39 protein-coding genes and 1 other RNA gene are annotated in these 48,469 nt (G+C 37.5%); 36 read left to right on the top strand and 4 right to left on the bottom strand.

All coding sequences use genetic code 11. The features are described from left to right. The first annotated feature begins 198 nt into the window (after positions 1 to 198). From BM086_RS18690 to smpB, 8 genes are all read left to right on the top strand, one after another. The gene (locus BM086_RS18690; RefSeq protein ID WP_092331181.1) at positions 199 to 492 is read left to right on the top strand and encodes a diguanylate cyclase domain-containing protein; all 294 of its coding nucleotides are present in this window, start codon (positions 199 to 201) and stop codon (positions 490 to 492) included. Positions 493 to 607: 115 nt separating this feature from the next. Beyond that, entirely contained in the window at positions 608 to 1,249 is a 642-nt protein-coding gene (locus tag BM086_RS18695) for an RpiB/LacA/LacB family sugar-phosphate isomerase (protein WP_092331186.1), read from the top strand. A 403-nt stretch (positions 1,250 to 1,652) separates the two neighbouring features. Then, positions 1,653 to 2,948: a tetratricopeptide repeat protein gene (locus BM086_RS18700; RefSeq protein WP_175560376.1), complete on the top strand. Its 1,296-nt coding sequence runs from the start codon at positions 1,653 to 1,655 to the stop codon at positions 2,946 to 2,948. Between the two features lie 8 nt (positions 2,949 to 2,956). Beyond that, positions 2,957 to 3,631, top strand: coding sequence for a thiamine diphosphokinase (locus BM086_RS18705; RefSeq protein WP_092331194.1), 675 nt, complete (start codon positions 2,957 to 2,959; stop codon positions 3,629 to 3,631). 161 nt (positions 3,632 to 3,792) lie between these two features. Further along, a complete protein-coding gene (gene gpmI, locus BM086_RS18710) occupies positions 3,793 to 5,340 on the top strand; it encodes a 2,3-bisphosphoglycerate-independent phosphoglycerate mutase (RefSeq protein ID WP_092331199.1) in 1,548 nt (515 codons plus the stop codon). A 106-nt stretch (positions 5,341 to 5,446) separates the two neighbouring features. After that, positions 5,447 to 5,689: a preprotein translocase subunit SecG gene (gene secG, locus BM086_RS18715; protein ID WP_092331204.1), complete on the top strand. Its 243-nt coding sequence runs from the start codon at positions 5,447 to 5,449 to the stop codon at positions 5,687 to 5,689. Between the two features lie 71 nt (positions 5,690 to 5,760). Then, entirely contained in the window at positions 5,761 to 8,055 is a 2,295-nt protein-coding gene (gene rnr / locus BM086_RS18720; RefSeq protein WP_092331208.1) for a ribonuclease R, read from the top strand. A 15-nt stretch (positions 8,056 to 8,070) separates the two neighbouring features. Beyond that, entirely contained in the window at positions 8,071 to 8,538 is a 468-nt protein-coding gene (gene smpB, locus BM086_RS18725; protein WP_092331212.1) for an SsrA-binding protein SmpB, read from the top strand. A gap of 71 nt (positions 8,539 to 8,609) precedes the next feature. Here smpB and ssrA read toward each other — a convergent pair. Further along, positions 8,610 to 8,964, bottom strand: a transfer-messenger RNA (tmRNA) gene (gene ssrA / locus BM086_RS18730). Between the two features lie 173 nt (positions 8,965 to 9,137). On the opposite strand from ssrA, the gene BM086_RS18735 reads away from it, so the two are divergent. Beyond that, on the top strand, positions 9,138 to 10,325 hold the full coding sequence (locus BM086_RS18735; protein WP_175560377.1) for an MFS transporter: 1,188 nt from the start codon (positions 9,138 to 9,140) through the stop codon (positions 10,323 to 10,325). A gap of 83 nt (positions 10,326 to 10,408) precedes the next feature. After that, positions 10,409 to 11,212 carry a glutamate 5-kinase gene (proB, locus tag BM086_RS18740; protein ID WP_092331221.1) on the top strand — a complete coding sequence of 268 codons (804 nt, stop codon included), beginning with the start codon at positions 10,409 to 10,411 and terminating at the stop codon, positions 11,210 to 11,212. Between the two features lie 151 nt (positions 11,213 to 11,363). Here the strand turns inward: proB and BM086_RS18745 are convergent, their stop codons facing one another. Next, positions 11,364 to 11,933 carry a hypothetical protein gene (locus BM086_RS18745; protein ID WP_092331226.1) on the bottom strand — a complete coding sequence of 190 codons (570 nt, stop codon included), beginning with the start codon at positions 11,931 to 11,933 and terminating at the stop codon, positions 11,364 to 11,366. 138 nt (positions 11,934 to 12,071) lie between these two features. Between BM086_RS18745 and BM086_RS18750 the strand changes: the two genes are divergently transcribed. The 25 genes from BM086_RS18750 to BM086_RS21115 all read left to right on the top strand — a co-directional run bounded on the left by BM086_RS18750 (position 12,072) and on the right by BM086_RS21115 (position 42,571). Then, positions 12,072 to 15,125 (top strand): FtsK/SpoIIIE family DNA translocase, encoded by a 3,054-nt coding sequence (locus BM086_RS18750; RefSeq protein ID WP_092331229.1) that lies wholly within the window; start codon positions 12,072 to 12,074, stop codon positions 15,123 to 15,125. A gap of 115 nt (positions 15,126 to 15,240) precedes the next feature. Then, entirely contained in the window at positions 15,241 to 16,917 is a 1,677-nt protein-coding gene (locus BM086_RS18755; RefSeq protein ID WP_092331235.1) for a formate--tetrahydrofolate ligase, read from the top strand. 42 nt (positions 16,918 to 16,959) lie between these two features. Continuing rightward, positions 16,960 to 17,832 (top strand): bifunctional methylenetetrahydrofolate dehydrogenase/methenyltetrahydrofolate cyclohydrolase FolD, encoded by an 873-nt coding sequence (gene folD / locus BM086_RS18760; protein ID WP_092331240.1) that lies wholly within the window; start codon positions 16,960 to 16,962, stop codon positions 17,830 to 17,832. A gap of 18 nt (positions 17,833 to 17,850) precedes the next feature. Further along, positions 17,851 to 19,302 (top strand): FN3 associated domain-containing protein, encoded by a 1,452-nt coding sequence (locus BM086_RS18765; RefSeq protein WP_092331245.1) that lies wholly within the window; start codon positions 17,851 to 17,853, stop codon positions 19,300 to 19,302. 18 nt (positions 19,303 to 19,320) lie between these two features. Further along, a complete protein-coding gene (locus tag BM086_RS18770) occupies positions 19,321 to 20,196 on the top strand; it encodes a sulfide/dihydroorotate dehydrogenase-like FAD/NAD-binding protein (RefSeq protein ID WP_092331250.1) in 876 nt (291 codons plus the stop codon). Positions 20,197 to 20,260: 64 nt separating this feature from the next. Continuing rightward, positions 20,261 to 21,643 (top strand): NADPH-dependent glutamate synthase, encoded by a 1,383-nt coding sequence (gene gltA / locus BM086_RS18775; protein ID WP_092331255.1) that lies wholly within the window; start codon positions 20,261 to 20,263, stop codon positions 21,641 to 21,643. A 188-nt stretch (positions 21,644 to 21,831) separates the two neighbouring features. Then, on the top strand, positions 21,832 to 22,869 hold the full coding sequence (locus tag BM086_RS18780; protein WP_092331259.1) for a hypothetical protein: 1,038 nt from the start codon (positions 21,832 to 21,834) through the stop codon (positions 22,867 to 22,869). Beyond that, positions 22,862 to 23,344: a 23S rRNA (pseudouridine(1915)-N(3))-methyltransferase RlmH gene (rlmH, locus tag BM086_RS18785; protein ID WP_092331263.1), complete on the top strand. Its 483-nt coding sequence runs from the start codon at positions 22,862 to 22,864 to the stop codon at positions 23,342 to 23,344. The genes BM086_RS18780 and rlmH overlap by 8 nt, the downstream gene beginning before the upstream one ends. 41 nt (positions 23,345 to 23,385) lie before the next feature. Next, on the top strand, positions 23,386 to 24,429 hold the full coding sequence (locus BM086_RS18790; RefSeq protein WP_092331268.1) for a PhoH family protein: 1,044 nt from the start codon (positions 23,386 to 23,388) through the stop codon (positions 24,427 to 24,429). After that, positions 24,419 to 25,630, top strand: coding sequence for a hypothetical protein (locus BM086_RS18795; RefSeq protein ID WP_092331273.1), 1,212 nt, complete (start codon positions 24,419 to 24,421; stop codon positions 25,628 to 25,630). Before BM086_RS18790 ends, BM086_RS18795 begins: the two co-directional genes overlap by 11 nt. Then, entirely contained in the window at positions 25,614 to 26,117 is a 504-nt protein-coding gene (ybeY, locus tag BM086_RS18800) for an rRNA maturation RNase YbeY (protein ID WP_092331278.1), read from the top strand. Before BM086_RS18795 ends, ybeY begins: the two co-directional genes overlap by 17 nt. Positions 26,118 to 26,137: 20 nt before the next feature. After that, entirely contained in the window at positions 26,138 to 27,775 is a 1,638-nt protein-coding gene (locus BM086_RS18805; protein ID WP_092331283.1) for a polysaccharide biosynthesis C-terminal domain-containing protein, read from the top strand. Positions 27,776 to 27,781: 6 nt separating this feature from the next. Continuing rightward, positions 27,782 to 29,017, top strand: coding sequence for an aminoacetone oxidase family FAD-binding enzyme (locus BM086_RS18810; protein WP_092331288.1), 1,236 nt, complete (start codon positions 27,782 to 27,784; stop codon positions 29,015 to 29,017). A gap of 14 nt (positions 29,018 to 29,031) precedes the next feature. Beyond that, positions 29,032 to 30,825: an NAD(P)/FAD-dependent oxidoreductase gene (locus BM086_RS18815; protein WP_092331293.1), complete on the top strand. Its 1,794-nt coding sequence runs from the start codon at positions 29,032 to 29,034 to the stop codon at positions 30,823 to 30,825. Further along, the gene (locus BM086_RS18820) at positions 30,825 to 31,391 is read left to right on the top strand and encodes a 5-formyltetrahydrofolate cyclo-ligase (RefSeq protein ID WP_092331298.1); all 567 of its coding nucleotides are present in this window, start codon (positions 30,825 to 30,827) and stop codon (positions 31,389 to 31,391) included. Before BM086_RS18815 ends, BM086_RS18820 begins: the two co-directional genes overlap by 1 nt. 209 nt (positions 31,392 to 31,600) lie before the next feature. Continuing rightward, complete coding sequence (locus BM086_RS18825; RefSeq protein WP_092331303.1) at positions 31,601 to 32,971, top strand: ABC transporter substrate-binding protein; 1,371 nt, start codon at positions 31,601 to 31,603, stop codon at positions 32,969 to 32,971. Between the two features lie 143 nt (positions 32,972 to 33,114). Continuing rightward, complete coding sequence (locus BM086_RS18830) at positions 33,115 to 34,026, top strand: carbohydrate ABC transporter permease (RefSeq protein ID WP_092331308.1); 912 nt, start codon at positions 33,115 to 33,117, stop codon at positions 34,024 to 34,026. Further along, positions 34,019 to 34,864 (top strand): carbohydrate ABC transporter permease, encoded by an 846-nt coding sequence (locus tag BM086_RS18835; RefSeq protein WP_092331313.1) that lies wholly within the window; start codon positions 34,019 to 34,021, stop codon positions 34,862 to 34,864. The genes BM086_RS18830 and BM086_RS18835 overlap by 8 nt, the downstream gene beginning before the upstream one ends. A gap of 109 nt (positions 34,865 to 34,973) precedes the next feature. Then, entirely contained in the window at positions 34,974 to 36,881 is a 1,908-nt protein-coding gene (locus BM086_RS18840; RefSeq protein WP_175560378.1) for a cache domain-containing sensor histidine kinase, read from the top strand. 20 nt (positions 36,882 to 36,901) lie between these two features. Continuing rightward, on the top strand, positions 36,902 to 38,470 hold the full coding sequence (locus tag BM086_RS18845; protein ID WP_141107793.1) for a response regulator transcription factor: 1,569 nt from the start codon (positions 36,902 to 36,904) through the stop codon (positions 38,468 to 38,470). Between the two features lie 523 nt (positions 38,471 to 38,993). Next, a complete protein-coding gene (locus BM086_RS18850; RefSeq protein ID WP_092331326.1) occupies positions 38,994 to 40,280 on the top strand; it encodes an RtcB family protein in 1,287 nt (428 codons plus the stop codon). A gap of 73 nt (positions 40,281 to 40,353) precedes the next feature. Further along, complete coding sequence (locus BM086_RS21515; protein ID WP_141107794.1) at positions 40,354 to 40,680, top strand: hypothetical protein; 327 nt, start codon at positions 40,354 to 40,356, stop codon at positions 40,678 to 40,680. Next, the gene (locus BM086_RS18855) at positions 40,620 to 41,213 is read left to right on the top strand and encodes an ADP-ribosylglycohydrolase family protein (protein ID WP_092331331.1); all 594 of its coding nucleotides are present in this window, start codon (positions 40,620 to 40,622) and stop codon (positions 41,211 to 41,213) included. Before BM086_RS21515 ends, BM086_RS18855 begins: the two co-directional genes overlap by 61 nt. Positions 41,214 to 41,352: 139 nt before the next feature. Then, positions 41,353 to 42,381 (top strand): NERD domain-containing protein, encoded by a 1,029-nt coding sequence (locus tag BM086_RS18860; protein WP_092331336.1) that lies wholly within the window; start codon positions 41,353 to 41,355, stop codon positions 42,379 to 42,381. A gap of 31 nt (positions 42,382 to 42,412) precedes the next feature. Then, entirely contained in the window at positions 42,413 to 42,571 is a 159-nt protein-coding gene (locus BM086_RS21115) for a hypothetical protein (protein ID WP_175560379.1), read from the top strand. A 63-nt stretch (positions 42,572 to 42,634) separates the two neighbouring features. Here BM086_RS21115 and BM086_RS18865 read toward each other — a convergent pair whose 3' ends face one another. Both BM086_RS18865 and BM086_RS18870 read right to left on the bottom strand, forming a co-directional pair. Continuing rightward, the gene (locus BM086_RS18865) at positions 42,635 to 43,822 is read right to left on the bottom strand and encodes a WYL domain-containing protein (protein WP_092331341.1); all 1,188 of its coding nucleotides are present in this window, start codon (positions 43,820 to 43,822) and stop codon (positions 42,635 to 42,637) included. After that, positions 43,819 to 45,162, bottom strand: coding sequence for a WYL domain-containing transcriptional regulator (locus BM086_RS18870; RefSeq protein ID WP_092331344.1), 1,344 nt, complete (start codon positions 45,160 to 45,162; stop codon positions 43,819 to 43,821). The genes BM086_RS18865 and BM086_RS18870 overlap by 4 nt, the downstream gene beginning before the upstream one ends. Before the next feature lie 1,350 nt (positions 45,163 to 46,512). On the opposite strand from BM086_RS18870, the gene BM086_RS18875 reads away from it, so the two are divergent. Next, positions 46,513 to 47,952 carry an IS110 family transposase gene (locus BM086_RS18875; RefSeq protein WP_092321568.1) on the top strand — a complete coding sequence of 480 codons (1,440 nt, stop codon included), beginning with the start codon at positions 46,513 to 46,515 and terminating at the stop codon, positions 47,950 to 47,952. Positions 47,953 to 48,469: the final 517 nt, after the last annotated feature.

Raw genomic sequence — 48,469 nt, forward strand, 5'->3', positions numbered from 1 at the left:
TGTTTCAGATCCACAGGGCTCCTTGCAATCGTAACCTACTTCTTGATAAACCGTCATGCGGTAACTAACTGATTAACAAATGAACAAAGAGACTGTGGTTGGAGCCTTTTAAAAACCGTCAATGCGGTAGGGTGAAATGACCAATCCACAGTATCTTAAACAGCATAGTCGAACCTATAGAAAAGGTAAAGAAAGACTATGTATATACTAATAGTAGGGTGTTCTATCATTTGTAATACATTTGCTCACAGCCCGGTTTACAGAATCGGTGGTGACGAATTTGTAGTTATTGCTCACGGCAAGGACTTAGACAATATCGAAGACATTATGAAAAGACTGAGCGATATAAATAATGAAAATAAAGAAAAAGGTGAAGTTACCATAGCAGCCGGGTTTGCTATCGGAACAGAAGGAAGATATGTAAAAGATGTCTTCTTTGAAGCAGATGAAAAGATGTATCAGAATAAGAAGCGAATGAAAGGTGAAATTTAAAAAGATATTTGAATAAAATCTTGAAAAAACAGCACAAAGTCATATTTTTAGTAGAACATCTCGGATAAAAAATCTAAAATTATAGAATAATATATTTTGGATGGAGGGTTTCCTAATGAAAATTGCGCTTATTAATGAAAATAGCCAGGCAGCAAAGAATGAGATGATCTACAACGCTCTTAAGAAGGTTGCTGACAAACATGGCTTTGAGGTATTTAACTACGGAATGTATTCTGCTGAGGATAAAGCTCAGCTAACATATGTGCAGAATGGAATTCTTGCTTGTGTACTGCTTAATTCAGGAGCTTGTGATTATGTTGTAACAGGTTGCGGAACAGGTGAAGGCGCTATGCTTGCATGCAACAGTTTCCCAGGTGTTATCTGTGGTCATGTTACAGATCCGCTTGATGCATATACTTTTGCTCAGATAAATGATGGTAATGCTATTTCTATGAATTTTGCTCTTAAATCAGGATGGGGTGCTGAACTTAATCTTGAGTATACATTTGAAAAACTGTTCTCTGAGGAAAGTGGTCAGGGATATCCAAGAGAGAGAGCTGTTCCTGAGCAGAGAAATAAAAAGATTCTCGATGAAGTCAAGAAGGTTACATACAATACAGATGTCGTTGATATTTTAAACAGACTTGACAGAGAATTGGTAAAGGGGGCTTTATCAGGTGAACATTTCCTTGAGTATTTTGATGCAAATGCCAAGGATGAAAGAATTAAAGAAGCAGTTCATGCAATTCTTGCTTGATTGATTTGTGCTAATTAAATAAATTGATGATGAGTTTAAGCTCTGTTTTACTATCAATGGTAAAGCAGAGCTTTTTTGTCATAGGAAAATGCTCAGTATTCCTTTTAAATATAAAAAGCTCCGTTATTGATGAGAGAATATTTTGCTTGATTTATCTAAAAAAATGGCACGTACTCTTTGTGTAATTGCTATAAAAATCTTCTGCTGTAATGTTGCGGTTTTGTGCATGTTTTGATATACTAATGAACTGTTATAGGGTGTTAAAAAAATTATCATTAATTTATACTCTTTTTATATAATTTTAATTTATTGAATTAGTATTTTATTTAGGAAGTAGGTTTATTTAACAATGAGGTACAGACGAAAAGGACAAAAAAGGCGCGTAGGAAATGGAAAAAGAAAGTTGAATTATAGGAAAATCGGTATTATTTCTGCGGCTACAGTGGTTGCTTTTGTATCAAGTTATGCTGTCTACAGTCATTTACCATTTGTAAAAGTTAATAAAGCTATTGCTGCAGGAAACAGATATTCAGAGAATGAAGAATATGAAGCAGCAATTAATTCATATACTGAGGCGATTGAGATTGATTCAGGCGCAGTTTCTGCCTATTCCAATATGGCGGGAGCTTATCTGAGTATTGATGATTCAGAATCAGCCAAGAAGGTGCTGTATGATGGCTGGCAGAATACTGATAATGAGAATCTTTTAAATAATTACCTCACAGTTATCTTAAATGATGCTGTAAATACCATGAATAAGGGTGAGGGTAATATTGATACAGCAATTAGCGTTTTATCAGTTCTTGAGCAGGATAACTCTAATGCTGATGCTGTTGAGCTTATGAATGCTTGTTATGACAGATGCTTTTCTCGTTATGCTGATAACACAGATTCACTTTTCAGAAGTTCAGACGAGAATGGCTGTTCTTTCGAAAAGTATAAAGATATAGTAGAGAGATTATTTAATATTTATAAGTTTAATTCTTCTGATGATATCAAAAATCTTGTATTAAAATATATAATTCCGGCATCTGATTCTTTTGCTATGAATTATGAAGATGCGCTTGCTTATCAGGATTTTTTAAATGGTGTTATTGAAAATGTTGGCACAAATGATGATATAAACAGTTTTATTGCATGCCTTCAGAATGCCCGTGAAGTACAGGGGATTTTTGCAGATATCTTTAACCAGCTTGATGTCGGAAATGTAGATGAGTTAAGAAATTTTGTTGTTTCTGATGAATATCTTTCTCTCAGGGATAAGTTCCTTAATAATGAAGATACTCCACAGGAAAATACTACTTATGTGGCAATAAGCAGAGAAGCTATTATTTTAAATAAGACCGGTAACGGATGGAAATATAGATTTTTAAGCTTTGAAGAGAATCCTGAAAGTCAGGGAGTTATTACTCTTTGGGCTAATTATTTTGAAGATGACGGTGTTCAGAGAAATTCTATTTCATACGAACCTAGCGCAATAGATGGCAACGTTTATCCACATACCAAGTACACTGTAACATATCTTAGAAGTTATACAAACTCCGGCAATAATACCAAGGTTGCCAAGATGAATTACAGATTATCAACAATGATAACTGATGCCGATGGAAATACGACAGAGACTATTGTTGGAGATTGGGGCGGAAGCAATGAATATGTGATGGATATCGAGACGATAGAATCACGGATCAGAGCTTGATGATATAGATGGACAGAGAAAAATATGAACAAAAATGCATAATAATATCTGCGGGCAGCTTTGTTCCAATGGAAATCCCAATTTCTGACGGTGATTATGTTATTGCGTGTGATGCAGGATTTTCCTATGCTCAGCAGATGGGTATTTTACCGGATCTTATTGTGGGAGATTTCGATTCAGCAATGGAATCAGGCCCACTACTTATGCAAAGTCTGGAAGAAATAGAACGGGAAGATCCGGATAGAATAATAAGGCTCGATGTCAGAAAAGATGATACAGATACTATCAAGGCTGTTAAGATTGGTCTTGCAAAGGGCTTTCGAAAGTTCTTTCTTTATGGAGCTTTAGGCGGAAGGCGCATAGAGCATTCTTTTGCGAATGTGCAGACACTATTATATATTAAACACCATGGTGGCAAGGCTTACATAATGGATCATGACAGAATTCTCATGGTTGCAGAAAATGAGACGATAAAGTTCCACCGAGGAAATTCAGGATATCTTTCTATTTTTTCACTGACTGCTAAATCCAAGGGAGTTACACTTAAGGGACTCATGTACTCTATGGATGATGGGGAAATAACTAATGATTTTCCACTTGGTGTCAGCAATGAGTTTATTATAGATGAAGAAGCTGAGATAACTGTAAGAGATGGCTCTTTGCTTATAGTGGCAGAGATTTAAACTTACGTAAGAATGAAATAATAATAAAGCTTTTGTTAAATACTTGTCATTTCTACAGGAATTGAGATATACTATGCAAGGAAAGTTAAAATTAGAGACTTTTTGTAATTATTTTCACTGTCTGTCGATGCAGGTGGTGCGTGAAATGGAGGATATATATAATGAAAGGTTCTAAACCAACAGTTCTTTTAATTCTTGATGGATATGGACTTAATGATAATAAGGAAGGCAATGCCATTGCTATGGCTAATACTCCTGTAATGGATGGTCTTATGAAGGATTATCCTTTTGTAAAGGGTAATGCCAGTGGCCTTGCTGTAGGACTTCCTGATGGCCAGATGGGTAATTCGGAAGTTGGTCATATGAATATGGGTGCAGGACGTATTGTATATCAGGAACTTACAAGAATCACAAAATCTATCGAAGATGGTGATTTCTTTACAAATGAAGGTCTTATGACAGCTATCAATAATTGTAAGGAAAAGAATTCTGCTCTTCATCTTTACGGACTTGTATCAGACGGTGGTGTTCATAGTCATATTACTCACATCTACGGTCTTCTTGAACTTGCTAAAAAGAATGGCCTTGATAAAGTATTTGTTCATTGCTTCCTTGATGGAAGAGATACTCCACCGGAAAGTGGAATTGATTTCGTTCAGCAGCTTGAAGATAAGATGAAAGAGCTTGGAGTTGGCGCAGTAGCTACTATTTCAGGTCGTTATTATGCAATGGACAGAGATAATAACTATGACAGAGTAGAGATTGCTTACAATGCTATGACTAAGGGCGAAGGCAATAAGGCAAACAGCGCTCATGAGTGCATGGTTGAATCCTACAAGAACGGAAAGACTGATGAGTTTGTTGTTCCTACTGTAATTATGAAGAATGGCTCACCTGTTGCAACTATTAAAGATGGCGATTCAATTATTTTCTACAATTTCCGTCCTGACAGAGCAAGAGAAATCACACATTGCTTCTGTGATGATGAATTTGATAAATTTAACAGAGGAGCAAGACTTGATGTAACATATGTCTGCTTCACAGATTATGATCCACTTATTCCTAATAAGACAGTGGCCTTCAAGAAGGTTCTTTTGACCAATACATTTGGTGAGTGGCTTGCAAAGAAGGGTATGAAGCAGGCTCGTATTGCAGAAACAGAGAAGTATGCACATGTAACATTCTTCTTTAATGGTGGCGTTGAGCAGCCTAATGAGGGTGAAGACAGAGTCCTTGTAAACAGCCCTAAGGATGTACCAACATATGACCTTAAGCCACAGATGAGCGCTCCTGAAGTATGTGAGAAGATTGTTGACGCTATCACATCTCAGAAATACGATGTAGTAATAGCAAACTTTGCTAATCCTGATATGGTTGGTCATACCGGAGTTATCCCTGCTGCTGTAAAGGCTATTGAAACTGTTGATGAATGCCTTGGCAAAGTAGTAGCAGCTATTAAGGAAGTAAATGGAACACTCTTTATCTGCGCTGACCACGGTAACGCTGATATGATGATCGATTACGAGACAGGCGAGCCTTTTACTGCTCATACAACAAATCCTGTTCCATTTATCCTTGTAAATTATGAGCAGGGCTATACATTAAGAGAGGGCGGATGTCTTGCAGATATCATCCCTACACTTATTGAGTGCATGGGCGAGGAACAGCCTGCAGAAATGACAGGAAAGTCTCTTCTTGTTCGCCAGTAATCTTTTAGATTAAAGCCTGATTGACGTTATAGAGTAAATGTGATACATTAATATTTGCTTGCTATGACAGATTTTAGATTTTTTAGATGATTTGGGAGGTTTTTCAGTGAGTATCTTGAGTTATGTTGTTGGAGTAATATTTATGATAATCTGTGCCGTTCTCGTAGTACTGGTACTTGCTCAGGAGGGTAAGAGCCAGGGACTTGGAGCAATTCAGGGAACAGTTGAGAATACATATTGGGGTAAGAATAAAGGACGTTCAAGAGAAGGTATCCTTAAGAAGGTAACAATTGTTCTTTCAGTACTTTTTATTGTTCTTGCTTTACTCCTTAATATGAAAGTTCTTTAATCTGTTGAAACTTATCGTAGATTTTTCTAAGGCACTCCATTGAGAGTGCCTTAATTGTTTTAAGAGGTTATATGAGTAAAGGAAAACGCTTTAAAAGAATGGATGACAGCCTTTATGGCATCAGGAATAAAAATGCTGAAATGGTTGTTGGAACTTTTATTGCAAATTCGAGAGGATTTGGATTTGTAGAGGTTGAAGGCAGGGATGAGGATATTTTTATCCCTGAAGAATATGTTCATGGAGCATTTAATTCTGATACAGTTGAGGTAGAGATTGTATCAAAATCAACCGGCAAACGTGAGGAAGGACGAATCAGAAATATTCTGGTAAGAGGAATAGAAGAAGTAATTGGAACTTACCAGGGTGAAAAGAATTTTGGATTTGTTATTCCGGATAATAATAAGATAATAAATGATATCTTTGTGCCGCTTGAGCATCGCGGAAAAGCGGTTACCGGAGATAAGGTCGTAGTTAAACTGACTGATTATGGTAATGGAATAGAACATCGTAAGCCTGAGGGAAAAATCATTGAAGTAATTGGAAATATAAATGATCCCGGAGTTGATATTTTATCGATTGTAAAAGGATTTGATATTCCAAGTGAATTTCCTGAAAAGGTAATAAATCAGGCTAACAGATGTCCTGATACAATAAGCGAAGCGGATATGCTTGGCAGGCAAGATCTTCGAGACGTTCAGATGGTTACTATTGACAGCGAAGATGCCAAGGATCTGGACGATGCAGTGAGTCTTACTGTTGATTCGGAAGGTTTGTATCACCTTGGCGTGCATATTGCTGATGTTACTAATTATGTGCAGGAAAATTCGGCACTTGACAGAGAAGCACGTAACAGAGGGACAAGCGTTTATCTTGTTGATCGTGTAATACCGATGCTTCCACATAGATTGTCTAACGGTATATGTTCACTTAACCATGGTGAAGACAGACTGGCACTTAGTTGTCTTATGACTATTGATAAAAATGGTGGGATTATTGACCATGACATTGTTGAATCAGTGATCAATGTTAATGAACGTATGTCATATACATCAGTAAATAAGATACTTGAACTAAAGGACGCTGAGGAAATTGAGAAATACAAGGACCTGGTTCCTATGTTTGAGGATATGGCTAAGCTTTCTTTGATCCTAAGGGAAAAGAGAGAAAAGAAAGGCGCGATTGACTTTGATTTCCCTGAAACAAAGATTATTCTTAATGAGCAGGGTGATCCTTTGGAAATACTTCCTCGTGATAGAAATGTGGCAACCAGGCTGATTGAAGATTTTATGCTTGCAGCTAATGAGACTGTGGCTGAGCATTTCTTTTATCTTCAGAGTCCGTTTGTATATAGAATTCATGAGCAGCCGGATCCGGATAAGATAAGTTCACTAAATGCCTTTGTTGCTAATTTTGGCTATCATGTGAGAACCAGAAAAGATACAGGCGTTAAGCCCAAGGAGCTTCAGTCGCTTCTTAAAAAGATACAGGGAAGCAAGGAAGAACCGGTAATATGTAAAATGGCGCTTCGTAGCATGATGCAGGCTAAATACAGCACTGAGTGCACAGGACATTTTGGCCTTGCGTTTGATTATTATTGCCATTTTACTTCACCAATCAGAAGATATCCTGATCTTCAGATTCATCGAATAATCAAGGACCATCTTCGTGGCAGAATGAATGCTGAGAAAGCAGCTCATTATGAAGAAATTCTTACTGAAGTTGCTAAACATTCTTCGGAGACAGAAAGAAGAGCAGAAGAAGCTGAACGTGAAACTGATAAGCTTAAGAAGGCTCAATACATGGAAAAGCATGTAGGAGAAAAATTCGAAGGCATCATTTCCGGAGTTACCGCATGGGGAATGTTTGTTGAACTTGATAATTCCTGTGAGGGTGTTATCAGAGCAGCATCAATGCTTGATGATTACTATGAATATGATGAAGAACACATGAAGCTTTTTGGAACATCTACAGGAAAAGAGTATTCCATTGGCGATAAAGTTGAGATAAAGGTTCTGGCAGCTGACAGATTGACACGTACTATTGACTTCAGACTTGTAAATGAGGATGAAGAAGATGGAGAGGATAATGATTTTGTAGCTTTTTCTGATGCAAGAAAAATAGCTGAGAACAAGGCGAACAAGATCAGAAAGATTATATCAGATTCTCTTAATGATGATTATTCTTCGGAAGGTTCAGAGACAAAAGAAACTTCAAAGAAAAAGAAGGGTAAGAAAGCTAAAGCTGATAAGAAGGAAAAATTCGATGTCTCAATGACCGGAAGAAAGGTCTATAAAGTACATAAATATAAGAAATCTGCTACCAGCAAGGCAGCTAGAAGCATACAGAAGAAAAAGAAAAAAAGATAAGACAGGTAAGGTATTATGGCAGAAGATAAGGCAAGAAAACTGGTTGCGAATAATAAAAAGGCTTATCATGATTATTTTATTGAGGAAAAATATGAGGCGGGTATCGAACTTTTTGGCACAGAGGTAAAATCTATCCGCCAGGGGAAATGCAGCATAAAAGAAGCATGGATAAGCATAGATAAAGGGGAGGCATTCATTATGGGAATGAATGTCAGCCCTTATGAAAAAGGTAATATTTTTAATAAGGATCCTTTGAGAGTAAAGAGACTGCTTTTACACAAACAGGAAATAAGAAAACTGGAGCAGCAGAAGATGGTTCAGGGGTATACACTGGTTCCACTTGAAGTTTACTTTAAAAACGGACGTGTAAAGGTTGAAGTCGGTCTTGCCCGTGGTAAGAAACTTTATGACAAGAGAGCTGATATGGCTAAAAAAGATCAGCAAAGAGAAGCACTAAGAGATTATAAGGTAAGTCTTCGCTAAAGGGCATTTATACATAAAAAGGAACATCCTTCAATTATTTCATGATAAATAATTCAAGGATGTTCCTTTTTAGATGGATTAGGCGGGAGTCGAACCCGCGTCCAAAAATTCATCCCCTGTCCTTCTACTATCGTAGTCAATTATTGTGAGGTCTTAACCTCTGTTCCCTCATGGCTCCGGAAATTGACAACCAAAACTAATCAGTAGCTTCATGATACGACCATAACCGCAAAGCTTAAGCTATGTCGTTTCCTACATTTTTTGACGCCAGTTACTGAATGTGTAGGTGCATTCAGGCTGACGGGCTGCACTTAGGCAGCGATTGCTAAATTATCTTCAGCGTTTAATTTTAATTTGAGGTTTGACGCACCGTCCTGCGGATAGCTTCTCCAGCTTCAAAATCCCTGTCGAAACCTTTACTAACCCGTATTCAATTGTAGCTTACTTATTATATCGGTAAAGTTCCTAAAAATCAATATACCACAGGTTTAATCTTAAATTTTTATTAAAATAAAAGAGCGTTCAAAAATGCTCCATATAACGATGATAAAATTATGGTAGGCACTGTAGTAGTGAATGATAGTCATAAGGAGCAGGATATGGAAAATATCAAGAAAAACAAAGATTTTTTATGGCTGATTCTTTTTTTGATAGTGTTTATTAATGGTTTTGAGGCTGGCGGATATCAGGCAAGCCTATGGAACATCGGACAAAATTATAAACTTTCAGTAACTTTCATGGGAATTTTTGCCTCAGTTGAACTGTTTGCGACAATGTTGGCACCGCTTGTACTGGGTAATTGGGCGGACAGATCCGGAAAGGGACATTGCATAAAGATTTTACTTGGAATACAGATTTTTGCTGCTGTAGCAATTCTTTTTACAAATGCAGGAGAGTTCTTTGTTATAGGAGTTTTCTTTTTGGGATTAACAACAAGCGCGCTGCAGTTTATTTCAATAGCAACTCTTGCTGATACATATCCACTGTCCGGAAGCAAAAAAATTGGATATATTACATCAATGTATGCTCTTGGGGCACTTATAGCTCCCCTTGTAGTTGATTTCTATCTGAATCATGGCATGCACTGGCGAACACTTTTTGCACTTCTTGCTGTTGGCAGTGTTATTGGTTTTATTGGAATCTTTAAATCAGGTGATGATGTAAGAGAGATAGTTGCAGATGAAGATACTTCAAGTGGAGATGTAAATAAGTCTAAAGGAAGTGAATTCATTATTATCGGTGTGCTTCTTTTGTGCGTTATTATGTGTATCTATGTTGGATTTGAGAATGGATTTACTTTCTTTGTAGATACTCTTTTTACAGATGTGCTTAAGGCGAGCACCGGAAAATTTGCGCTTTCTTTATTCTGGGCAGTAATGATACCATCAAGAGTTTTAGTCGGACACTTTGCAAAGCATGCTAAGAAAATTCTTGTTGCATCAATAGTTACGATTCCGATAATTACAGTTTTGATATCGTTGTCAAATAATAGCACAGTAGTAATGTTATTGTGTGTACCTTTAGGATTTGCCAGTGGCGCAATCTATCCGAGCGTTCTTAATATAATGTTGTTCTTTGCCGGGAAAAAGACTGCAACTGCTACAGGAATGATAACAACAGCGACAGGAATTGGCGGAGTTGTGTTTACTGCTCTTACCGGATTTCTTGGAGATACACTTGGAATGCGCATGGCAATGGCTTGCCTTTCAGGGTTCTTTATCATATCTTTTATTGCAGCGCTCTTTTCAATTAAAATGATTAAAAACTACTCTTTTAATTCAAAATGATTAAATCTTGAAAACAAATCCGTTTCGGTTTACACTTATATGAGTTTGATTTAATTGATTAAAGTGACAAAGTGGGTGAAGATATGAGTGTAAGCAAGAAAAGAATTGTTGTTAAGGTTGGAACATCTACGATTACAAATGAGAGCGGGAATATTGATATAAGAGCGATTGACCATCTTTGCAGGGCGGTGGCCGGAGTTGAGAATTTAGGCTATGATCTGGTCCTTGTTTCTTCAGGTGCTATTGCCGTGGGAGCTAATAAGATGAGGCTTACGCAAAAGCCACAGGAGATACGTATGAAGCAGGCTGCTGCGGCAGTGGGACAGACGGAACTCATGCATCTATATGATAAACTGTTTGGCGAATATAACAGAATGGTTGGTCAGATACTGCTTGATAATGCGGATTTTTCTAATTCCCTTAGAAGTGAAAACTTAAAAAACACTTTTGATGCTCTTTTGGAAAATCATATTATTCCTATAGTAAATGAGAACGACTCAGTCAGTCATACCGAGATTGAATCGGAAAAGAAGCTTTTTTCTGATAATGATATGTTGTCTGCTCTTGTTGCAGTTTTCTGCAATGCCAGCAAGTTGATCATTTTTTCTGATATCGACGGACTATATGATGGTAATCCTCAAACTGATAAAGATGCAAAACTTATAAGCAGGGTTGAGGAGATAAATGATGAACTTAAATCTGTGGCATCGGGTTCCGGTTCTAACAGAGGAACAGGCGGAATGATCACCAAACTTGAGGCAGCTGAACTTGCTACTTCTCATGGAATCGATGTTCTTGTTACAAACGGTAAATATCCTGAAAAACTATATGACATCATAGAGAAAAAGAAAGTCGGAACCTTATTTGTTGCTAAAAAAGACAAATGATAAGGTGCTGAATGAAATAGAATGTTAAAAAAGATCCTGTTGCTGTCGCAAGGCATACGGGTATAATAGACTTATTTAATCAAAAAAGGTGATCACTTTAAACTGAGGTGATCACCTTTTGTTATGACTTTTTTGTGCTTACACTGATCAATCAAGGATTCTCGTGGTATTTGTCATAGATTTCAGCAAGATAAGTTTTAACAATCTGAATGTTGGACATCTTGCGAAGATCAACATTACCCATCATAACAGCGATTTCATCTGCAAGAAGGAGCATGTTGAAAATCTTAAGCTTAAATTCATCTCTTGTAAGTTCATCAACATTTATCTGCATTAAAGGAGCGCCTAACTTAAGAGTGATATTCTCATCTGCGATTCCTGTGAGCATATCATGAGTTTCTGAATCAAAGCTTACATAAAGAATAAGCTTTTCTTTTTCATGCTTTTTGATTGTAAGAGGTGTCTGATGTGATTCCTCCATCCACTCATAAAGATCTGTCTCATCAGGATTCATGAGATATTTAGTGAGTTCTTCTTTGTGCTTCTCTATATACTGCATGAATTTGCTTGCATTAGGACCAGTATATGCAAGCTCAACCTTAACGCCTGTGTCAGATTTAACAAGTCTGCATTTCTCAGCAACATCTCTAAGCTTTAGAGATGTTTCGGTATTACCGATTACTTTAAAAGTACCAGTTTCTAATTCCTGTTTAAATTCCATTGTCCGTCTCCTTTATTAAACAACCAAAATCCGATGTTAGTATAGCACAAAGACATCAAAAATGATATACTTATTAGAGTTTGTCAAAAAGTAAGAAAAATGTTATAAAACAGAAAAACTGTTTTTAGTGGGGAAGAGATGACATCTGGTACTAAAAGGGGAAATTCAGTTAGAAAAACATCAAAGAGTAGTAATACTCGTCGTAAGACTGCTTCCAGCAGTCGAAAAGCTCCTTCAAGGAAGGAAGAAGTAGATTATTCAATCAGAAGTGAGATTGTAGTTATAGCAACCATTGCTTTTACAATCTTTCTGTTTTTATGCAACTTTGGCATTTGTGGTTCTTTTGGCAATGCGATTAGCAAGGTCCTTTTTGGCCTTTTTGGAATAACTGCATACATCGCGCCTATCGTAGCTCTTTCTGCTGTGGTCATTGGAATTGCTAATTTTGGTTCTAATGCTGCTGTTCGCAAAATATCCTCAGGATTGGTTTTATTTGTTATTATTGGCATGCTGTCTGAACTTATTATCGGAAGACCGCAGAAGGCCGAGGCATATAGTCTTGTTTCTATATATACTGCAGCCAGCACTGAAAGAAATGGTGGAGGCGTTTTGGCCGGATCCATAGCATATTTGTTCTTCAGATATCTTTCTTTAGTAGGAACTATCCTGATAATACTTGTTGCAGGTATAGTAAGTCTTGTTATATTTACACAGCATTCTTTTGTTGGAGGAATTCAGAGAGGAAGCCGAAGACTCATCGAAAGAACCAGACAGGATGCTGAGAATTATCGTGATTATGCTGAGAGACGCAGAGAGAAGATGCAGCAGAGAAGAGAGCGCCTTGAGGAAGAAAAGCGTCTTGCGATAGAACAAAAGGAAGATGAGAAAATCCTCAGAATGGAGAAGAAGGTCAGCGGTGTAATGATCGATACTGCACTTGAGAAGGATGAAGAACCTGCTCCTGCCATAGAAGCTATAGACAATTTGCCTGAGGAATCTAAAAAAATCTTTATTCCTGAAGAAGACATTAGTGATGATATTCATGAAATTACTATTAATAGAGAGATTGAAACTGATGTAGAACCTGACGGGCAGAGAGTTATGCGCACAGAGCCTGTAATCCATGGTATGCACTTTGATGAACCGGAAGATGACCCTTCACAAAATGTTCAGGAAGAAATTTCATATATTGATTGGCAGAAGACAAGGGATAAGAATGTTGTCGAAATATCATCTTATAATTCTGATGACTTCAGGGAGAAGGATAATATCTACCATTTGTCAGATGCAAGACAGAAAATGAATGAAGATGATTATAGTGAAGATAATCTCAGAGGCGATAATTCAGAAGAATATAATTCTAAAGAAGCTGATTACAGAGAAGATTATCATGAGGATGATGTTACTGAAGAAGAAACTCCGGTTATATCAAATGGCACTGATACTAGCTTGAACAGACTGCTTGCACGAGTATCAGAAGCTGAAGACAGCGATGAGGAAATATTACCGGATGTTCCGGTACATGCTGAAAATATAGGAAATGGAATGAATGGAGATTATGTTATCCATGCGCAGGATCACCTTTCAATGAGTAGGGATGCTTCCACACAGATTGATTCTTCATCTAAGGGTAGCAGTACTATTTCACTTGGACCAGGACCTCATACTACGAGCCCCGGAATGGAAAAACAGATAGAAGAGCATAAAAAAACTATTTCTAAAAAGTATGTATTTCCACCTGTATCTTTGCTTGAAAAAGGCGTTAAGAATAAAAACGTTGATACTGAGAGAACACTAAAAGAAACAGCACTCAAACTTCAGGATATCATAAAGAGCTTTGGGGTTAATGTAAATGTTACTGATATAAGTCAGGGACCAAGCGTAACACGCTTTGAACTACAGCCTGAAGCCGGTGTAAGAGTTAATAAAATTGTAAATCTGGCAGATGATATAAAAATGAATCTTGCTGCAAGGGATATCAGAATAGAAGCGCCGATTCCCGGAAAGGCAGCTGTTGGTATCGAGGTTCCTAACAAGGAAAATCAGATGGTTGCTCTCAGAGATCTCTTTGAATCTGCTGAGTTTAATGAATTTGATTCAAAACTTGCTTTTGCCGTAGGAAAAGATATTGCAGGTAAAACAGTTGTTGCTGATATTGCAAAAATGCCGCATCTTCTTATTGCGGGAGCAACCGGCTCAGGAAAATCTGTCTGCATTAACACTATTATAATGAGCCTTATTTATAAAGCTACACCGGAAGAAGTGCAGATGATCATGATTGATCCTAAGATTGTGGAGCTGAGTATATATAATGGAATACCTCATCTTATGATTCCTGTTGTGACTGATCCTAAGAAAGCTGCTGCTGCGCTTAACTGGGCAGTTGCTGAAATGACAAACAGATATAAGAAATTTGCGGAAGCAGGTGTTAGAGACCTTAAGGGATACAACAGACTTGCAAAGGAAGATCCTTCATCAGATAAGACTGTGCTTCCTCAGATTGTGGTTATTGTTGATGAGCTTGCAGACCTTATGATGGTATCAGCCAATGAAGTTGAAGAGGCAATATGCCGTCTTACTCAGCTTGCAAGAGCTGCCGGTATCCACCTGATCATTGCAACACAGAGACCATCTGTTGATGTCATTACCGGACTTATCAAAGCTAATATGCCAAGCCGAATAGCATTTGCTGTTTCAAGTGGCGTTGATTCAAGAACTATCCTGGACATCAACGGAGCTGAGAAGCTTCTTGGAAAAGGAGATATGCTCTTTTACCCACAGGGCTATACAAAGCCTGTCAGAGTTCAGGGAGCATTTGTTTCTGATAAAGAAGTTCAGCAAGTTACAGATTTTTTAAGAGAACAGAAGATAGAATCTTCCTATGCTGAGGAAGTTGAGAGTCAGATAGTAAATATGCAGGGCTCTTCTCAGACAAGTGGAGGAAGTATCGATTCAGATTCCGGAAGAGACGAATATTTCGTTCAGGCCGGGAACATAATAATAGAAAAAGATAGAGCATCTATCGGATTTTTACAGCGAGTATTTAAAATTGGTTTTAACAGGGCGGCAAGGATTATGGATCAGCTCTGTGAAGCAGGCGTTGTAGGAGATGAAGAAGGAACCAAAGCAAGAAAAGTACTGATGACCAAGGCTCAATTTGATGAGTATGTAAATGGTCAGACTGCTGTTTAATTATGTATTAATAGCTTAGAATAATTCTGTTCAAAGGCTTTTAATAAATTGCAACAATCAATATTTTTTTAAGCAAAAGTCTTTATTTTTGACTTTTGCGGGAATGGAGATCTGGATGGCTGTAAAGAGTGATATTGAAATCGCACAGGAAGCTGAAATGCTGCATATTCGTGACGTTGCAGCAAAAATTGGTATCAGTGAGGATGACCTTGAGTTTTATGGCAAATATAAGGCAAAACTCTCTGATGATTATCTAAAAAAGGCTCAGGCAAATCAAAAAGGGAAATTGGTTCTTGTTACGGCAATTAATCCTACGCCTGCAGGCGAAGGAAAAACAACTACCAGTGTTGGACTTGGAGATGCGCTGAACAGACTTGGAAAAAAGACAGTTATTGCTCTTCGTGAACCATCTTTAGGACCTTGTTTTGGTATTAAAGGCGGTGCTACCGGTGGCGGATATGCACAGGCTGTACCCATGGAGGATATAAACCTTCATTTCACAGGTGATTTTCATGCTATTACTTCTGCAAATAATTTGCTTGCTGCAATTATTGATAATCATATTCAGCAGGGTAATGAACTTGGAATAGATACCAGACAGATTATCTGGAAAAGAGCTGTTGATATGAATGACAGAGCGCTCAGGAATATTGTTGTAGGTCTTGGTGCAAAGGCAGATGGTGTTCCAAGAGAAGATCATTTTGTTATCACAGTGGCTTCTGAGATAATGGCAATTCTTTGTCTTGCTGATGATATGGATGATCTTAAAAAGAGATTATCAAGAATAATCGTTGCTTACACAAGAGACGGCGAGCCAGTTACAGCAGGTCAGTTAAATGCAGTAGGCGCTATGGCTGCTTTGCTAAAAGATGCATTAAAGCCAAATCTTGTGCAGACACTTGAGCATACACCGGTTATTATCCACGGTGGTCCTTTCGCAAATATTGCTCATGGCTGTAATTCTGTAAGAGCAACGAAGACTGCACTTGGAATGGGCGATATTACTGTAACAGAGGCAGGCTTTGGTGCCGATCTCGGTGCAGAGAAATTTTTTGATATTAAGTGTAGAATGGCCGGATTGAAGCCTGATGCAGTTGTTCTGGTTGCAACGATAAGAGCACTTAAATATAACGGTGGTGTTGATAAGAAGAATCTTGGAGAAGAGAATCTTGATGCTCTTAAGAAAGGTATCGTAAATCTTGAGAAGCATATTGAAAATATTCAGCAGTATGGTGTTCCTGTTGTAGTTACGCTTAACTCATTCCTTACAGACACACAGGCTGAGACTGATTTTGTCAAGAAATTCTGTGAAGACAGAGATTGCAGATTTGCTCTTTCAGAAGTTTGGGCAAAAGGTGGCGAAGGCGGTGAAGCTTTAGCAAAAGAAGTTATTAATACACTTGAAAATAAGACTTCAAATTTCGCGCCTATTTATGAAGATTCTTTATCATTAAAGGAAAAGATTGAGACTGTTGCTAAAAAGATATACGGTGCCGATGGTGTTAATTTTGCACCGGCTGCTTTAAGACAGCTTTCCAAGATTGAAGACATGGGATTTGGAAATCTTCCTGTCTGCATGGCTAAGACACAGTATTCTCTTTCAGATGATCCAACTCTTCTTGGAAGACCAAGGGATTATAAGATAACAGTAAGAGAAGTTTATGTTTCAGCAGGCGCAGGTTTCGTGGTTGTTCTTACAGGTTCTATCGTTACCATGCCCGGACTACCTAAACATCCTGCTGCATATGACATAGATGTAGACAGTAATGGAAAGATAACCGGACTTTACTAATTTTATAAAACATGTTATTAGTGTGTATTGTATGGAGTAATAATGAGCGCAGAGATAATTGATGGAAAACTGATTTCTCAGCAGGTCAAGGATGAACTTAAGGAAAAGACCTTAAAATTAAAGGAAGAAGGCATAGAAATAACGCTTGCGGTTATTTTGGTCGGTGAAGATCCAGGTTCAAAGGTATATGTTCGCAATAAGAAAAAAGCTTGTGAATATATTGGCTATAGATCTTTATCTTATGAGCTTCCGGAGGAGACTACCCAGGAAGAACTTCTTGATCTGGTAAGAGAACTTAATGATCGCGAAGATGTAGATGGCATACTGGTTCAGATGCCGTTGCCTGCTCATATTGATGAGAAGGCAGTTATAAATGCAATTAGTCCGTTTAAGGATGTGGACGGATTTCATCCGGAAAACGTCGGGGCTCTTTGCATCGGTGAAAAGGGATTTGTTTCCTGTACACCTGCAGGTATCATTCAGCTGTTAAAAAGAAGCTGTGATGGAAAGATAGATATATCCGGTAAGGAATGTGTTATTGTCGGCAGATCAAATATCGTTGGAAAACCCATGTCTCTTTTGATGCTAAGGGAGAATGCTACAGTGACTGTGGCACATTCCAAGACTAAAAATCTTAAGGAAGTATGTAAGAGAGCGGATATTCTGATTGCAGCCATTGGAAAAGCAGGAATGATCACCAAGGACTATGTTAAAGAAGGCGCTATTGTTATCGATGTGGGAATCAACAGAAATGCAGATGGAAAGCTCTGCGGGGATGTTGCTTTTGATGAGGTAAAAGAGATTGCAGGCGCTATCACACCTGTTCCCGGAGGTGTGGGTCCTATGACAATTGCTATGCTCATGAATAACTGTTATGAAGCAGGCGTAATGAGAAGAAATAAACAGGCAATTTAAGTTTTAAGAAGGAGTTATATGAAGTGCCCTGAATGTGGTTTTGAAATTCCGGAAGGACATATGTACTGCGATAATTGCGGAACTGAGATCAACTTTGTCCCGGAATTTGAACCTGAGGTTGAGAATGAGATCAATCAGTCATTATCAGGAGTCGCAGATGAACTCAACAAAGAAGAACGCCTCAGGGAAGAAAAAAGAAAAAAGAGGCTTGAGTTATTTGAAAAGATAATATCCAAAAGATATTATGCATATATAGCTGTAGTTGCGGTTTTATTTGTGGTTATTGTCATATGTGCTGCACTTTCCTTTAGTGGCAAGACATCATTTCATTACTTGAGAAAAGCTGAAAACTCAAAAAATGCCGGTGACATAGAAAAAGCAATCCAGTATCTTGTAGAAGGTAATGAGAGTTTTCCTGATAATTCAGAGATTATTTTCAGACTATCCGATTATTATCTTGAACTCGGTAAAAGTGATGAAGCTGTTGAGGCACTAAAAAAGATAGCAGATTCAGATGTTTTTGATGAACAAAAGGTCATGACTGCGTATGAGGGAATTATCTCAATATATGAGCAGAGTGGGGATTATTCGAAACTTACAAGCCTTTTTGAGAATAACGATAATTCTCTTGCAATTGCTGTAAGAGATAAATACATTCCTTCACCGCCTGAGATGACACCTGTATCCGGAGAATATGATGATACAGTTGTTGTATCTGTTTATCTCAAAGAACAGAATGGACAGGATAAGATTTACTATACTGTAAATGATGGTGTTCCGGATGAACTAAGCATACATTATGACAAGGAAATAGTTCTTGATACTGAAGGGAAATACAGCATTAAAGCAATCTGTATCAATCAATATGGAATTCAGAGTGAAGTGACGGAAAGAACTTTCGTAGTCGTAAAAGGAAAACCTTCACCCCCTGATGTTCTTGAACCAAGCGGTGAATACAATCAGAATACGATGATTGTTGCAGTAACCGACGCATATAATACAATTTTTTATACTACAGATGGTTCAGATCCGACCATCACATCAAAACAGTATATTTCACCAATAACCATGCCTGTCGGAACATCGCATTTTAAATTTGTTGCCATCGATGAGGATGGGCAGGTAAGTGATATTGTAGAGCGTGAATATCATTTGGTATATACGCGCCTTGTGTCAAAGGAACAGGCTGTTAACAGTTTAGTAAGTACTCTTGTAAGACTCGATTATCTTTTGGATAATTCCGGTAAGGTCAGAGGAGTTGATGGACACAACGAGTACATTTACAATTCTGAAATTGAAATAGCAGGTGCCGGCGAGTATTATGTTGTTGTGGAATATCATGTATCCAATGATGGCACATCGGCCCCCACAGGACTTTTATATGCTGTGAATACGCATGATGGTTCTGTTAATAGACTAGGATATGATTCTAGTGGCAAATATACATTACTAAAAATATCAAACAGATAAATTTGTAGGAGGATGATTATGTTCAAAATTTTGGAAGCCAATGAGCTGGCTACAAACATTTTTCAGATGATTGTAGAAGCTCCACGTGTTGCAGAGGCATGTTTACCCGGTCAATTCCTTATTATCAGGGTAGATGAAGAAGGGGAGAGAATTCCTCTTACAATTTGTGATTATGACAGAGAAAAGGGGACTGTTGAAATCGTTGTTCAGGCAATTGGTGCTGAGACGTTTAAGCTTGGCAAGCTTAAGGCCGGAGATCATTTGGCAGACGTTGTAGGTCCTTTGGGAAGACCTTCAGATCTTTGCGAAGAAAGTGTAGAAGAACTTAAGAAAAAGAAAATTGTATTCATTGCAGGCGGTGTTGGAACAGCACCTGTTTATCCACAGGCTAAGTATTTGAAAGAGCTTGGTGTTGACTGTGATGTTATTATCGGGGCAAAGACAAAAGATCTCGTTATCTTAGAGGACAGATTTAAAAAAGTTTGTAATCTTCATGTCACAACTGATGATGGCTCATACGGCAGAAGCGGTATGGTTACAAAAGCTCTTCAGGATCTTTGGGATGAAGGAAATAAATATGATCATTGCGTAGCTATCGGACCTATGATCATGATGAAATTTGTATGTAAGCTTACAAAGGAACTTGGAATTCCTACTATTGTCAGTATGAATCCTATAATGGTAGATGGAACAGGAATGTGCGGTGCATGCAGACTTACTGTAGGTGATGAAGTTAAATTTGCATGTGTTGATGGACCTGAGTTTGATGGACATAAGGTTGATTTTGATCAGGCAATGAACAGAATGAGACTTTATAAGACAGAAGAAGGAAGACTTCTTTTGAAGGCTCAGGAAGGTGATACTCATCACGGCGGTTGCGGTAACTGTGAATAATATAGGATAAGTAGGATTGATCCGTATTGCTATAAATTGATTAGTGCATAAAAAGGAGATTGTAATGGATGGATTTGTAAGAGTTCCTGTACGTGAGCAGGATCCCAAGGTACGTGCTACAAACTTTGGTGAGGTTTGCCTTGGTTATAATAAAGAAGAAGCTGAAAATGAGGCACAGCGTTGCCTTAACTGTAAGAATCCGAAATGTGTTCAGGGTTGTCCTGTTTCTATTGATATTCCTGCATTTATCCAGCAGGTAAAGGAAGGCAACGTTGAAGGCGCTTATCAGACAATAAGTAAATCCAGCGCGCTTCCTGCAGTTTGTGGTCGTGTATGCCCACAGGAAAGCCAGTGCGAAGGTCAGTGCGTAAGAGGAATTAAGGGTGATCCGGTTTCTATCGGTAAATTGGAGAGATATGTTGCTGATACTGCAAGAGAAATGGGTATCAAGCCTCAAGGTGCTACAGAGAAGAAGGGCAAAAAGGTAGCTGTTATCGGTTCAGGTCCTTCAGGACTTACCTGCGCAGGCGACCTTGCTAAGATGGGATATGATGTAACTATTTTTGAAGCACTTCATGAAGCAGGTGGTGTACTTGTTTATGGTATTCCTGAATTCCGTCTTCCTAAAGACGCTGTTGTTAAAAAAGAGATCGAAAATGTAAAGTCACTTGGCGTTAAGCTTGAAACTGACGTTGTTATCGGTAAATCAGTTACAATTGATGACCTCATGAAAAAAGAAGGCTTTGACGCAGTATTTATCGGATCAGGCGCAGGACTTCCAAGATTCATGAACATTCCAGGCGAGCAGGCTATGGGTGTATTCTCTGCAAATGAATTCCTCACAAGAAGCAATCTTATGAAGGCATTTGATGAGAATTCAAGAACACCTATCATGAGACCTAAGAAATGTGTTGTTGTAGGTGGCGGTAACGTTGCTATGGATGCTGCAAGAACAGCTCTCAGACTTGGCGCAGAGGTTCATGTAGTATATCGTCGTGGTGAAGAAGAGCTTCCTGCACGTAAAGAAGAAGTTGGACATGCCAAGGAAGAAGGAATCATTTTTGACCTTCTTACTAATCCTGTTGAGATCCATGCTGATGAAAATGGTTGGGTAACAGGTATCACATGTATCAGAATGGAGCTTGGTGAACCTGATGAGTCAGGAAGAAGAAGCCCTGTAGAAGTTCCAGGTTCAGAGTTTGACATTGAGTGTGATGCAGTCATCATGTCACTTGGTACATCTCCGAATCCACTTATTTCTTCAACAACAGAAGGTCTTGATGTGAACAGAAGAAAATGTATCGTAGCTTCTGAAGAAAACGGTCAGACATCAAAGACTGGTGTATTTGCAGGTGGAGATGCAGTTACAGGTGCAGCTACAGTTATTCTTGCTATGGGCGCAGGTAAGGCTGCTGCAAAGGGTATTGATGAATACCTTAGCAAATAATTTTTGAAAACTGAGATTTTGCTATAGTTATAGTAAACGAAATGGTTTTTTTGCCTATCAAAGCTGATAATTATTTGGATGTTTTTATTTGGAAATTATAGCTAATCTGAAAATTGTGAATTATTTCATATTTGGGGGTGAAATTATTTTTACCCCCAAATATGCATATTTAGAATGGTGTATTTTTAATGGAAAAAGAAGAAAAGATAAGAATAGCGATAACAGCCGGTGTTATGGGCGTTATTTTGCTAATATTGATTTTGTATTTAGCGATAACATGGAAAAAGGATGAGAGTGGAAAGAACAAGGTTACTGACGAGGTAACTATTGCTTCTACTGAGCTAAGTACCAATTCTGAAAGTGTTTCGGCTAATGATGAAGATGCTGCGAATAAAGAAGATAGAGATGCTGCAAATGCAGATACCGCGGCAGATGCAGCAACTAGCGCTACATCAGAAAACATTCAGAATTTAAATAAAAAAGAAAGTATATCGGGAAATAGTTTTTATGAGACTACAGTTCCTGTTTTGAAGAAAGATTATAGAGGACTTAGCTTTAATACTATGTCTCAGCTAGAGGAGATGGCCGGCTATTGGAAAGATGGCAATCAGGCAGCCATAAGAGATCTTGCAAAGCTGGACAGATTTGAAGCTATGTCGGCAAAATTAAGCGGAACCAATGATTTTTACTATTTTGGTGATAAGAACAGTCAGGGAAAGCCGGAGGGCTTTGGAGTTGCTGTCTATGCGAGTAACCAATATTATTTTGGTGAATGGGTAAATGGCAAAAGACAGGGAAAAGGAACCTGGTATTCTTTTTATCCTGAGTATAACACCTATGTTGTCAAAGAGCATATGTATTCTGGCGAGTTTGCAGATGATCTGCCAAACGGTGAAGGCCAGGAACACTATGATTATAATCAGGAACTGATGAATGGAGAGGATCTGTATCTTCAGAATGCAATCGGCAACTTCACAGCCGGCCTTTACAATGGTGAAATGTATATCATTACTGTTGATGAGACTTTTTCAACAAAGGAATGGCTAGGAACATGTAAAAACGGCGAATGGATTCAGGTGCTTAATTCCTATAAGGACCAGGCTGGCCGTACTGCGGTTCTTAGTGAAAGAGAAAACAGTGAGAATCACATTTGGATGGTTGAAAAGAAGCTGACTGACAATGGAATCTTGGGAATGATTTCAGGTGGTAACATAAAAAATGAGTAATATTACAATTATATGCGTTGGTAAAATAAAAGAGAAATATTGGAACGATGCTATAAGCGAATACTCAAAGCGTTTATCAAGATATTGCAAATTGAGCATTATTGAAGTTGCTGATGAAAAGACTCCTGAGAATGCTCCAAAAGCAATTGAAGAGCAGATTAAGAAAAAAGAAGCCGACAGAATCATTAGCAATCTCGATTCCAATGCACATATATGTGCGCTTTCTATTGGAGGAAAGCGATATTCATCTGAAGGTTTTTCTGATTATATTGCGGATAAGGGAATTAAGGGAATCAGCAATATTCAATTTATCATAGGTGGTTCATTGGGATTGCACGAATCTGTGCTATCTAAAGTAGATGATGAGATCAGTTTTTCTGATATGACATTTCCGCATCAGATGATGAGAGTAATCCTGCTTGAGCAGATTTACAGAGGATTTAGGATAATGCGGGGAGAGCCTTATCATAAATAAAGTAATAAATACTAAAGAATTGTTTGGGGAAATAAGCATACATGAGTGAAATAACAGAACTTACTCTTTCTCTTACAGCTGAGGATGAGAGAAATATTTTTGGTGGCAATGACAGTTACATTAAGAAGATTGAAGACAGTCTGCATGTTGAGATTGTAGATAGAAACGGTACACTTCATATAATTGGAGATAAGGAGGGGGCAAATAAAGCTTCAGGGATACTAAGGGAACTTGTTCAGCTTTCAAGGCGCGGAACAAGTATTGAAGAACAGAGCGTTGATTATGCTATTTCTTTAAAAAAGGATTCAGGTCTGGTAAAAGAAAATGTCAGCGACAATGTATTGGTTGACATAGACAGGGATGTTATATGCCATACAATCTCAGGAAAGCCCATAAAGCCCAAGACGATTGGCCAGAAGAAGTATATCGATGCAATAAGAAACAAGATGATCGTATTTGGACTTGGACCTGCAGGAACCGGTAAAACATATCTTGCAATGGCGATGGCCATAACAGCTTTTCAGAGAGAAGAAGTAAGCAGGATCATTCTAACAAGACCCGCAATCGAAGCGGGAGAAAAATTAGGATTCTTACCCGGAGACCTGCAGAGTAAGGTTGATCCATATTTGAGACCTTTGTACGATGCACTTTATCAGATCATGGGAACAGAGAATTTTATAAAAAATATGGAAAAAGGTCTCATCGAGGTTGCACCTCTGGCATATATGCGAGGTAGGACACTGGATAATGCTTTTATTATTCTCGATGAGGCACAAAATACAACTCCTGCGCAGATGAAAATGTTCCTGACACGAATAGGTTTTGGTTCTAAGGTTATCATTACAGGTGATGCCACACAGAAGGACCTTTCTCCGGATACTAAGTCTGGTCTTGATGTTGCTTCATCTGTCTTAAAGGGCATTGATGATATTGCATTTTGCACTCTTACAAGCAGTGATGTTGTAAGACATCCTCTTGTACAGAAGATTGTAAAAGCCTATGAAGATTACGAGAAGTCTGTTGTAAATAAACAGAAGAAAAAGGCTATTCAGAAATTGGAGAGAAAAAACAGGGATGGAAAATGATAACAGGATTGAAGTTAAAATAAAGATTCTTTATGCATTATTATTTGTCCTTACAGGAGTTTTAATCTGCTCTTTTTCTATTTTTACAAAAAAATCATATGAGGAAGTTTTAAGGAATACAATTGTTTCTTTGATAATTACAGGAAATGTCGTTTTTATGCTTGTTGATGCCATTTCAAGAGGTGAAAAAGGGCTTTCTTTTGATAATTATCATCATAAGGGAAGATTTGTTTTTGTATATGCTTTTTTCCTTGTGCTTTCATGCTTTTTTTCATTGGTCCCAAATGAGATGTGGCCATATATGTCACTGTTTATAATTCTTGCGCTTTTTTCAAATCATGAAATTGGCATGGCGTCAGGAACAGGGCTTTTGATCATTTCCATAATGCTTGAAGCAAATGGGAATATCGGCGAATTTTTCATGTATTGCATTGCAGGTATGGTGGCGCTCTCAATGTTCAGGGATTTAAAAGAGAATACTGCAATTGGTAATCCAACAGCAATTTCACTTATGATGCAGGCTGTGCTTTTGATGGCTTTCAATATTCTGTTTCTGAATAGAACATTATCAGTTGGGATTTTCATGCTTCCTGTATTCAATCTCATGCTTAACCTTGTAATTCTGCTTATCTTTTTAAACATGTTTGGAGTATATGTCATCAGAAAATCCAATGATATGTATATGGAAATCAATGATGCAGGTTTTACTCTTTTTATGCAACTTAAGGAAAAGAGTAAAGATGAGTATTACAGAAGCATTCACACAGGATATCTTGCTGAGAGAATTGCAAATGGACTTCACTACAATGAGAGAGCTGTAAAAGCCTGTGCATATTACAACCGTATAGGCATACTTGAAGGGAAAAACGGATGGGATGAGGTAAAACATTTTTATATTGATAACAATTTTCCCGTTGAAGCAGTAAAGCTCCTTCATGAGTATATTGACCCTAAAACTGTAAGCATCAGATCTAAGGAGGCACTGTCGGTTGTTCTATCGGAGACTGTTATAGAATCAATAATGTATTTAATAAATCAGGACAAAAATGCTAAAATTGATTATGACAGATTGATAGATGGCATAATGGATAAGAAAATTGAAAATAATGAATTAAAAGCATATGATGTCACATTCAGAGAATATGATAAGATGCGTCAGATATTAAAAAAGGAGAAGCTGTATTATGACTTTTTGCGTTGAAAATGAAGTAGATGCGCATTTTGATTTTGATCCCGATGATGTTGCCAGAAAGGTTGCAGAGGAAGTATTAAAACAGGAAGGCTGTAATTTTGAGGTTGAGATTAATCTGCTTATCACAGATGATGATGGCATAAGGGAGATGAACAGTGAATTCAGACAGATAGATAATCCAACTGATGTATTGTCTTTTCCGAATGTAAGCTATGAGACCGCAGGAGATTTTTCAGTAATTGAAGGAGAACAGAAAGTTGATCTGATTAATCCTGATACTGGAGAAGTTTATTTTGGGGACATAGTTATAAACGAAAATCGTGTAAGATCTCAGGCCAGTGAATACGGCCATTCCGAGAAAAGAGAATTTGCATTTCTTGTGGCGCACAGCATGCTTCACTTGTGCGGCTATGATCATATGGAGGCAGATGAGGCTGCTGTTATGGAGGAAAAGCAGAATCTTGTGCTTAATGCTTTGGGGATTACTAGGGATTAACGTTGTTGGGAGATTAGCATATGAGGTATGCTGAAGAAAAAAGAATAAGACCGGATATACTGACTTCGGTTGTATATTGGGCAATTATACTTATGATGCTCTACAGCATTATTTCAGTAAGAATATTTGGAAACATGGGGGCAGGCTTTTCAGCGCTTCCACTTGCACTTTACTATGTGCTGTATATATCCTTTGTTCTTGCTGTACAGAAATCGGTATACATAATGGTGAGGTTAAGAGCCAGAAGATCCCAGTTTTTAAATGCAGAAACAAATATGCAGAAATCCATGAGAATCTTTGTTTTGGCAGGGATTGCGCTGGCAATTATAATAGCGCTTACGAGTTTTGTGTTTTCAACTAGTGTTATCGGAACAGGCAAGGTTTATTTTGAGTTTATCATCACCGCTGTGAGTCTTTTGTTTTTGTGCCCCCAGGGGGTGATAAGAGGATATCTGCAAGGACTTGGATATACGAAGCCAATCATGATAGCTGACCTTCTTGTCTCTGCTATATCTTTTGTAAGCGGTGGTGTCATTTCCATCATTCTTTTTGAATATGGTAAAAAAGTAAACAATTTGTTTCATGGTGATGAATATAGCGCGATCTATGGAGCCTCCGGCATGATGATAGGGCTCATGATCGGATCCATAGCAGGACTTATTCAGATTTTGATCAGTTTTAAATTAAGGTCAAAAGATATTGAGGAAATAGTCAAGTCAGGCGCGCCAAGATATCTGGATAATAAAAATGATGTTCTTACAGGCATCAGACCTATTCTGTATATGTATGCTTCACCAATCCTTATGTGTTTTGGCGATAATATCTTTTTTAATCTTGCACAGATAAAAAAAGATAATGCCGTTGAGATGATCTCACTTTATGGAGCATTTAACGGAAGAGTTACCTGCCTTGTAGTACTTATTTCTTTTTTGTGCTGTATACCTTTTATTAAGTCCTGGAACAGAGTAATGGCAAGGATTGAAAGAGATGAGCTTGAGGGCGCAAGAGACAGGTTCAGAAAACTTAAGCATAGCATGCTGATGCTTTTGATTCCTGTAAGCATAGGATTTTTCGTTTCTTCGGTTATAATTGAGCAAATGATATTTGGTAAAAACTCCGAATATCTTGAAGGCATTTTTCCACTGGGTTCCGTTATGATATTTCTTTTCTCTGTTGGAGTTTTTGCTTCATGGCTACTAAATCATATGGGAAAGAATATTCTGGTTGTAGTTGGAATTACGGTTTCCTGGGGTATTCATGTGATTGCTTTTATTCTATTTGTTTATGTATTGGACATGAAGATATTGGGAATGGCGCTTTCGCAGATTATAGCATTTGCTGTTTTCAGTTTTATGAGCATGTTCTTGATTTTTAAGATGCTCAAGGTAAGATATGAGTTTCTCAAAAATGCTGGTATTCCGCTGATTTCATCCGGTATAGCAGGACTTATCTTATATGCCGAGAACAGGATATTTCTAAATATAATTGGTGAAGTGCTTACCTTTGTTATCGGTGTTGTTATTTATATTGTTGTTTACATGCTGCTCATGGTGCTTTTGAGAGGCGTAAGGACGCATGAACTAAAGAACATTCCTTTAGGAGGTCTTCTTACCTCTTTCTCTGCCAAGGTTCAGCATGACAGATTTTATGAGGAATAAAACATATTGAAGAGAAAAATAGTTATTGCGGGTGGCGGAGCATCCGGAATGTGCGCTGCGATTTATGCTGCAAGAAATGGCGCCGAAGTTACTTTAATTGAAAAGAACTCGCAACTTGGGAAAAAACTATCCATGACCGGTAATGGTCGTTGTAATCTTTCAAACATGAATATGAATGAAAAGATGTACAATCCGGCTGCGGAAAAGAGGATAAAGCAGTGGCTTTCCGTTTATGGAGTCCTTGATGTTATAAATTTTTTTAAGTCACTTGGAATCGTAGTCAAAAGTGAAGATGGCTATCTTTATCCAATGTCAGGTCAGGCATCTACTGTTGTCACAGCATTTGAAAACGAATTGAAACGGCTGGGTGTTTCGGTTGTTTACAATGAACAGGTTAAGTCAGTCAAGGTTCACAAAGAAAGTGACGATGCGGAATGCTATACAGTGACTACAAATAATAACGCTTATGAGTGTGACAGGGTTATTCTTTCTACGGGCGCTTTAGCCGGCGCAAAGAGCACCATGTCTACAGGTGATGGCTATTATATCTGCAAGCAGCTGGGGCTTTCTGTGAAGGATACATTTCCGGCGCTTGTAGGTTTTAAATGTGATGAGAATGAAATCATGCCTGAAGGCGGTGTGAGATGCACTGCAGAAATATCTTTTCATCTTGGAAATGAGGTAATAGCCAGTGAATATGGCGAATTACAATTTGTAAAGGATGGTATTTCCGGGATACCTGTCATGCAGGCAAGCAGTAAAGTGGTACGTTTTTTGAGTGAAGGAAAACCTATTGTTGCTGCGGTGAATTTTTTCCCTGATCATGATGAAGGTGATTTTCTTTCTCTTGAAAAAGAGATGCTCAGACTTCGTGATGACAGGAGCCTTAAGGAATTTCTTAATGGATTTTACAATAGTAATATCAATGATATGATAATCAGGCGCATGAAGATGAGCTCTTCTATGAAAATGAAGAATATCTCTGAAAGCATGGTCCTTAGCATTTTTGATTATTACAGAAATTGCAAGATTCGTTTGAAAGAAAGTTATGGATATCAGCAGGCACAGGTTACATCCGGAGGAGTGAGCCTTGGCGATATCAGGGATGATATGACAGTCAAGGATCACAACGGAATTTTTGTTACAGGTGAACTTGCAGATGTGGATGGAAGGTGCGGCGGCTACAATCTTCAATGGGCATTTACCAGTGGAAGCATTGCAGGTACAGTCGCTTCTTTATAGATTTTGAGGTAAAAATGATAAGAATTAATCAGATAAAAATAAAGGATGGTCGTGAATTTCCCAAGACAAAAGAGGGACTTTATGCGGTTCTGAAAAAGAACTGCGGAAAAATTCTTAGGGTTTCTGATACTAACATAAAGGAAATCGAGATAATCCGTCATTCTATTGATGCAAGAAAAAAGCCTGACATCTACCATATTTACATGGTAGATGTTTCTTTGAGCGGTTTAGACGAGAATAAGGTTTTAAAAAAGTGCAAGGATAAAAATGTTAGTTTAGCTGACAGAGAAGAATACAGTTTTGAAAAGCAGGTTGATTTAAAGAAAACTTCCTCAGAAAATCTGAATTCTTCAGCAAAAAACGATAAAAATATTGTGATTGTCGGCGCAGGGCCAGCAGGTCTTTTTGCAGGACTTATGCTTGCTGAGCATGGCTATAAGCCAATTATCCTTGAAAGAGGCGCTGATGTCGACAAGAGAACTGAGATAGTAGAGAGTTTTTGGAAAAATGGAAAGCTGAATACAGCTACTAATGTTCAGTTTGGAGAAGGCGGAGCAGGAACTTTTTCAGATGGCAAGCTTAACACTATGGTCAAGGATAAGGATGGGCGTGGAAGAAAAGCTCTTAAGATTTTTGTAGAAAATGGTGCAAATGAAGATATTCTCTATGAATCCAAGCCCCATATCGGAACGGATATCCTTAGAACTGTAGTAAAAAATATACGCGAAAGAATAATTGCTGCAGGCGGTGAAGTAAGATTTTTAAGTCAGGTAACTGATATATTGCTTGATGAAGGAAATAATGTCTGCGGTGTAAAAGTAGCTTGCAGTGATGGAAGTGAAGAAAAGAACATTGATGAAGTCATATCCTGCAGCAGTGTAATATTGGCTATTGGTCATAGCGCAAGAGACACGTTCTATATGCTTAAGGATAAGAAGGTTGATATGAATCCCAAGCCTTTTGCGGTAGGATTCAGGGTTGAACATCCGCAGGAAATCATAAATCTTTCTCAATATGGTATGGCACAGAGTGATACGCTTTCGCCCGCGCCATATAAGCTTACAGCTACGACAGACGAAGGCAGAGGCGTATATTCTTTCTGTATGTGTCCAGGAGGCTTCGTTGTAAATGCTTCCTCTGAAGATGGAATGCTTGCTGTAAACGGAATGAGCTATAGTAAAAGAGATGGGAAGAACGCTAATTCTGCAATAATTATTACCGTTGATCCTAAGGATTTTGGCTCTGATGATGTTCTATCAGGTGTTGAATTCCAAAGAAAACTTGAGAAAAAAGCTTATGAACTTGGAAATGGTAAGATTCCTGTAGAATATTATGGCGACTTTAAGAAAGCTATTCAGAATACAGAATGCGATAATGAAACTGGCATAAATAATAACAATGCCGATGGCGGTAGTAGAAAAGCTTCTGAAAGTAACAGCGATTCAGATAGATATGCATCACTTTATGATGAACTTGATCAGAAAAAGAACACACCAAATATGTGCGGAGATTATGTTTTTGCAGATGTTCATACAATTCTTCCGGATGATCTGAACAGATCTTTTATTCAGGGGATGGAGAAATTCGGACGCGTAATAAAGGGCTATAACAGCGACGGAGCGCTTGTGTCCGGCGTGGAATCAAGGACTTCTTCTCCTGTAAGGATTAACAGGGACGAGAAGTGCGAGTCAGTAAACATCCACGGCCTGTATCCTTGCGGCGAAGGAGCCGGTTATGCAGGCGGTATTATGTCAGCGGCAATGGACGGAATCAAGGTTGCGGAATATGTGGCGGCAGGTCTGAGTTAATGCTAAAAGAAGAAATTAAGAAAAAAGCTTTATCTGCAAGAGATGGACTTAAACTTAACGAGCGAGCTGAATATAGCAGGATTATTTTTAACAGGCTGATAGAAGATGAGCATTATAAGAATGCTGAAAATGTCCTTGTCTATGCCTCGATGGGAAGCGAAGTTATTACAGATGAAATAATAACCTATTCTCTTAATGAAGGGAAAAAGGTCTTTTGCCCCAAGATTACAGATAAAAAGAATAGAGTTATGGAATTTGTAAACATCAATGGATTAGATGACCTGAAGGAGGGCTTCTTTGGCATCAGAGAGCCTGAGATTACAGAGAAATCGCTGATCTTTGATAATAATGTTGCCCACAATCAGGCAATAGTAATAGTTCCCGGTGTTGCGTTTGATTATGAGGGGAACAGGATTGGATATGGCGGAGGCTATTACGACCGCTTTTTATCTAAGAATATTAACTTCTATAAGGCAGCACTTTCTTTTGGTGTTCAGGTGTTTGAAGAAACACTTCCTGTAGAGCCCCATGATATAAGACTGGATGCTGTCATAACAGAAGAATGAAGGCACTGGCCTATTTGTCATATATTCCCAAGATTTATACATTTGTAGAATATTTGTAATTATAAAAATAGTATATTGAAAATTACAAAAACAATTTCGAATATTTCATTTTAATATATCCTTAACTTTTCTATACTGATTACAGTAATCAACAGTTGAGTTTCCTAAAGCAGTGAAACTCTTGTAGAGAAGGGAAGGATATTTTTATTATGAAAAAGAAAATTCTTAGTTCGCTCATGTGCATGACACTGGCAGCTTCATCTCTCATCGGATGCGGAAATGCTGCAAGCACAGAAACTCCAGCTCAGACAGATACACCTGCTGCTGAGACCACGACAGAAGAGACTAAAGCTGAAGATACTAAGACAGCAGACACAGCAAGTGATACTGCTTCAGGGGATAAGGTTACACTTAGTATCTATACACAGTATGCAGATGATGATACAAAGGTTCCTTACGATTATGCAGTTGAACAGCTTAAGGAAGCATATCCAAATGTTGAACTTAACCTTATAGTTCAGGCACAGGATGATGGACAGACACTTAAGACACTTGCAGCTACAGGTCAGCTTCCTGATATTTATCAGGCTAGTACAGATATTATCAATACTTTCCGTGAATCAAATCAGATCATGGTACTTAATGATGTAGCTAAGTCTACAGGATTCCTTGATAAGCTTTATGATGCTAACAAAGATCTTGCTTATGCTGAAGATGGAAACATTTATGCTTTTCCGTTCTCAGGTCAGGAATATGTTCTCTGGTATTACAACAAAGCTCTTTTCAAAGATAACGGACTTGAAGTTCCACAGACATATGATGATCTTCTTAAGTGCATCGAAACATTTAAGGCAAAAGATATCACACCTCTTGCACTGTTTGGACAGGAAGGCTGGAATACAGCAGCTGCTTACGATGTAATTGCTACAAGATACGCAGCAGGCGGTATCAAGGCTCTTGATGAAGGCAGCGCTAAGGTTTCTGATGAAGGATATGTTAAGGCTGCTAAGAAGCTTGAAGAACTTGTTGCTGCAGGTCTTTTCCAGAATGATGCTACAACAACTAACTACGATCAGGCTTCTGAAAAGTTCCTTTCAGGTCAGGCTGCTATGTTCATCAACGGTCAGTGGTACATTGAAGATGCTACAAAGGCTCTTGGCGATGATGTTGACTGGATGTTCTATCCTGCAGAAGACGCTGCTTCTTATGAAGCTGGTAAGTCAGCATTCTCAGGCGGCGGTTCAGCTTCAGGTTTTGCTGTAAATCCTGATTCTGCAAATGCAGCACTTGCAGCAGAAGTTGCTGAGTTTATTACAGAGAAGTACTGTGAAGCTAAGGTTATGTACAGACACAATCCACTTGTTGCTATCGATACAGGAAAAGAACCTGATTCTGAGTATCCTGCAATGATGAAGAAGCTTTCTGATACACTTCCAAGCATCACATCAACAACTAAATTTACATGGGGACTTACAAATTCAACATTCAACGATGCAATTCAGTCTGAGTCACAGGGACTTGTTTCCGGACAGTTCACAGCTGATGAGTTCGTACAGGATATTGAAGATACTATGGACTGATCCATGGTGAAATGAACACTATAGACATTAAGGATAAAATAATAATCGATTTGTTTTAGCTTTTTAGAGAAGGGGTATTGTGCGGAGTTTAGTATTTATACTATCTCCGCACAAATTATTAGAACAAAAATAGGAGACAGGCCATGAAAAAATACATGGGCAATAAGCTGGCTATTTTACTATTTGTTTTGCCGGCGCTTGCTATTTTCATAACATTTGACTTTGTTCCGATCATTCAGGTTTTTGCATATAGTTTTACAGATTGGAACGGACTTACAACACCGAATTTTACAGGACTTAAGAACTATATAGACCTGTTCACTGATAGAGTTTTTGCTACATCTAACCGAAATCAGATAATATTTGCGATTGTGATAACTGTTTACCAGATGCTCTTTGCAACAATCTTTGCAATCACAATTTCTGATAAAAAAATGAAGGGAAGAAAGTTCCTTAGAGTTGCGTACTTTATCCCTGTTATTCTTTCCGTAACTGTTGTTTGCCAGTTATGGAGCGCAATACTTAGCGGAGAGGGACTTCTTAATAAGATTTTCGAAGTGGCAGGTTCTGATTTCAAACAGAACTGGCTTGGCGACAGATATAAGGCTATCTACGTTATCGCATTTGTAAATGCATGGCAGTGGATGGGATATCAGTTTGCTCTTATCGTTGCGGGAATCAAATCAATTCCGTCTGACTATTATGAGGCAGCAAGAATTGATGGCTGCTCAAATGTTAAAGCTCATATGAAGATAACTATTCCTCTTTTGGCTGAAACCTACAAGTTCTGCCTTATTATCTCTCTGACAGGTGGTATCAAGGCATTCACTGAGATGAACATCCTGACAGGCGGTGGACCAAACAAGTCCACTTTCACACTGACCTATATGATGTACAATGCAGCATTTAAGAAGTCTGATTATGGCTACGGTCTAGCAGCTGCATCAGTAATGGTTCTTGAATGTATGCTTGTAATGCTGGTCATTAACTTTATTTTCAGAGATAAGGATCAGAAGAAAGAAGAAGAGAAGGCAAGGAGGAAGCGCAATGCATAACGAAGGAAAAAAACCTGTACTTCATTATATATTTGTTGTGTTTTGCTGGATTTATGCAGCGTTTTCATTATATCCGCTGATATGGATGCTGTTTTATTCCTTTAAAACAAATCAGGAAATATTTGTAACAAATCCATTTGGTTTTCCATGGCCGTTACATTATGAAAACTATATAACTGCATGGACCAAATATAATGTACCACTATATTTTGTAAACAGTTTGCTTGTTTCAATCGGAACAGTTGCGATAACTATATTTTGCGCATTGCTGTTTTCTTATGCGACAAGCCGTATGGTATGGAAGCTTAGAACATTTACACGACTGTTTCTTGGACTTGGAATGTTTATTCCGGTTCAGGCTATCATGATTCCGGTAGTTAAGATCGTACAGGGCTTTGGCCTTATGGGAACAAGGTGGTCACTTATTTTCCCATATATAGCAATTAATCTTGCATTTGCCTGCATGGTATATTATGGATTCTTTAAGGGAATTCCTATGGAACTTGAGGAAGCAGCCTGCATGGACGGCGCAAATATCTACCAGACATTCTTCATGATAATTGAGCCATTGGTTCGTCCGGCGACAGTTACTCTTGTTATCTATATTTTCCTTAATGCCTGGAATGAATTCATTCTTGCAAATGTAGTTGTTGGTAGTATTCCTGCATTAAAAACACTTCCTCTTGGAGTATTGTTCTTCCAGGGAGAATTTACAACTGACTGGGGCGGCATGGGGGCAACAATGGTAATTGCTTCTTTCCCTGCAATAATAGTTTACTCAATCTTCTCAGAACAGGTTGAAAGTGCCATGACAATCGGCGGCGCTGTTAAGGGATGATGATTATAAGGAAATGTACATTCTGTAAAAGGAGTGGCATTTCCTTTTTTATTAAATCAACAGGAAACTCTCAGTGCAACATTAGTTTTTACATGGTAAAATGAATAGTATGAAGAAGATTGATTTTAAGAAAATGACACTTAAGGACATGGAGGAATATAGTTCTGACAGGCATCTTTCCGGCAAAGAAAGAGCAAGGAACATGTCCATCAAATATAAACTTGCATCCATTACCATATTTGTGGCACTGATTCCTATGACAGTGCTTACTATTTTGATGCTCTTTTTTTACAATAGGGCAATCATGCAAAGAGCAGATAAACAGATAGAAGAAAATATCAGGATAATGTCTGACAGACTTTCATCTGTCCTTCAAAACGGTGAACTGTGTTCCAATAACCTTACTATTGAGTTTAGTTCTTTCTACAATGACAGAACCATGAAGCAGGTAACAAGGGAAAATCGTATAATAAGCCAGTTATCCCAGTCACTGCTGATTTATGATGGAATTTCGTCTATAGTTTATGTTGAAAACAGCGGAAGAATGTTTTCTACAGATCCTGCGCTTTATGAGATTGCACAGGATGTAAGGGATTCTGAATACATAAAGGAATTGTCTGATAAGGGCGGCAAGACAATCATGATGAATCCTGTAAACAATCCAATGGACAGGGAAGATAAAGAGATAATCACCATGGGGAAGCATGTGATAAATATCGTAAGCGGCTCTCCCATAGGTTATATCTTTATAAATATGGATAAAAACTATCTCATCGAATCTTCACAGAGTGAGATCAGTTACTATTTTCTCTACGATAATGACGGAAATATCATTACTGAGACAGAGAAAAAAGATAGCATTTTTACAGATGAGATTTTTATTAAAAATCTTTTTGACAGCAGCGAAAAGCTTATAAAATATAATAAAGAAGCGTATCTTCTTGCACGGGATGAGATAAAGAACTATAAGTGGACTGTGGTTGGAATAACAAACTTAAACAAGTTTAATGTTACAGGTAAAGACCTTGGGGTTATACTTATCACAACCTGCGGGATTACAGCGGTTTTGCTAATTGTGTCTGTTGTCTTTTCTGCAAATTTCGTTACAAGACCGCTGAAAGTATTGCATGATGGCGCACAAAAGATCGCTGAGGGCGATATGAGCTTCAGGTTCAGGTTTAAGTCCAAGGATGAGATTGGAAGACTGGGCAGAATCTTCAACTATATGACTCAGAGAAACTATGAACTATTAAAACAGGTTGATGATGAAGCCAAGAAAAAGAGAGAGTACGAACTTGCGCTTATTCAGGAGCAGGTAAAGCCGCATTTTCTTTATAATACTCTTGATATAATCATAATGCTCATTGAGATGAACCGAAGCAAAGAGGCTGCCAGGGTGACGCAGAAGCTGGCAAATTATTACAAGAATTCTTTGTCAGGAAGCGAAGAGATTGTGACTATAGAACGTGAGATTCAGATAATCAGGGATTATCTCGACCTTCAGACCATGCGATATGGTGATAAATTCAGCTATGAGATTGATGTGGACGAAAAAGCAATGAATTCACTGATACCCAAGATGACTCTGCAGCCCCTTGTTGAGAATGCAATTTATCATGGAATAAAGAACAAGCCTGTCTGGGGGAAAATCACTATTTCAGGGCAGATTTCTTTTGATAATAATGATGAATCTATGGGGGAAACTAATGATCATGATGAATCATCAGGCAGAGGATATGTGAGATTATCAGTCTCTGATGATGGCATTGGAATGAATGCAGAGGAACTACAAAGGCTTAATACCTTACTTTCTGTGGATGATATTTTTGACAGTGATGAAAAAGAAAAAGCCAGAGAAGCAAAGATAACAGATCATGATTCCATAAAGGGCGGAAGTCATTTTGGACTTTATAGCGTTGCCAAGAGAATAAAGCTGTACTTTGGAAAAGAATATGGCGCAAAGATAGAAAGCGTTGAAAATGAAGGAACTACGGTGACTGTTATAGTTCCGTTTTAAATGAAATTGGAGAATTAACCGTGATACGAATAATGATTGTTGATGATATGCCGATATTTCTTGAATATTTAAGAGGCTGCATAGATTGGAATTCTTATGGATTTGAGATATGTTGTGAGGCTCATGATGGGAAAGAGGCATTGGAAAAATTAGATGAATACTATCCCGATGTTGTTTTGACGGATATCACAATGCCCTATCTAAACGGCCTTGAACTTGCGGAAAAGATCACAAAGGATTATCCGGATATTTCAGTTATTCTTATCACCGGAAATAATGAATTTGAGTATGCAAGACAGGCTGTTAAGATCGGAGTCTGCGATTATATTGTAAAACCTTTTGAAAAAGAAGAACTGATCCTTAGTCTGTTAAAGCTTCAGGACAATATTGGCAAAGCTGTTGAGAGCACGGAAGACAAAAAAGAAATGAACTATGATGAGCTCAGGGCTCTTATCTATGCTGGTGTTTCTGATGATGAGCAGGCAGGTAAGCTTGAGAAGACCATCTTTGGAAATGTTGATGCACAGGGCGGGTATCTTGTTTCGCTCCTTAGATTTGATGCAGATGCTTTTCTGGGAAAAGATACAGATGCCAGAGAAAAGCTCATGAACTGGGAGAAGCTTATTGCCAGGATGCTTGCTGACAGACTGGATATTCAGGGCAAATTTAGGATTTTCCACGATTTTGAAAATAACATCGTTGTCCTTATGAGATTTGACAGAGAAAGCGACCTGGATAGTTATAAAGGATATGAATTATCGGATCTGATCCAGATTATTAAGAGTCAGCTGTCTATTGGAAGTTCAATTGCTATTTCAAAAGCGCTTTCTTTTCGCGAAGTCAAAAATGCCTATGAGAGATGCCTTAGCTTTTTGAATTCCAAGGGCTATGGACAGCTATGGGATATCAGAAATAATAGAGAGGAAGTGAATTTTTCTTCCCTTGAGGCGATTATAAGGCTTAATAAAGATATCGAGTCTTTAAAAGCTGATGATGCTGAAAAAGTGCTTACTGCGTTATGGGATAAACTTCATACAGACAGAAAAGAAAACGAAAAAGTTTCTTTTACCGACATGAACCTGCTTACAAGCGCCATTAGCATACTCATGACAAATATTATAAATTCGGGCTTTTCCATAGAAAAGATCTACGGCGATGGCTTTTTACCTGAAAAATTTATGTCAGAAGCTGGCAATTCAGATCAGATGCTAAAGAATGTCATATATCTTTATAGAAAGCGAATCGAATTTGAGAAAAATAAGTCTGATTCCAAAACTCACAATGTCGCCCAGGCAGCCAAAGAGTATATCGAAAAAAACTACGAAAATGCCAGCCTTTCCATCTCTGATATTTCGGAAACTCTTTGTGTTAATCAGACCTATCTTCGAAAAATGTTCAAAAGTGAAATGAACATGACACTGACCGAATATATAACTCAGTTCAGAATGCAGAAAGCAAAACATCTTCTTACAACTACTGACGAGAAACTATCTGTCATTGCTGAAAATGTCGGGTATAGCGATGTAAGCTATTTTTCAAATGTGTTTAAGAAGTTTTATGGTCAGTCACCCAGAAGTATGAGCAGGTGAAAAATATTTTTTACCTGGACAATATTTGTCATTTAATTGTGGTATACTTCTATTCGTAACAAAGAATTCAAGTTGCTCAATAGAGCTGAAAGGAGGGCAATCATGAAACACATGATGACTAACGTAACTAAAAATATGAATATAAACAGAGGCATGGTTGTCCGCCGTCTATTATTCTGATTAGTGAATTGATCATTTTTTCCATGAATAAAATAATGGTAGGACATATGTAAGCCTCTGAGAATTTGAGAGGTTTTATTTTGATATCAATAAGCGGTAAAAGATACTGTGGAAATCAGTAAAGTCCTTAAGCCTGTTTATAATTACAAGGGCGGAAATAAGTGAATGATATATCAGATATAGGTGTGACTACCTATATCTGAATTTTTCTAAATGGACAAAGTGTGTCTATGCAAAAGGGTATAATTAGTATATAGGGATGGAGTTTAAGCAATTGTAACGAAGCTTTTTTTAGTGCATGGTGAGCAAGGTCTTTGAAATCTTGCTCAAATTTGGAGGTTATATGCAGATAGTTACAGGGAAGTATAATAGCGCAAAAATATTCATAGATAAGTGTGAAGATACTTGTATTGAGCAGATAAGAAATTTGCTTGATCAGGAACCTTTCCACGATGCAAAGGTTCGTATAATGCCGGACTGTCACGCAGGAAAAAGCTGCGTTATCGGTTTTACCGCAGACCTTGGCGATAAGATAATTCCAAACATTGTTGGCGTAGACATTGGCTGTGGCATGCTTACAGTGGAACTGGGAAAAATAGATATCGATTATGCCAGATTGGATGAAGTAATAAGGAAGTATGTTCCATCCGGAAGAGAAGTCAATGAAGGCAGACTCATGAGATTTCCCAAGATACAGGAGATGAAGTGCTATAGAGACCTTGAAGATACAAGAAAGATGGAGAGAGCTATCGGTTCCCTTGGCGGTGGTAATCATTTTATAGAAATTGATGTAGACGATGAAGAAAATAAGTATCTTGTAATCCATACCGGTAGCAGACAACTTGGAATTCAAGTCTGTGATATTTATCAAAAGCAGGCAATCGGCATACATACCGGCAAGGAAGCACTCTGGGATGAAGAAGAACGTATAAAGAAAGAGTATAAGGCCGCAGGACGAAGAGCAGAAATACATGATGTCCTGATGGAGCTTCATAGAAATTTCAGGCAGACTGCGCCTGATGTTCCTGTTGATCTGTGCTTTCTTACCGGCAAGTACAGTCAGAATTATCTTTATGATATGAAAATCTGTCAGGAATTTGCCGATGAGAACAGGCACATGATTGCAAGACAGATTATGGAACACTATGGACTGGAACCTATAAGTGAATTTACAACAGTTCATAATTACATTGACCATGATTCAAATATTATCCGTAAGGGCGCGGTTTCAGCTAAGAAGGGCGAAAAGCTACTGATACCAATAAATATGCGAGACGGATCTCTTCTTTGCATAGGAAAAGGAAACGATGACTGGAATCAGTCTGCCCCTCATGGAGCCGGAAGACTCTTTTCAAGGACAGAAGCATTTAACAGATTCACAGTAGAAGAGTTTGAAAAGACAATGAAAGATGCAGGAATCTTTACAACCTGCGTTAATCATTCCACCCTCGATGAAAGTCCCTTTGCATATAAGGGAATGGATGACATTGTTAGCAATATTTCCCTAACAGCAGACATTGTTAAGGTAATAAAGCCTGTTTACAATTTTAAGGCTAATAGTACAACAGTTAAAAAGACAGAAAGACAACTGCAGAAGGAAGCAGGAAATGATTTGGAAGAAAATGGTTAAGTTAAAAAACTAATAGATTCCAATAAATGCAGTTTTAAGTATTTAGTTCATCAGAAAATGAGGAGAGAAAATATTGATTGGTGCAATAATAGGTGATATGGTCGGCAGCTTGTACGAATTTGACAACATCAAGGATAAAAGATTCTTTTTCCTTAAGAAGTACAGCTTGCCTACAGATGACAGTATAATGACGATTGCTATTTCCAAAGCACTTTATGATTTTGCCGGAACACCTATCGATACTCAGGAAAAGGAAGAAGAACTATATAAAGCATGTGAAAAATCCATGGTTTTATATGGAAAAAAATTCCCTGATGTGGGCATGGAGGAGGATTCAGGATGTGGCTTAAGAATCCGGTTAGATGTCCATATGAAAGTTATGGTAATGGCTCTGCAATGAGAGTTTCTTCTGTTGGGTGGCTCTGTGATTCACTTGAAGATACTCTTAAAGTTGCAAAAATCACAGCTCTTCCAACTCACAATCATCCGGAGGGCATAAAAGGCGCGCAGGCTATTGCTGCAGGAATATTCCTTCTAAGGACTGGGCATACCAAAGATGAAGTGAAAAAATATATTTCATATACCTTTGGTTATGATCTTGATAGAAAGCTTGACGATATTCGTCCAACATACACGTTTCATGTTTCATGCCAGAAGTCCGTTCCCGAGGCAATTATCGCTTTCTTTAAAGGAACATCATATGAAGATGTTATTCGCAATGCAGTTTCACTTGGCGGCGATAGCGACACAATTGCCTGCATAGCAGGAGCACTTGCGGAAGTCATCTATCCAATTCCCGTAGAAATACGTGAAAGCGCAGCTGAGAATATTAGAAGCTTTCATTTGCTACATGAAAGTGATCTTGTTTACTATAATAAAGTTGTTTTGCCTAAGAAGAATAAGGATTTTGGTGAGCAGGGATTTAGGATTTGAGTTTGAAAATTATGCGCTATATGAAGGAATTTGAAGATCTGCATATTCCATTTGAAGCAGGTGTACACTTTCAATGAATTGGAACGTGTTAATCTTACATCAGCAATAAAACACATATGAGAGAAAGGAGACAAATGATATGGATAATATTGCAAGTAAGAGAAAGATGCAGATTTTAAAGGACTTCAAAGATTCAAAAATTATGACTGATGCTGAATATTCAAGAACAGAGGTTGTACCAGAGCTATTGAAATTTCAGAACATGATAGTTTCTAAGGTTTTTGAAGAAAATCATGGAGAAAATTTAAGAATTTCAGATGTGAAAGCTCATATTAATTCAATTGCTGAGGATAAAGGTATCATTAGTGATGAAAAGGTTCAAGAATTTAATGCTTTGACTGATGAACTAAGCAAATTGATTGCATGTGAGATTTCGGGAATTGCCGGCGAAAAAAAGATGCAACATAATCTTGATATGATTCAAGTGAAAAATGAACATCTTGCTAATATTGAGCTGAGAAAAGACGAATACATTTCTGAATGTGATGGAATAGTTGTTACTTCTAAAGCTATTTTTTTATTGGAGGCGAAGTATTCAATATGTGATATGTCCATAACAACAGAAGGAAACTATTGTAGAGCTGACAATGAGGAAGTTGTTTTATGCAATATTGGAGATAAAGTGAATGAGAAGGATTATCTTATTCGTGATGTTTTGAAGAACAATGGATTTTTAAAGGGTATAAAAATCTATAATATTGTCGTAAATGCAAACAACAATACTAAGCTCTACAATCATTATGGAAGGTATTTAAAAACATGTTTTTGCAATCAAATACATTACATCATTGAAGACTTTCAGGGAGATGATATATATACAGAAGACGATATTAGATTTATCACGAATAGATTATTGGAAGCAAGTGAGGTAAAAAAATATCCGATTGATTTTGATTTTGAGAGGTATAAAAATGTTTTTACAGATGTATTGGTAATGACAGAAAGTGAATCCGATGAAAATCAAGATGATGATGCTTCTGATATTGAGGTCCTTGATTGGAAGCGCTTGGGGAAAGATGCATTAATTTTGGCAGCTTTTACTGCATTGGGAGTAATGACGGCGATTGCTAAACATGGTGGAAAGTGCATGAAGACTGGAACCCTTTAACAATTGACCATACAAAAAGGAGGAATTTACTATGAAATTCTTAAATAAAAATAAGACGGGATTTATCGATTCTGTATCAGATAATATGAGAAATGTAAAACAAATCAGGATTTCTGAACCGTCTGAAAGCAAATCATTTGTTTTGAAAACTGGGATTGTATTCCAAGATAATATCAAACCAAAGAAATGATATTGCACACGCGTATATTACGCAGTAACAATTAGGTACTAATATGGATTGAAAGGCTTGAACTCAATGTTCAAGCCTTTCAATTTTTGCTTTCAAATCTTTTATGATTTCATCTTGGAGCGATTTGGGCTGGATAACGATAGCGGAGCTACCAAATGAATTCAGCCACAGTCTAAAACTGCTTTTACCATATATAGTGTCTTTGTAATATAAATAACCGTCTTTTTCCTCAAGTATTCCATTAGTATGTATATCATCGATTGCCATATGGACTTTTTTCCATACTCGGTAGTGATCACTAAATCGTACAATTATTTCGAGCGGTGGTTCATCAAAACAATTGCCCCAAACATTAGGGGAAAGATCCTCTATTTTTTTTGTTAACTGTTCAAATTGTTCGTCAGATATATGGATGTCCTTGACTAATTTAATTTCTTTTATGTTTTCCAATCTGATAGATACAATAGTAAAATTGTCATTTTTGAAAATTGTTTTAAGTGCTGATTCTTTATTGGGAGTAAAGCCAATTATCGAATACTGATTATTATCGGAATTATAACTAATCTTTATTGGAATTACTTTTTCAGTCTTTAAGTTTTCCGGGTTACGAACTGAAAGACGGGATATTTTTAATAATTTCCGATTTTCGATAGCGTTCTGAGTTTGTGCTATAAAATCAAGAGCCTCGTTGCTTCTGATAAAATCATCATTATCATATTGATAACTGTTTTTTACATAAAAAAGTTCCTTATAGGGATTAGATAATATTGAAAGATCAGGTTCTTTTTTGGAGAGTTCTGTGAATAGCAAGTGTTCTCCGTATGTCATTGGAATATAAAAACATGAAGAATAATCTTTCTGTATATAGAGATTTATATGATCAAAACGCCCGGATTTAATGATATTTTTAAATTCCTTTTTATTGCTAGTATTTATTCCTTCATTTTTACAGTATTCAATTAGTGTAATACATTCATCATTAGATATGTCAGAATCAACACAAAAATTAGTCCATTCTGAGAATGGGCTGACATTTTTTGAACGTATATTGTCAGATGATAGTATTTCATCTGTGATTTCAGACATTTTTACAGACCATGCTAATATTTCAGCAAAATCGTTTCTTACTAGTTGGATTGGTAAGTGCAATAAATCATGTAATGAAGATATGCAGACGGGGGATGAGTAAATGTTTTTGTCTAGATATGTAATATATTGTTGTAATCTAAGTAAAGGCAATTTATAGTTCATTTATTTAATTCCTCATATTGCAATAGTTGTTTTCGCGCAGATTCTAATATCCTATTTTTTATTTCTGGAGGGGATATGCTTTTAACTCCAGTTGCAAAGGATCTAAGGAATCTTTCAAAATTTGGGCTGTCAGGAATAATATCTTTTAGTGTTATATCTGTATCATAAGTAATATCTGCGCTTGGACGGTTATTTTTATATGCATTTAAACGTCTTTTTATATCGGGTCTATTATCGAAATGAATTTCAACTTCTATTTTTTTAGAAGATGATGATTGTGGAGAAGAAATTCCTACATTTGCTGCAAGAGAATCAATATAACGTTGGTATTTGATTTTATTATCATCTTCTGTTATTTCAATGGCCTTAATCTTAGACATATTTAGAATTATTTCTACACCCTGTGCTTTTCCATATAAATAAAACGAATCTTCTTCCATATAGTAGACTATAATTCCTAATGAAAATAATAGTTCAGTTGTCCTATTTGAATCTATGACATATTCGATTTTGAGTCTTTTTTTTCTATAGTTGTCATGGATAAGGAGCTTACTTAATGTTTCTATTGATTCTGCATATTTTTTTCGATTCAATCCATTTCGTAGAAAAATACTTGGCTTACTTGAATTATTATCGTCGAAATATTCTACATATGGAGCGAGGCGAGATAATAAACCACTTACATGGTCATGTGCAAGAGTTCCCTCTGATATGTTTTCTAGTTTGGCTATTAAATTATCGATATCATTAGAAGTAATCTTGTGGAAGATTACAGTATTATTATCGGCTAAGCTATAGTAAGCATACTTTTTATCTTTTTTTATATATTTGTTTTTTATTAGCGAATTTAATAATTTATAGTAAGTGACAACACCAACATCTAATGGATATTGTATGATCTTTTCTTCATCATTTTCTTCATGTATTGTAGAAGTAGAATCTTCTCCCTGATTATTTTTAGGTAGTGCAATTTCTTCATTCTTTTGTTTGCGTTTTTCAGGGCAAAATAAAATAAGCTTTAAAAGTTTTGAGTCTTTTATCCGATCAGAACTTTTTATTATTTCTAATATTACATTTTTTCTTAATATGTCATAATCGATGGAAGTGTATTGGAGCATTTCTGCGTCGTTAGAAATAATGTGATATTTGTTGAGATTTTTTTTTGATGGTTTATCTATTACATATCCCATGTTTTCAATCTCTTTTATATATTTGTATATAGACTGACGTTTCATACCTACTTTAGAACACAACTCATCACAAGAAGTCCCATTTGGCTGGTTCATTAAATCAATTATTCGATTGATATCTTCTTTTGTGTCTGCATGGCTTTTTCGCATATATATACCTCCAAATGTATTTTTATTATATCAATAAAATATGAATAATAGATTAAAAAATGATAAATAATAAACTAAAACAAGTTAACGTCCCCTTGGGCACAATGGAAACATTTTAAACAACAACGAATGTGTACACTTTGAATGAAATAAGGGGTTGTACACTAAAATTATACAAAGAACAAAATTAAATTTAAGATGGTGGAAAATGTTAGAAATGCTGTTAAAGAATTATCAACAAGATATATACTGTACGTTTTAGATAAAACATATGGTGGTAATTTAATGGCAAATATAAGTAGTTATGGCATAGTGTACATTTTGGATGAAATGCAGCGTGATAATCTAGCATTAACAAAAGAACATAGTTAAAGACAAAGGAGGGAATCCATATGAAAAAAAACTTCTGCCAACAATTATAGGACTAATAGTACAGGGAATCGTAGTAGAGCTGATCAAGAATAAGTAATACACCTATTTGTCAGTGAATAAGTAATAAAAATGGCAAATATAAGTAGTAATGACTGGTGTACATTTTGGATGAAATGCAGCGTGATAATCTAGCAGTAACAAGAAAACATAGTAAAAAACAAAGGAGGGAATGCATATGAAAAAACTTCTGCCAACAATTATAGGACTAATAGTACAGGAAATCGTAGTAGAGCTGATCAAGGAAAAATAATATAACTATTTGTCAGTGAAAAGGTAGTAAAAATGGCAAATATAAGTAGTAATGACTGGTGTACATTTTGGATGAAATGCAGCGTGATAATCTAGCATTAACAAAAGAACATAGTTAAAGACAAAGGTGGGAATCAATATGAAAAAACTTCTGCCAACAATTATAGGACTAATAATACAGGGAATCGTAGTAGAACTGATCAAGAATAGTAATACACCTATTTGTCAGTGAATAAGTAATAAAAATGGCAAATATAAGTAGTAGTAATGACTGGTGTACATTTTGGATGAAATGCAGCGTGATAATCTAGCAGTAACAAGAAAACATAGTAAAAAACAAAGGAGGGAATCCATATGAAAAAACTTCTGCCAACAATTATAGGACTAATAGTACAGGGAATCGTGGTAGAGCTGATAAAGGAAAAATAATAAAACTATTTGTCAGTGAAAAGGTAGTAAAAATGGCAAATATAAGTAGTAATGACTGGTGTACATTTTGGATGAAATGCAGCGTGGTAATCTAACAATAACAAGAGAACATAGTTAAAAACAAAGGAGCTTCCTGTAAGATATAAACAGGGGTTGACCTAAAAAGAATACCTCAAGTAAAGTTGGATTGTTACTGACCTGGCAGTTGGTAATAATCCAAGAATACGAGAGGTATCTAACATGAATGCTAAGGCAAAGAACAACAAAAATCAAGTAAGCAACAACTTTTCGGTGATAAATACTTTATCTGCCGAAGAAAGACAAACCAGAGTGGATGATCTCTTAAATACATTGCAGGCTAAGACCTGGCATGATCTGGAGACATCAGGAAAGTTTGATAAGAATGCCAAGCTCTCATTTATATCAGATGACATGCTTATAGTTGGATGCGATATAGGCAGTGAAACCCACTATCTGAGGGCTATAGATAGAAAAGGCAGAGAACTCAGCAGAAAGCCATTCTCTTTCCTTAACAACGAGGAAGGATTTGAAGCCGCAAAAGCTTGGATGGTAGACCTTGCTGCAGTAAATGGTAAGGAACAGATAGTACTTGGACTTGAACCTACAGGTCATTACTGGTTTTGCGTGGCAACATGGCTGATAAGCAATGGTATCAGTGTGGTGCAGGTAAATCCATATGCAGTAAAACAGACAAAAGAAATCGAGGATAACAGCCAGCTTAAGGATGACAGAAAAGATCCCAAGGTCATTGCAAACCTTGTTATGAACGGAAACTACGGTATGCCATATCTTCCGGAGGGCATCTACGCTGATCTGCGTAGTCTCTCACTTCTAAGGAGCCAGCTTGCTGAGAACAGGATCCGCAGCATAAACAGGTTACACAGGCTGATGAAGATTTACTTCCCTGAATATAAGGACGCATTTGGGAAAACAGATGGCAGCTTTGCAATGGAGATACTTAAGGTTGCACCGTTTCCAGAAGATATAATCAGGCTGGGTGAAGATGGAATCAGAGATATATGGCACAAGGCTAAGCTTAGAGGACGCGGCTATAGCAGGGCTGCTGAGATTTTCAGGTATGCCTGCGTAAGCATAGGCAAGAAAGAAGGATCAGAGCCGGACAGATATTCAGTAAAGTGTCATGTTGAAGATATCATCTCATTGGATGAGAGGCTTGCGACAGTTGAAGCTGCAATCAATGAAAAATGTATGGAAATACCCCATGCAGAGAACATCCTTGAAATATCAGGACTTGGACAGAACATAGTGGCTGGAATCATATCTTCAATGGGAGACATTGAAAGATTTGATGATGCAAAGGAAATACAGAAACTCAGCGGATTAAATCTTGTAGCCAACAGTTCAGGCAAGCATAATGGCGAAACAAAGATAAGCCATAGAGGACGCAAAGAACTGCGAACCTGGCTGTTTCAGGGAGCTAAATCGGTAGTGGCTCATGCTCCAGAATTCCAGTATATACATGAGTATTACACTACCAGAGCGAAAAATCCACTAAAGAAGATGCAGTCGTTGATAGTTATAGCATGTAAGCTTCTTAGGATCATATTTACAATCCTGAAGAAGGGAATCACCTACGATCCACAGAAGATGCTTAATGATATCAAGAGATTTGAAGAAGCAGAAATAGTGGCTGCATAAGTAAGAATTATATTCCGGAATCCTGCCGAGCTACCGAAACTTATCGGTGGTTGGTCAGGATTCCGGAGAGGAATCCAGTAACAGCAGGAGCGAGTCTTCTGCATAACATAGCTACCAACTTACAACAGGATGGATTGCGTCCACCGACTTATCGGTACCATTCAAAGCGTAGATTGGTCAGTAAAGGACAACAAACAAGAGCTGTAGCTGGCGGTGGTTTTATCCCTAGGGCATGACCCTGTGTAGGAGCTTTGCTGGCACTTGGTGTATGAATTGGCTGGACGAAGGAAGTTGGGACACGATCCCTTTAGACACGGAAGGTTAGCCATCATAGTTAATCAAAGGAAAAAAGGCCTTTATAGAGCAAACAAGAGGATGCTTTATTAGTGCTACCTTAAATCAGCTATTCAGTACAGGATACTATGACAATTCATCACCTTTGGCTCCTGTTTTGAGGAAAAACAAAATCGTCAAAGCCAGTAAAAATCGTATTTTCAGGCTTGACAGAATAGGAAGG

Source organism: Butyrivibrio sp. YAB3001 (assembly GCF_900112195.1).
In the GTDB taxonomy this organism is placed as follows: Bacteria; Bacillota; Clostridia; order Lachnospirales; family Lachnospiraceae; genus Butyrivibrio.

Excerpts from the sequence above, each read along its gene's own strand:
- BM086_RS18690 (WP_092331181.1), top strand. The coding sequence starts at position 199 with ATGTATATACTAATAGTAGGGTGTTCTATCATTTGTAATACATTTGCT.
- BM086_RS18695 (WP_092331186.1), top strand. The coding sequence starts at position 608 with ATGAAAATTGCGCTTATTAATGAAAATAGCCAGGCAGCAAAGAATGAG.
- BM086_RS18705 (WP_092331194.1), top strand. The coding sequence starts at position 2,957 with ATGGACAGAGAAAAATATGAACAAAAATGCATAATAATATCTGCGGGC.
- gpmI (WP_092331199.1), top strand. The coding sequence starts at position 3,793 with ATGAAAGGTTCTAAACCAACAGTTCTTTTAATTCTTGATGGATATGGA.
- rnr (WP_092331208.1), top strand. The coding sequence starts at position 5,761 with ATGAGTAAAGGAAAACGCTTTAAAAGAATGGATGACAGCCTTTATGGC.
- smpB (WP_092331212.1), top strand. The coding sequence starts at position 8,071 with ATGGCAGAAGATAAGGCAAGAAAACTGGTTGCGAATAATAAAAAGGCT.
- BM086_RS18735 (WP_175560377.1), top strand. The coding sequence starts at position 9,138 with ATGGAAAATATCAAGAAAAACAAAGATTTTTTATGGCTGATTCTTTTT.
- proB (WP_092331221.1), top strand. The coding sequence starts at position 10,409 with ATGAGTGTAAGCAAGAAAAGAATTGTTGTTAAGGTTGGAACATCTACG.
- BM086_RS18745 (WP_092331226.1), bottom strand. The coding sequence starts at position 11,933 with ATGGAATTTAAACAGGAATTAGAAACTGGTACTTTTAAAGTAATCGGT.
- BM086_RS18750 (WP_092331229.1), top strand. The coding sequence starts at position 12,072 with ATGACATCTGGTACTAAAAGGGGAAATTCAGTTAGAAAAACATCAAAG.
- BM086_RS18755 (WP_092331235.1), top strand. The coding sequence starts at position 15,241 with ATGGCTGTAAAGAGTGATATTGAAATCGCACAGGAAGCTGAAATGCTG.
- folD (WP_092331240.1), top strand. The coding sequence starts at position 16,960 with ATGAGCGCAGAGATAATTGATGGAAAACTGATTTCTCAGCAGGTCAAG.
- BM086_RS18765 (WP_092331245.1), top strand. The coding sequence starts at position 17,851 with ATGAAGTGCCCTGAATGTGGTTTTGAAATTCCGGAAGGACATATGTAC.
- BM086_RS18770 (WP_092331250.1), top strand. The coding sequence starts at position 19,321 with ATGTTCAAAATTTTGGAAGCCAATGAGCTGGCTACAAACATTTTTCAG.
- gltA (WP_092331255.1), top strand. The coding sequence starts at position 20,261 with ATGGATGGATTTGTAAGAGTTCCTGTACGTGAGCAGGATCCCAAGGTA.
- BM086_RS18780 (WP_092331259.1), top strand. The coding sequence starts at position 21,832 with ATGGAAAAAGAAGAAAAGATAAGAATAGCGATAACAGCCGGTGTTATG.
- rlmH (WP_092331263.1), top strand. The coding sequence starts at position 22,862 with ATGAGTAATATTACAATTATATGCGTTGGTAAAATAAAAGAGAAATAT.
- BM086_RS18790 (WP_092331268.1), top strand. The coding sequence starts at position 23,386 with ATGAGTGAAATAACAGAACTTACTCTTTCTCTTACAGCTGAGGATGAG.
- BM086_RS18795 (WP_092331273.1), top strand. The coding sequence starts at position 24,419 with ATGGAAAATGATAACAGGATTGAAGTTAAAATAAAGATTCTTTATGCA.
- ybeY (WP_092331278.1), top strand. The coding sequence starts at position 25,614 with ATGACTTTTTGCGTTGAAAATGAAGTAGATGCGCATTTTGATTTTGAT.
- BM086_RS18805 (WP_092331283.1), top strand. The coding sequence starts at position 26,138 with ATGAGGTATGCTGAAGAAAAAAGAATAAGACCGGATATACTGACTTCG.
- BM086_RS18815 (WP_092331293.1), top strand. The coding sequence starts at position 29,032 with ATGATAAGAATTAATCAGATAAAAATAAAGGATGGTCGTGAATTTCCC.
- BM086_RS18820 (WP_092331298.1), top strand. The coding sequence starts at position 30,825 with ATGCTAAAAGAAGAAATTAAGAAAAAAGCTTTATCTGCAAGAGATGGA.
- BM086_RS18825 (WP_092331303.1), top strand. The coding sequence starts at position 31,601 with ATGAAAAAGAAAATTCTTAGTTCGCTCATGTGCATGACACTGGCAGCT.
- BM086_RS18830 (WP_092331308.1), top strand. The coding sequence starts at position 33,115 with ATGAAAAAATACATGGGCAATAAGCTGGCTATTTTACTATTTGTTTTG.
- BM086_RS18835 (WP_092331313.1), top strand. The coding sequence starts at position 34,019 with ATGCATAACGAAGGAAAAAAACCTGTACTTCATTATATATTTGTTGTG.
- BM086_RS18840 (WP_175560378.1), top strand. The coding sequence starts at position 34,974 with ATGAAGAAGATTGATTTTAAGAAAATGACACTTAAGGACATGGAGGAA.
- BM086_RS18850 (WP_092331326.1), top strand. The coding sequence starts at position 38,994 with ATGCAGATAGTTACAGGGAAGTATAATAGCGCAAAAATATTCATAGAT.
- BM086_RS18855 (WP_092331331.1), top strand. The coding sequence starts at position 40,620 with ATGTGGCTTAAGAATCCGGTTAGATGTCCATATGAAAGTTATGGTAAT.
- BM086_RS18860 (WP_092331336.1), top strand. The coding sequence starts at position 41,353 with ATGGATAATATTGCAAGTAAGAGAAAGATGCAGATTTTAAAGGACTTC.
- BM086_RS21115 (WP_175560379.1), top strand. The coding sequence starts at position 42,413 with ATGAAATTCTTAAATAAAAATAAGACGGGATTTATCGATTCTGTATCA.
- BM086_RS18865 (WP_092331341.1), bottom strand. The coding sequence starts at position 43,822 with ATGAACTATAAATTGCCTTTACTTAGATTACAACAATATATTACATAT.
- BM086_RS18870 (WP_092331344.1), bottom strand. The coding sequence starts at position 45,162 with ATGCGAAAAAGCCATGCAGACACAAAAGAAGATATCAATCGAATAATT.
- BM086_RS18875 (WP_092321568.1), top strand. The coding sequence starts at position 46,513 with ATGAATGCTAAGGCAAAGAACAACAAAAATCAAGTAAGCAACAACTTT.